Here is a 57,552-nt window from a genome sequence, read left to right on the forward strand (position 1 = left end):
CGATGAGGGCCCGCCAGGCCAGTTGGTAGTGGACCAGTGCGAGGAGGCGGGGGTCGTCGCCCGCGTCGGCGAGGGCCTGCGGGAAGACCGCGTCGACCTCCGACATGGTGTGGCCGGCGGTGTCGATCACGATGATCCAGGCCCGTACCCGGTCCGCGGGGACGGTGGCCCGGGTCAGTACGTCGCGGGCGATGTCCCGGGCGAGGTCGACCTCGCCGGCGGTGATCGCGTCCTCGGCGGCCTGGAGCCGGCGTCCGTCCGGGTCGGGTGTGCCGTCGGCGGGGGTGTGGCGGGCGGCGAGGAGTCCGAGCTGTGCGGCGACCGAGGGCGCCCCGCGGTCCCGGGCCAGTGCGGCGGCCTCGGCGAGGCGGGCGGCGGTCTCCGGGTCGGTGCCTGTGGTGGCGAGGGCGAGGTGCCGTGCGCGTTCGATGGGGTCGGGGGCGGCGGTGGACAGCGCGGCGTGTGCGGCCCGGCGTTCGTGGGCGGGTGCCTCGGCGTACAGGGCGGCGGAGATCAGCGGGTGGGCGAACCGTACGGTCGGGCCTTCCGGCTCGGTCGCCAGCAGGCCCAGTTCGGCGGCCTGCGCGCACTCGGCCTCGGCACCGGCGCGCCCGGCGGCCTGCAGCAGTGCCGCCGTGGGTCTCGCGCCCGCGCTGGCCACCAGCAGGGTGCGGCGGGCTTCCACGGAGAGCATGTCGAGGCGGCTGAGGACGAGTGCGCGCAGCGAGGTGGGTACCGGGAGCGGTTCGCCGGGGCGTGGCGGGGTGGGGTTCTCGGCGAGGGCGCGGCCGAGCTCCAGGGCGAAGAGGGGGTTGCCGCCGCTGGTGCGGTGGATGTCGCGGACGGTGGCGCGGGACAGGCCGCCGTAGCCGCGGTGCTGGAGCAGCGCGGAGACCTGGCTGCGGGGGAGCGGGCCGAGGCGTACGGCGAGGGTGTCGGGGGGTGACGCGCGTAGGTGGTGGTCGTACTCCTGGGCCTCGGTGCGTACCGCGGCCAGTAGTTGCACCGGTGTGTCGCCGAGTCGGCGGGCGGCGAAGCCGAGCAGTTCGGCGCTGGCCGGGTCGAGCCACTGGAGGTCGTCCGCCACGATCAGTACGGGGCCCTGGGTGGCCAGGGCACGCAGGGTGGAGAGCACGGCGAGGCGCAGGGCGAGGCCGTCGCGCTGGAGGGTGGACTCGCCGCGGCCGGTGAGGGCCGACTCCAGGGCGGTGCGCTGGGCGACGGGCAGCCGCCCGGACACCTCGTCGAGGACGAGGCCCAGCAGGTCGGCGAGGGCGAGGAACGGGAGGTGGGATTCGGACTCGGTGGCCGAGCAGCGCAGTACCCGGCGCGTGCCGGCGCCGTATTCCGTGGCCAATGCCCGTAGCGCGGTCGACTTTCCTATTCCGGCGGTGCCGTGGAGCAGCACACTGCCGCCGCGGGCGAGCTGCTCGCGGGCCGCCGAGAACAGCTCTTCCCGGCCTATGACCAGGTCGGAGCGGCATCGGGCAGGCTCCTGGAAGTCCCGTCGCACGGTCACCGCTCCCCTCGTGTGTCGTGTCCGGACCAAATTCTAGGCAACGAATCCATGAAATTCGGACAGATGGCTTGGTGAGGGAAATAACAAGGGTCGGGCTCGGAGAAATTCGGGGTGCGGGTGAATGAAAGGCGTGGAGGGCGGGCAACGGGTCCGGCGGTGGTGGCGGTGGCGACTGTTTCGGTGGGCAGTGTCCACGTCGGCCACTGCGGCGGTGGTGGTGGCCGACGGCGACCGTGTCTGTCCCGCTGCGGCGTCCTGCCACCCGGGCCCCGCGGCACCCTTGCCGCCGGAACCCCGCGGCACCGTCGCCGCCCGGAACGCCCGGTTTCGCCGTGGCCCGGAGGGCACGGCACCGCCGTGAGCCGGAACCCTACGCCACCACGCCATCACCCGGAACCTGCCCTCCATCCCCGTTCCTCACCCCCTTTCCCGCTCGCCCGCGTCCGCCGCCCCGCTGCCCTGGCGGTCTCCCGCCCGCCGCGGAGCCGTCGCAGCGCCCCCGCCGGAAGAGCCGCTACGGCAGCGCCCCCGTCCGGCGGGCCGCCGCCACCGCCTCGCCCCGGGTGTGTGCGCCCAGTTTCCGCATCGCCGAGCGCAGGTAGCCCTTCACGGTCTCCGGGCGCAGCCCCAGCCGCTCCGCCGCCACCGCGTTCGTCGAGCCCGCGGCCACGCAGGCGAGGACGTCCAGCTCCCGCGGCGCCAGTGCCACCCCGGCCGCCCCGGTGCCGGCGGTGAGGAGCCCGCACGCCTGCAGCAGTTCGGCCCGCAGTGCCGGGTCCCCGATCCGCGGGGCCAGTGCGCGCAGTGCCGCGTGGGCCTCCCGTACCTGCTCCCAGGCCGCCCCGGACGCGGCCGGTGGCTGGGCGGCCGCCAGCAGCCCGTGCGCCTCGTCCCGTACGACGAGTGCCTGTTCCACGTCCCGGGCCGCCTCCACCGCCGCGCTGAGCGTGCGGTCGCCCAGGGGCTGTGCGGAGCGCAGGGCGCCGTAGAGGACGCCGCGTACCCGGCGCCGTACGACGACCGGGACGGCGAGGACCGAGTACAGGCCCTCGGCGGCGACCGGGATGTCGTACTCGTGGCTGATCCGCCGCGACGACGTGTAGTCCGTCACCGCGCACGGCCGGGCGAGTGCGACCGCCTTGCCGCCGAGGCCGTTGCCCGAGACCACCGCCAGTGACAGCAGTGCGCAGGTGGCCGTGCCGCTCAGCTCGCTGATGCGGATCTGCCCCCGGCCGTTCTCCATCAGGCCGCCGAAGGCGACCGGGAGCCCCGTCGTGCGCCGCAACCGGCCCAGCGCACCCTGGATCTCCACGGTCCCCACCGCGTCTGCCGCCATGTGCTCGCCCCTTCCCCGTGGGCCCACACCCCCGTTCGGGGGTGGTGAGACCTGCATCACGGATTACACGATGGCAGAGAGCCGCCCGGCAATGGCCCGGCACCGAGGAGGAGTGAGCCACCGGGGGAGCGACCGCAGCGCCCCCAGGCGAACCACCGGAAATGAGGACAGATGACCACGGCGACGGACGTCTTCCGCAAGGCACGGGACTTCCTGCTGGAACACCGTGAGGACTACGCCACGGCCTACCAGGGTTTCTCCTGGCCGCGCCCCGAGCGTTTCAACTGGGCGCTCGACTGGTTCGACGTCATCGCGGCCGGAAACGACCGCACCGCCCTGCACATCGTCGAGGAGGACGGCACCGAGGCGAAGATCTCCTTCGCCCGGATGGCCGAACGGTCGAACCAGGTCGCGAACTGGCTGCGGGAGCGCGGTGTCCGCCCCGACGACCGGATTCTCGTGATGCTCGGCAACCAGACGGAGCTGTGGGAGACGGCGCTGGCCGCGATGAAGCTGCGCGCCGTCGTCATCCCCGCGACCCCGCTGCTCGGCGCCGCCGACCTGCGCGACCGTGTCGGGCGCGGCCGGGTGCGGCATGTGCTGGTGCGCGCGGCGGACGCCGCGAAGTTCGACGACGTGCCCGGCCGGTACACCCGTGTCGCCGTGGGCGGTGCCCCGGAGGGCTGGCAGCCGTACGAGGACGCGTACGCCGCCCCCACCGAGTTCTTCCCCGCCGGCGAGACCCTCGCCGACGACCCCCTGATGCTGTACTTCACCTCAGGCACCACCGCCCGGCCCAAGCTGGTCGAGCACACCCACATCTCGTACCCGGTCGGCCATCTCGCCACCATGTACTGGATCGGGCTCAAGCCGGGCGACGTCCATCTCAACATCTCCTCGCCCGGTTGGGCCAAGCACGCCTGGTCGAACCTGTTCGCGCCGTGGAACGCCGAGGCGACGGTCTTCATCCACAACTACACCCGTTTCGACGCCGTCCGGCTGATGGCCGAGATGGACCGGGCGGGTGTGACGACGTTCTGCGCCCCGCCGACGGTGTGGCGCATGCTCATCCAGGCCGACCTGAGCCAGCTGCGCACCCCGCCCAGGGAGGCGCTCGCCGCGGGCGAACCGCTCAACCCGGAGGTCATCGAGCAGGTCCGGCGGGCCTGGGGCGTCACCATCCGGGACGGGTTCGGCCAGACCGAGACGACCGTGCAGGTCTCCAACAGCCCCGGCCAGCCGCTGAAGAGCGGCTCCATGGGCCGCCCCAGCCCCGGCTACCGTGTCGTCCTCCTCGACCCGCTCACGGGCGCGGCCGACGCCGACGAGGGCGAGATCGCGCTGGACCTCGCGGACCGCCCGGTGGGCGTCATGGCCGGCTACCACGGCGACGCCGACCGCACCGCCGAGGCCATGGCGGGCGGCTACTACCGCACCGGCGACATCGGTGCCCGTGACGCCGACGGCTACATCACCTACGTCGGCCGTGCCGACGACGTGTTCAAGGCGTCCGACTACAAGATCTCCCCGTTCGAGCTGGAGAGCGCGCTGCTGGAGCACGAGGCCGTCGCCGAGGCGGCGGTCGTCCCGGCGCCGGACGAGCTGCGGGCGGCCGTCCCGAAGGCGTACGTCGTCCTCGCCGAGGGCTGGGAGCCGGGGCCGGACACCGCGAAGGTCCTCTTCGAGCACTCCCGCGAGACCCTCGCGCCCTACAAGCGGGTGCGCCGTATCGAGTTCGCCCCGCTGCCCAAGACCGTGTCCGGCAAGATCCGCCGGATCGAACTGCGCGAGGCCACCTCGCACGGCTCCGACGCCGAGTACCGCGAGGAGGACTTCCGGTGAGCGGACCGACCCACGGCGAGCGCCCGGTGGCGGCCGTCTCCTACACCCACGGCACCGGCGCCACCGCCCTGCTCGGCGACACCATCGGCGCCGATCTGGCGCGGGTCGTCGCGGCCTGGCCGGAGCGCGACGCGCTCGTCGACGTGCCGTCCGGACGGCGCTGGACCTACGCGCGGTTCGCGGCCGACGTCGAGAGGCTGGCGTGCGCGCTGCTCGCCGACGGTGTCGCCAAGGGCGACCGGGTGGGCATCTGGGCGGTCAACTGCCCCGAGTGGGTGCTCGTCCAGTACGCCACCGCCCGCATCGGCGCGATCATGGTGAACATCAACCCGGCCTACCGCACCCACGAGGTGGAGTACGTCCTCAACCAGGCCGGGATCTCCCTGCTGTTCGCCTCCCTGAGCCACAAGTCCAGCGACTACCGGGCGATGGTCGAGGAAGTGCGCGGCAGCTGCCCGCAGTTGCGGGAGACCGTCTACATCGGTGATCCCGGCTGGGACGCTTTCACCGCGCGCGGTGCGGTGGGGCTGAGGGAAGAACTGGCGGCGCGGGAAGCCGAGTTGTCCTGCGACGACCCGATCAACATCCAGTACACGTCGGGCACCACGGGCTTCCCCAAGGGCGCCACGCTCTCCCACCACAACATCCTCAACAACGGCTACTTCGTGGGGGAGATGATCACCTACAGCGAGCAGGACCGGGTGTGCATCCCGGTGCCGTTCTACCACTGCTTCGGCATGGTGATGGCCAACCTCGCCATCACCTCCCACGGCGCCTGCATGGTCATCCCGGCGCCGTCCTTCGACCCGCGGGCCAGCCTGGCGGCGGTGCAGCAGGAGCGGTGCACCTCGCTGTACGGGGTGCCGACGATGTTCATCGCGGAGCTGAACCTGCCCGACTTCGCGACGTACGACCTCTCGACGCTGCGCACCGGCATCATGGCGGGCTCGCCCTGCCCGGTCGAGGTGATGAAGCGGGTCGTCGCCGAGATGCACATGGCCGAGGTGTCCATCTGCTACGGCATGACGGAGACCTCCCCGGTGTCCCTCCAGACCCGGACGGACGACGACCTCGAACACCGCACCGGCACCGTCGGGCGTGTCCTGCCGCACCTGGAGGTGAAGATCGTCGATCCGGTCGACGGCACCACCCGGCCCCGCGGTCTCCCCGGCGAGCTGTGCACCCGCGGCTACAGCGTCATGCTCGGCTACTGGAACCAGCCCGACAAGACGGCCGAGGTCATCGACCCCGCCCGCTGGATGCACACCGGGGACCTCGCGACGATGCGCGAGGACGGGTACGTGGAGATCGTCGGCCGGATCAAGGACATGATCATCCGGGGCGGCGAGAACATCTACCCGCGCGAGATCGAGGAGTTCCTCTACGCCCACCCCCGCATCCAGGACGTCCAGGTGGTCGGGGTGCCGCACGAGAGGTACGGCGAGGAGGTGCTGGCCTGCGTCATCCCGCAGGATCCGGCCGACCCGCTCACGCTGGAGGAGCTGCGGGCGTTCTGCGAGGGGCGGCTGGCGCACTACAAGATCCCGAGCAGGCTGCGGATCCTGGAGTCCTTCCCGATGACGGTGTCGGGGAAGGTGCGGAAGGTGCAGCTGCGGGAGGAGGGCGCGGGGGAGGGGTGAGGTGAGGGGGAGATGAGGGGGATGAGGATGGGGGCGGGACCGTTCGGGAAGGGGCGGTCCCGCCCGGTTGTCGCCGCTGCCCGCTGTCGCCTGTCGTTTATTGCGGCTCGCGCCGGGCGGTGGCGTGGAGTTCGTCCGCGGGGTCGTTGACGGGCAGCGGGGGAGCCGTGAGGTCCAGCAGGTCCAGCAGGAAGAGCGGGATGCCGAGGGAGTCGGCGCGGGCGCGGGCGTCGTCGGCGTATCCGGCGAGGGAGAAGTAGACACAGTCCGCCGGCTCGGTCATCGCCGCGAGCCACAGGCACTCCACGTCGCGCAGACAGACCGGGCGCAGCCCGGGGTCGACACGGGCGAGCAGTCCGGGGGCGGCGAGCGCGACGGCGGCCGGGGGACGGTCACCGGCGTGGCGTATGCCGTCGTGGCCGAGCCGGCCGAGGTAGAGCGTCGCGGCGGTGACGGCGTCGCGGGCGGTGTGGCCGGGCAGGGGCGGCCGGGGTGCGGGCACGGCGCCGGGGACCAGCACCGGGATGCGCAGCACCGTGCCGCAGGGGCAGCCCAGTTCCGGGTACGGCCAGGGGGAGCGGCTGCCGCAGGACGGGCAGCGGAGGGTGACCCAGTCGTCGTCCCAGGTGCGGTGGGTGACGGCGGTGGGCTCGGTGGTGCGGTCCAGCGGCGGGCGGACCGGGGTGCCGCACGCGCAGGGATACGCGGGCGCGGTGTAGAGGTGCGCGCGCCCGCAGGCCGGACAGCGCACCGGCACGCTCTCGGACATGGCCCTCATGTTCCCCCAACGTGGCGCGGTTGTCCGCCGGTTCGCACGGCTCGGTGATGCTCTTGACGCTCGGCGCGGGTCTTCCTACATTGACGTGTATTCCATGAAGCAGAAAATGAGTTCCGTATCGTGGAAAACGATACGGAAGATGATGACGGTGGGGTGACGGTATGGCCCGAATGACCGCGGCCCGCGCGGCAGTCGAGATCCTTCGGCGGGAGGGGGTCACCGACGTGTTCGGTGTCCCCGGCGCGGCGATCAACCCCTTCTACGCGGCGCTTAAGGCGTCCGGCGGGGTCCGCCACACGCTCGCCCGCCATGTCGAGGGCGCCTCGCACATGGCGGAGGGCTACACCCGGACGCACTCCGGCAGTATCGGTGTGTGCGTGGGCACGTCCGGTCCGGCGGGCACCGACATGATCACCGGTCTGTATTCGGCCGCCGGGGACTCCGTCCCGATCCTGTGCATCACCGGGCAGGCCCCGACCGGCGTGCTCCACAAGGAGGACTTCCAGGCCGTCGACATCGCCGCGATCGCCCGGCCCGTGACGAAGTCGGCGGTCACGGTGCTGGAGGCGGCGCAGGTGCCGGGAGTGTTCCAGCAGGCTTTTCACCTGATGCGGTCGGGCCGCCCGGGCCCGGTCCTGATCGACCTGCCGCTCGATGTGCAGCAGACGGAGATCGAGTTCGACCCCGAGACCTACGCGCCGCTCCCCGCCTACCGGCCTGCCGCGACCCGTCCGCAGATCGAGAAGGCGATGCGGATGCTCTGCGCGTCCGAGCGGCCGCTGATCGTCGCGGGCGGTGGGGTGGTCAACGCGGACGCGGCCGAACTGCTGGTCGAATTCGCCGAGTCGACGGGTGTGCCGGTCGTGCCGACGCTGATGGGCTGGGGCACGATCCCCGACGACCACGAACTGAACGCCGGCATGGTCGGGTTGCAGACCTCGCACCGCTACGGCAACGCCACGTTCCTGGAGTCCGACTTCGTGCTCGGCATCGGCAACCGCTGGGCCAACCGCCACACCGGTCGCCTCGACGTCTACACGCGGGGCCGTACCTTCGTGCACGTCGACATCGAACCCACCCAGATCGGCAGGGTCTTCGCCCCGGACTACGGCATCACCTCCGACGCGGGGGCCGCGCTGGAGCTGTTCGTCGCCGTGGCGCGGGAGCTGCGGGCGAGGGGCGAGCTGCCCGACCGCTCCGTCTGGGCCGCCGCCGCGCAGGAGAAGCGGGCGCGCCTCCAGCGCCGTACGCACTTCGACGACGTCCCGATCAAGCCGCAGCGCGTCTACGAGGAGATGAACAAGGCGTTCGGGCCCGGGACCCGGTACGTCACGACCATCGGCCTCTCCCAGATCGCGGGGGCCCAGATGCTGCACGTCTACCGGCCCCGGCACTGGATCAACTGCGGCCAGGCCGGTCCGCTCGGGTGGACCGTCCCGGCGGCGCTCGGTGTGGCGAGGGCCGACCCGGAGGCGCTGGTCGTCGGCCTGTCCGGGGACTACGACTTCCAGTTCATGATGGAGGAACTGGCCGTCGGGGCCCAGCACAAGATCCCTTACGTGCACGTCCTCGTCAACAACTCCTACCTGGGGCTCATCCGGCAGGCGCAGCGGGCGTTCGCGATGGATTTCCAGGTCAGGCTGGAGTTCGAGAACATCAACTCGCCCGAGCTGGGCTGCTACGGCGTCGACCATGTCAAGGTCGCCGAGGGGCTCGGCTGCCGGGCGATCCGGGTGACCGATCCGGCGGAGCTGGGCGCGGCCTTCGAGCAGGCGAAGAAGCTCGCCGCGGAACTCCGGGTGCCGGTGGTGGTGGAGGCGATCCTGGAGCGGGTGACGAACATCGCGATGTCGACGACCAACGACATCTCCGAGGTGGTCGAGTTCGAGGAGATCGCGACGGAGCCGGCGCACGCGCCGACGTCGATCCGGACGCTGAAGGTCTGACCCGGCGGCGGGGACGGCGAGGGGCGGACCGTCCGGGTTCGGACGGTCCGCCCCTCCGCGCCGCCGCCGTCCGGGCTCAGTCCGGCATCGCCGTCCGGGCTCAGTCCGGCATCGCCGTCCGGTGGTCGGTGAGCGTTCCGGACAGGCGCTCGACACCGCGCAGCAGTGCGGAGTGGTCCAGGCCGCCGTCCCCCTGCGCCCTCAGCGCGCCGACGAGTTGGGCGACGACCGCCCCCAGCGGCAGAGCCGCCCCCACTGCCCGCGCGGCCTCCGTCACGATCCCCATGTCCTTGTGGTGGAGATCGATCCGGAAGCCGGGCGCGAAGTCGCGGTTCAGGAAGTTGTCCCGCTTGCGGGCGAGCACCGTCGATCCGGCGAGGCCACCGCCCAGGACCTCCAGCGCCGCCCGCAGGTCCACGCCGGACCTCTCCAGGAAGACGACCGCCTCCGCGCACGCCTGGATGTTGACGGCGACGACGAGCTGGTTGGCGGCCTTGACGGTCTGCCCGGCGCCGTGCGGACCGCACAGCACGACGGTACGGCCGAGCACGTCGAGGAGCGGCCGGGCGGCGTCGAAGTCGGCCCGCTCCCCGCCGACCATGATGGACAGGACGGCCTCGACGGCGCCCGCCTCACCCCCGGAGACCGGGGCGTCCAGGACCCGCAGCCCCTTCTCCCGCCCGGCGGCGGCCAGATCGACGGAGGTCTGCGGGGTGATGGACGACATGTCGATGAGCAGGGTGCCGGGCCGGACGTTCTCGAGGATGCCGTCGGGACCGTAGGCGATCGCCTCGACCTGCGGGGAGGCCGGCACCATCGTGACGACGACGTCGGCGTCCCGGACGGCCTCGGCGACCGAACCGGCCGCGGTGCCGCCCGCGGCGGTGAGCCGGTCGAGCTTGTGCTGTTCGAGGGTGTGGCCGGTGACGTGGTAGCCCGCCTTGATCAGGTTCTCGGACATGGGCGAGCCCATGATGCCGAGCCCGATCCAGGCGACTTTCGGCAGAACGGCCTGGGGGGACGTGACTTGGGGGGACGTGACGTCGGGCAGAGCGCTGCTCACGGGCGGAACCGCCTTTCTGGGAGATCCGGTTGCTCGGACGGGGTCGGCCGCGACGGGACGCGGATGTCAGCCGACGGCGCCGCGGGCGGCGGCCGGCAGCCACCCGAACGCCTCGGCGCTCGGTCCGTCGCCCGGCTTGTACTCGAGGCCGATACGGCCGTCGTAACCGGCCTTGCACAGCCGGGCGAGGAGATCGGCCAGCGGCAGGGCCCCGGTGCCGGGCGCGCCGCGACCGGGGACGTCGGCGATCTGGACGTGGCCGGTCCGGGCCGCGTACCGGTCGATGACGGAGGGGAGGTCGGCGCCGTTCATGGCGAGGTGGTACAGGTCCATGAGGAAACGCGCGTTGCCGAGGCCGGTCACCTCGTTCACCCGGTCGGCGACCTCGACCGCGGACCGGGCCGACACCAGGGGATAGCGCGGGGACTCCGGCCGGTTGAGGGCCTCGATCAGCAGGACGGCACCGATGCGATGCGCGGCGCGGGCGGCGAGGGCGAGGTTGGTGAGGGCGAGCGCGTCCTGCTCGGCGGGGTCGGCTCCGGCGACCCGGTTCCCGTACAGGGCGTTGAGGGCACGGCAGCCCAGTGAGCCGGCGAAGTCGGCGGCGACCTCGACGTTGGCCCGGAACCGCTCCGACTCCTCGCCGGGTACGGACAGGGCCCCGCGGTCAGGTCCGGGGAGCTGCCCGGCGTAGAGGTTGAGCCCGGTCAGCCGTACCCCGGCGTCCTCGACGGCCCGGCGCAGCGCGTCGAGTTCGGGCCACTGCGGCACGGGCGAGTCGACCCAGGGCCACCACAGCTCGACGGCGCCGAACCCGGCGGCCGCGGCGGCCGCGGGGCGGTCGAGGAGGGGGAGTTCCGTGAAGAGGATCGACAGATTGACGGTGTAGCGGTGGTCTGCGAATCCCATGGCCCTCTGTTCCTGTCTCCCGTATTCCGTATGATGGAAGTATTATTTTGCTGGACGGAATCTGGTGGCAGACTCCCGCCGTGGGCGGCGCCTTGTCAAGGGGAGGGGAGCGGGTCCCGGCGGGGCGCGTTAGGTTGAGCGCGTGCGACTGAGAGTGGAGTTCACCACCGAGCCCTTCGATCTCGACCGGACGCCCGCGCATGCGGTGGTGGCCCGTGAGGTCGTCGAGACCGCCGACCTCGACACGGTGGACGTCGGCCCGTTCGGGAACACGGTGGAGGGCCGTGCCGACGCTGTGCTCGGAGCCGTGGACGGCGTGCTGCGCAAGGCGCTGGAGGCGGGGGCCACCCGGATCTCGCTCCAGGTCAACGTGATCCCCGAGGGCGAGCGGTGACGGGCGGCGCCGCCGGTGGCGAGGGGTCGGGTGCCGCCGGTGGTGAGGGGCTGGGCGCCGTGGGTGGTGAGGCGTTCCTCGCCGCTGTGCGTCCGCTCGTCGACGCCGTCGGCGGTGAACTGCTCCCGCCGGGGCAGGCGCGCCCCGAGGACATCGTGCTGTCCTGGGCGGGGGACGAGGTCGTCGCCGTACGGCTTCCGCAGCTCGCCGACTCCCTCGATCACCTCCTGGCCGCCCTGGAACGGCAGGCCGGCAGGCCGCTGGCCGACCTGGACCGGAAGGCCAAGCAGGAAGTGGTGCGCACACTGGAGGCGCGGGGCGCGTTCACCGTGCGGCACGGTGTGGAGACCGTGGCGGGCGCGCTCGGCGTGAGCCGCTTCACCGTCTACAACTACCTCAACCGGGAGCGGCAGGGCTGAGCGTCACCCGTCCCGGATGTAACCCGGAATTTTCAACAGACTGTTGACGCCGACCGGGCGGGGCGGGTTGGCTGTCGGTGGTTCCGCACCACGCGCTCCCTCCCTCCTCCCTCCCCCGGCCGTTCACGATCCCGGAGGCACCCGTGACCTCGACGACCACGCCACCGGGGCTGCTCGAGTTCAACGCCCTGGAAGAGCCCGCGGCCCGCGCCGCCCTCCTCGAGGTGTGCGCCTCGACCGCGTGGGCGGCCCGGCTGCTCGCCGCCCGCCCCTACGCCACTCCCGACGCCCTCTGCGCCGCCGCGGACGCCGCTACGGCCGGGCTCACCCCCGCCGACCTCGCCGAGGCGATGGCCGGGCACCCGCCGATCGGCCGGCCGAAGCCCGGTGACCCCGCCTCCGCCCGCGAGCAGCGCGGCATGGCCGGTGCCTCCGCGGAGCTCCGCGCCGAGCTGCTCGAACTGAACCTCGCCTACCAGGAGAGGTTCGGCCACGTCTTCCTCATCTGCGCCACCGGCCTCACCGCCCGCCAGATGCGCGACGCGGCCCAGTCGCGGATCGGCAACACGCCGGAGCGGGAAAGGGAGATCGTCCGCGTCGAACTGGGCAGGATCAACCGCATCCGGCTCACCCGGCTCGCCGGACCCACCCGTCTCGCGGAGGATTCCCGGCCATGAGCACCGCACCCACCGGCGTGACCGTGTCCACGCACGTCCTGGACACCTCCGTCGGCCGCCCCGCCGCAGGCGTCCCCGTACGGCTGTCCGTACGGCCCTCCGTACGCGGCACCGATCCGTCGCCCGGCGGCTGGCGGCCGCTCGGCGGTTCCGTGACCGACGAGGACGGCCGGTGCCGTGACCTCCCGGCCCCACCGCCGGGTACCGCACACGTACGGCTCGAATTCGCCGTAGAGCCGTATCTGGAGGCGACGGCGGCCGCGCACCACGACAGCCCCGCCTCCGCCGCCGTCCCCGCCCCCTTCTTCCCCGAGGTGACCGTCACCTTCGCCGTCCGCGCCGGGGAGCACCACCACGTCCCGCTGCTGCTCAGCCCGTTCGGCTACTCCGTATACCGAGGGAGTTAGCGCATGACCGATCCGTCCCGCCCCGTGCTGCTGGGCCAGAACCAGTACGGCAAGGCCGAGACCCGCGTCGTACGGATCACACGCGACGGCGCCACCCACCACATCAAGGACCTCAACGTCTCCGTCGCGCTCTCCGGCGACATGGACGAGGTCCACTACTCCGGCTCCAACGCCCACGTCCTGCCGACGGACACCACCAAGAACACGGTGTACGCGTTCGCCAAGGAGTACGGCATCGACTCCGCCGAACAGTTCGGCATCCACCTCGCCCGGCACTTCGTGACCTCGCAGCCGTCCATCCACCGGGCCCGTATACGCATCGCGGAGTACGGCTGGGAGCGCATCGCGGGCGGCCACTCGTTCGCGCGGCAGGGACGGGAGACCCGGCTCGCGCAGATCACCTACGACGGCTCGTCGTGGGAGGCGGTGTCGGGCATCGAGGACCTCGTCGTGATGAACACGACCGACTCCGAGTTCTGGGGCTACGCCAAGGACAAGTACACGACGCTCCCGGAGGCGTACGACCGCATCCTGGCCACCGAGGTCTCCGGCCGCTGGCGCTTCGGCTGGACCGGCGGAGACGGCAGCGGCGACGGCGGGGACGGCATGACGACGGTGCCCGACTGGGAGACGTCGTACGAGGAGACGAAGCGGCACCTGCTCACGGCGTTCGCCGACACGTACTCCCTCTCGCTCCAGCAGACGCTGTACCGGATGGGCGCGCGGATCATCGAGAACCGCGCGGAGATCGACGAGGTCCGCTTCTCGCTCCCGAACAAACACCACTTCCTGGTGGACCTGGCGCCGTTCGGCCTGAAGAACGACAACGAGGTGTACTTCGCGGCCGACCGCCCCTACGGCCTGATAGAGGCCACCGTCCTGCGCGACGGCTGCGAGCCGAGGATCCCCGTGGACCTCACCCACCTCTGACCCGGAGGACGTACCCACCACCATGGCAGACACCGCCGCGGCTCCCCGCACCGCCCGCATCGCCCGCACCGTGATCGAGAACGGCGCGGTGGCGACCGTCGACCCCGTCGGCACCGAGTACGCGAGCGGACACGTCGTCCTCGCCGGAAACCGCATCGAGTCACTGGGCCCGGGCCCGGCCCCCGCGGGTCTGACGGACGTCGTACGGCGTATCGACGCGACCGGGCACCTCGTCACCCCCGGGCTGGTCAACACCCACCACCACTTCTACCAGTGGATCACCCGGGGCCTGGCCACCGACCACAACCTCTTCGACTGGCTGGTCGCGCTCTACCCGATGTGGGCGCGGATCGACGAGCCGATGGTGTACGCGGCGGCGCAGGGCTCGCTCGCGATGATGGCCCGCGGCGGCGTGACCACCGCCATGGACCACCACTACGTCTTCCCGCGGGGCTCCGGCGACCTGTCCGCCGCGATCATCCGCGCCGCGGGCGAGATCGGCGTCCGCTTCACCCTGGCCCGCGGCTCGATGGACCGCGGGGAGAAGGACGGCGGCCTGCCCCCGGACTTCGCCGTGGAGACCCTGGAAGGCGCTCTGGCCGCCACGGAGGAGACCGTCGGCCGCCACCACGACCCGTCCCCGGACGCGATGACCCAGGTGGCCGTCGCCCCCTGCTCACCTTTCTCGGTCTCCACCGAACTCCTCCGCGAAGGGGCCGAGCTGGCCCGGCGGCTCGGCGTACGGCTGCACACGCACGGCTCGGAGACCGTCGAGGAGGAGAAGTTCTGCCACGAACTGTTCGGCATGGGCCCGACCGACTACTTCGAGTCGACCGGCTGGCTCGGCGAGGACGTGTGGATGGCCCACTGCGTCCACATGAACGACTCCGACATCGCCGCCTTCGCCCGCACCGGCACCGGCGTCGCCCACTGCCCGTCCTCCAACGCCCGCCTGGCGGCCGGGATCGCCCGGGTCCCCGACCTGCTGGCCGCCGGGGTCCCGGTCGGCCTCGGAGTCGACGGCACCGCGTCGAACGAGTCGGGCGAACTGCACACCGAACTGCGCAACGCCCTGCTCGTCAACCGCCTCGGCGCCCGCCGCGAGGCCGCCCTCACCGCCCGCCAGGCACTGCGCCTGGGGACGTACGGCGGCGCCCGGGTCCTCGGCCGCGCCACGGAGACCGGCTCACTGGAGCCCGGCAAGCTGGCCGACCTGGTCCTCTGGAAGCTGGACACCCTGGCCCACGCCTCCATCGCCGACCCGGTGGCCGCCCTGGTCCTCGGCGCGGCGGCCCCGGTGACGGCGTCGTTCGTCAACGGCCGCCAGATCGTCGAGAACGGCCGCCTCCTCCACGCGGACGAGGACACCATCGCCCACGAGACCCGGACCCAGGCCCGACGCCTGGCGAGGATCACCGCCGGCCGGTGAGCGCCCGCTGGGGCCCGGCGGGCGGGCGTGGCCGCAAGACGCCTCGCCGCGCGGATCAGCGCGCCCGCGGCCGGCCCGGCCCCCACCCGGAACGCCGACCGGTATCCCGTCGCCGGGGCCGCCGCCGAGGTCGGATCCACGCCCCGGGCCGGAAGCCCACCGGTACGGCTCGCCGAGAGAGCCGACACCGCCGCCAGGCTCAGCGGACCACCCACCACCCGACCGGTGTCGAACAGCTCCGAGGCCACACCTGATCGGCTGTCAAAATCCTGATGGTGCTGTCGGTCGTCTCTGTTAGCTTCTGGTGACTCGTGTGATCCACGGGCTTCATGTGCGCACAGGGGAGGGTCAGTTGCTCAGATCAGCAAAGACGGCCAGAGGCAGACGGACGGTTGTGGGCAGCTGCGTGGTGGCACTGCTGGCCACAGCTGCCGGCACGGCACACGCGGTGGACAATCTGCCGCCGAACCAGCCGCTGGTCCGCGACCTCCAGTCGGGGGGCAAGCCCTGCGCCACCGGCGATGCCACACCGTATGTCTCGCAGTCGCCCCGGCTCAGCGCCGTGCTGTACGACCCGGAGGAGGACAATCAGCCTGCCGAGGCCAGCCCGGTCAAGGGCGAGTTCGAAGCCTGGTGGACGGATGCGGCAGGGGTGGAACAGCGCCGTGCCTACACCACCACCTACGCCTTGAACTCGGGTTCGACCCAGTACTGGAGCATGCCGTCCGGCATCCCGGCGAACACGGTGATCTCCTGGCATGTCCGCGCGAACGACACCAAGGCGACCTCCCCCTGGAGCGACGAGGGCGACGGCTCGGTCTGCTCGTTCGTGTACGACGACACGAGCCCCGAGAAGCCGGCGATCAGCTCGCCCGAATACCCCGGCGACGAGCTCTGGACGGACGGGGTGGGTGTCTACGGACACTTCACCGTGGACTCGCCCTCCGACGACGTGGTGTCGTACCAGTACGAATTCATCGGCGGCCCGTTCGGGACCGTCTCCGCCGAGCGGCCGGGTGCCGCCGTGACCGTTCCGTACCTGCCGCTCACCTCGGGGTTCCAGCAGATGAGCGTCCAAGCGGTCGACCGGTCGGGCCGGATCAGCGGGCCGTCGTACTACGGCTTCAGGGTGAAGTCCGGGCGTGCCCCGGTGGCCCGCTGGAAGCTGGACGACCCGGCAGGCTCCGGTTCGGCCTCCGCCGAGACGGGTACGAGCGCTCGGGCCGGCAGCGGTGTGACCTTCGGCGGTCCCGCGCCCTCGCGCACCACGGAGACCGCCACGGCCAACCTGGACGGCAGTGACCAGGGCTTCCTCACCACGGACACCGCCGCCACCGACACCGGCAAGAGCTTCGCCGTCAGTGCCTGGGTACGGCCCGCCGGAACCGACCGGGACATGACCGTCGCCAGCCAGGACGCGGACGGCGCCCCCGGCTTCGGCCTCGGGCTGCGCGCCGAGGACTCCGGTCCCGTCTGGTCGTTCGCGATCGGCGGCGCACAGGTGTCCGGTGGCGCGCCCGAGACCGGGGAGTGGGCCCAGCTGCTGGGGCTGTACGACGCGGAGACCGGCCGTGCGCGGCTGTACGTGAACGGTCATGAGGTCGGTACCGCGGTGGAGGCGACTCCCGCCGGGACGGACGGCGCCTTCCAGATCGGACGGGCCCGCACGGCCTCCGGCTACGGTGAGCCGTGGCACGGTGACATCGGCGACGTACAGGTCCACGACCGGGTCGTGGTGCCGGGCGAGGCGACCGAACTGGCATGGCGCAAGCCCAAGCTGCTCGGCCACTGGTCGCTGGAGAACGCGGTGGACGGCGTGAGCCCCGAGCAGTCGGACGGTGCACCGCTGCGGCTGGGCACCGGAGCCTCGATCTACCGCAGCTCTGACGATTCCTGCATCCCGGAGATCGACCCCGACTGCGCCTACGTGCCGCCGGCCCTCGTCGGCGACGGGCATCTGAGCCTGGACGGCGAGACCGGGTACGCCGCCGCGGATGGGCCGGTCGTGGACACCGGGGACAGTTTCACCCTCGGCGTCGTCGTACGCCTCGCGGACTCCGAGCCGGCCCGGCCGATGACCGTGCTCTCGCAGGCCGGTGAGCACACCGACGCGTTCAAGGTGCGCTACGACCCGTCCACGTACCGCTGGCAGCTCGTGATGCCGGAGAGGGACGAGGCCGGGGCGCCCGAGAAGGTGGTGTCCCAGATCGAGGGTGCCGACGGCGGTGAGGGGCAGGGCCATCGTCTCGCGGTGGTCTACGACGACGGGACCGACACGATCAAGCTCTACCTGGACGGCTACACGAACGCCGAGGCGACCACGAGCCTCCCCGACGGCTGGCACAGCGGCGGAGCCCTGCAGATCGGCCGGGCCAAGGTCGGTGACGGCTGGGGGGAGTACCTCCACGGTGATGTGGACGAGGTACAGGCGTACGCCGGTGCGCTGCGGGACAGCGACGTCCTGGGCCTGGGCTGGGGCACGGATCCCTACCTCGGCTGATCCGTTCGCGCCGGGGCCGGAGGAGAGATGACCGCCCGGTGGCCCGCCGGAACCCCAGGTTCCGGCGGGCCACCGGGCTCAGGTCACTGGAGGCCGAACGGGGTCAGGTCGCTGGCCAGTTGCTTGAAGATGTCCCGGGGTTCGGTGACCAGCTTGCGGGACTTCAGGTCGAGGAGGCCGCCGGTCGCGGTGATCTCGGCGGCCACCGTGCCGTCGGAGGTCTTGCGGATCTCCTGGCGGATGCGGAACGTCTTTCCGCCGCTCCACTCGAACGCGCAGGTCACGTCGACCTCGTCGCCCGCGAGGAGTTCGCGCCGGTAGCGGATGGTGGTCTCCAGGGCCACCGGTCCCACGCCGTGGCCGATCAGGCGGGACTGACCCACTCCGTAGGCCTGGAGCATCGACCAGCGGGCGTGCTCGGCGTAGTTGACGTACACCGCCTGGTTGAGGTGACCCTGCACATCGGTCTCGTAACCGCGGACGGTCACACGGACGGAATACGGTTCACTCACGACTTCCCCTTCTCGCGCACGACGTACCGGCCCTCCGATCCTGGCACGCGTTCACACCCGCCGGGGGGACGCCAGGAGATAACGCGCTCTCGACCGCGGCTCGGTGTACTCCCCGGTCTGCCAGCCGGCCCGCTCCAGCGTGGCGGCGCAGGCGCGCAGTCCCTCCGCGTCCGGTGTGCGGACGGCGACGGCCTCGGGCTGCGGGGTGGCGCGTACCCGGTAGCCGTCCGTGCCGCCGGGCCCGGCGGGCGGGTGCCTCGCCGCCTCCAGGGCCAGTGCGGCGGCCCGCACGAGATGCGTACGCTCCCATCCGCACGGCCGGTCCGTGGCCCCGTCCGCGTTGGTCATCCGCCGCAGCTCCAGCAGGCCCTCCCACGCACCGCGCACCTCCCGCGTCCGCCGCGGTCCACCGGCCACGGCGTCCTGCTCGCCGCCGACCCGCGCGGCGAAGCCGCCGCCGTCCGGCGGCGCGGCCGGCACCGCCTCGGGGACGGCCTCCCGCACCCGGTGCCCCGCCGGTGTCAGGAAGTGATCGTGCGGCGGCCGGGGATGGCGGAAGGCGAGACCCCGCTTCACCAGGGCCGCGAGCTGCGCCTCGGTGCCGCGCAGCCGCCCGGTGACGGGATCGGCGGCGTCGATGACCCGCCGCTGGGCGGCGCTCGGCGGTCGTACCACTGTCTCCACCTCCCCGGATCCCGACAGTCCGAAGACTACGACCGGGGTCTGACAACGGGTGCCCGCGAGGCGGGCGGCGCCTACTGGCGGTAGCCGCTCAGGAAGCGGCCGATCCTGCCGATCGCCGTCTCCAGGGTCTCCGCGTGGGGGAGGGTGAGGATACGGAAGTGGTCCGGGGCGGGCCAGTTGAAGCCGGTGCCCTGCACCACCTGGATCTTCTCGCGCAGCAGGAGGTCCAGGACGAACTTCTCGTCGTCGTGGATGGCGTGGACCTTGGGGTCGATACGGGGGAACGCGTACAGCGCGCCCTTCGGCTTCACGCAGGACACGCCGGGGATCTCGTTGAGCTTCTCCCAGGCCACGGTGCGCTGGTCCTCGAGCCGGCCGCCCGGTGCGGTCAGCTCCCTGATGGACTGGCGGCCGCCGAGCGCGGCCTGGATGGCGTACTGGGCGGGGGCGTTGGCGCACAGCCGCATGGAGGCCAGCATGGTGAGGCCCTCCAGGTAGTCCCTGGCGTGCTGCTTCGGGCCCGTGACCACCAGCCAGCCGGAGCGGAAGCCCGCCACCCGGTACGTCTTCGACAGACCGCAGAAGGTGAGGACGACCAGGTCGGGGGCGAGGGCGGCGACCGAGTGGTGCACGGCGTCGTCGTAGAGGATCTGGTCGTAGATCTCGTCGGCGAGGACCATCAGGCCGTGGCGCCTGGCGAGGTCGAGGATGCCCTCGATGATCTCCTTCGGGTAGACCGCGCCGGTGGGGTTGTTGGGGTTGATGATCACCACGGCACGGGTGCGGTCCGTGATCTTCGACGCCATGTCGTCCAGGTCGGGGTACCAGTCGGACTGCTCGTCGCAGAGGTAGTGGACCGCCTTGCCGCCGGCCAGCGTCGTCACCGCCGTCCACAGCGGGAAGTCCGGGGCGGGGATGAGGACCTCGTCGCCGTCCTCCAGCAGGGCCTGGACGGCCATGGAGACCAGTTCCGAGACGCCGTTGCCGAGGAAGACGTCGTCCACGCCCACCTCCAGACCCAGCGTCTGGTAGCGCTGGGCCACGGCCCGGCGGGCGGACAGGATGCCGCGCGAGTCCGTGTAGCCGTGTGCCTGCGGAAGCATGCGGATCATGTCCTGGAGGATCTCCTCCGGCGCCTCGAAACCGAAGAGCGCCGGGTTGCCCGTGTTGAGGCGCAGCACGCTGTGCCCCGCCGCCTCCAGTGCGTCGGCCTGCTCGATCACCGGGCCGCGGATCTCGTAACAGACGTCGCTGAGCTTGCTGGACTGCCGGAACTCCATGCGCCCCTCCGGGAACTCGTGATGCTTGGTTTTACCAAGCTTGAGCTTGGAAAGTCCAACGACACGTCTAGAATGCGTCGCATGCCACCTCGCCGAAGCTACGACCAGTACTGTTCCACCGCCCGTGCGCTCGACCTCGTCGGCGACCGCTGGACCCTGCTGATCGTCCGGGAACTGCTCGCCGGGCCGCGCCGCTACACGGACCTGCACGCGGATCTCCCGGGGGTCAGTACGGACATGCTCGCCTCGCGGCTGAAGGACATGGAGCGGGACGGAATCGCCGCCCGGCGGCGTCTGGCCCCGCCCGCCGCCGTCTTCGTCTACGAACTCACCCGGCGTGGGCGGGAGCTCAAGCCCGTGCTGGAGGCGCTGGGGAAGTGGGGCGAGCCCGAACTGGGGGAGCGGCGGCCCACCGACGCCGTACGCGCCCACTGGTTCGCGCTCCCGCTGCTGCGGGGGCTGCGGCAGGGCGGCGAGAGCGGCGCGGGCGGTGCGGACGGTGAGGGCGGGCTCGCGGGCGACGGCGGGGTCGTCGAAGTGCGGTCCGAGGAAGGGGACTTCCACCTCCGGCTGGGGGACGGGGAGGAGTCCGTCTACGGTGCCGGGCCCGCGCCGGCCGAGCCCGACGCACGGCTCGTGCTCGACTCCGGGATCTGTGCCGCCGTCGTCCGGGGCGAGGTCGCCCTGCTGGACGCCGTACGGGACGGGCGGGTCCCCGTGACCGGGGAGAGCCCGCTGGCCAAGGCGCTGCGGGAGGCCTGAGGAACGGCGTCCGATCGGGGGCGGGCGAAGACGGGGCACGGGTGGGGCCCGCCGCGTGTCCACGCGGCGGGCCCCACCCGCGGCAACCGGTCTCTCGGAGCGACCGGTCGCCTCAGACGTTCGGCGGCACCTGCCGCGGCCGTCCCGAACCGCGGGTCAGCGCGTAGCCGCCGATGCCCGCCAGGGCGGCCAGGACGCCGCCCACGCCCGTCCAGATCCAGCGGTCGGACCACCAGCCGGACGACCAGCCGCCGTCGGGCTCGATGCTCGACAGCACCGCCGACTTCACCGAGTCCGACGACGAACCGCCGTCATCGGCGGCCGACTTGACCGCGATACCCGGCACCAGCGGCTTCCCCAGCGAGCCGTCCACCGCCGCCGAGCCGCCGATGTCCTTCGAGCCGACCTCGACCTTGGCGCTCATCGGCTTGCCGAGGTCGGACGAGCCGAAGGCCGGCGCCGTCAGCCGGATGTAGTACGTGCCGGGCAGCGGGTCGTCGGCCCACGGCTCCGACCAGGCGCGCACCGTCCGCAGCACACAGGCCAGTTCGACGGTGCCGGTGCCCGCGGCGGCGGTGCGGGTCTGAGCGCCGTACTGGCAGGCCTGGCGGCGCCGCAGACCGTCGTAGACGTCCACCTGCCAGGTCTCGGTGCCGTGCGAGTCCGGCAGCTTCACCGTGGCCTTCACCGTGGGGCGCCGGCCCGCGTCGGCCGGGAACGACCAGTACATGTAGTCACTGGTGGAACCGCTCGCCGTGGCCTGCTGCCCCTGGTCGATCTCGGTCGCCGTACGGAACGACGTACCCGCCTGGGTGGGCGCGTCGCTGCCGCCCGAGGCGCTCGGCGAGGGTGAGGAGTCCGCCGCCGCGGGGCCCGCGGCCAGGCCGGCGGTCACGCCCACCGCCATGCCCGCGGCCAGCAGCGCCGCGCTCACCACACGTGTGATCCGCATCAGTTCGTCCTCCAGACGGCGACCCGCCAGCGTGACACCCAGCCCCACAGCAGACCGGCGACGAAGCCGGTCAGCACCAGCGCGCCGAGCAGCCACCAGCCGCGCCCGAGGCCGAAGGAGGCCACGTCGCCCGCCTGGTCCGGGCCGCCCACCACGTCGACGGTCAGTTCCAGCGGCAGACCGGGGGTGGTCTTCACCCCGGCGGCCGCGGAGAAGGAGTTGGTGACCTGGAGACACACCGTCTCGGCCGGGGCGTTCTCGTCGTCACTGTCCGCCTTCGGGTAGCGAAGGCCCGTGGAGATCACGTCCGTCCGGCCGGTGCCCGCGGCCTCGCCGCGCACGATCTCCCGGCCGCGCAGCGTGACCGCCCGCAGCAGCACCCCGTAGTCCGGGGCGACGGCGCGGTCGTCCGCGACGCTCACCGAGGCCCGCAGCTCATGGCCGGGCTTGACGTCCACCTTGTACCAGCGCTCCTGGCCGAACTCCTCACGGTCGGTGTAGAGACCCGACGTGAGGGCCGGTGCCTGGGAACACTGGCTCGCGCCTTGGGCGGCGACCGGCGTCACCACCGGATCCGCCGCACGGTCCACCAACTGGCCTACGCGGTCGCTCAGTTCCTCCTTGTGCTGCACGGAGGTGTAGGTGCCGCCGGTGGCCTCCGCGATACAGCTCAGCTGGGCGCGGGTCTTGGCGTCCGGCACCAGGCCGAGGGTGTCGATGGTCAGCCCGATGCCCTTGGCGGCTATCTCCCGTGCCACCTCGCACGGGTCCAGCGGCTGGCAGGTGTCCTCGCCGTCGCTGATCAGGACGATACGGCGGGTGCCGTCACCGCCGTCGAGGTCGTCGGCCGCCTTCAGCAGCGCGGGACCGATCGGTGTCCAGCCGGTCGGCACCAGGGTCGCCACCTGCGTCTTGGCCTCGGTGCGGTCCAGGGTGCTGACCGGGTACAGCTGCGCGGTGTCCTTGCAGCCCGTCTTCCGGTCGTTGCCGTGGTAGTTGGCGCCGAGCGTACGGATGCCGAGCTGGACCTCCTGCGGCGTCGCGTCGAGCACCTCGTTGAAGGCCTGTTTCGCCGCGGCCATCCGCGTGCCGCCGTCGATGTCCCTGGCCCGCATGGAACCGCTGACGTCCAGGACCAGTTCGACCTTCGGGGAGGCCTGCGCGTCCGTCTCGTCGGCGGCCGCCGGGGCCGGGAAGGCCAGTCCTGCCGTCAGGGCGGCGAGCAGGGCACAGACCCCGGCCGCCAGCCGTTGTGTTCTGATCATCGGCGGATCCTATTGACCCGAGGGGCCGGGCATCAAAACGGCAGAGGGACAAATGGGTTGGGCAGGACGGCCCACCGGTCACCCGGCGTTCCCCCTGACATCCGCATCAGCGTCAACGCCTTTGCGGGCAGCGGCCCTTCGCGCAGCACGGTGAGATCCGGCGTGCGCGGCAGATCCCGTACGGCCGTCTCCAGCGCCGTCCGCAGAACGGCCGACGAACCCGCCGTACCGGCCAGCGCGCCCGCCACCAGCGAGCCGAACAGCTTGCGCCGCAGCGCCGTCACCTCGTCCGTGACCATCCGCGCGGGCAACTCCGCCGGAACCGCGATCCCGTGGGCGGAGAGCCGGGCGGGGCCGACCCGGATGTCGGCGAGGTCGCGGTACACCAGCCGTACCGGAGCGTCGGCCTCGTCCAGCACCACGAGCAGGTTCTGGCCGTGTGCCTCCAGCGCCACGCCCAGGTCCAGCAGCCGCAGCCCGACGGTGAGCGCGAGCCGGGTGAACCCGGCGAGCCACGACGGGGACCGGGGAAGCGGGGTGGCGGCGAGGGCCGCCACCGGCAGGACACGTTCCCCCGTGCCCGCGTACGACTGCGGCGACTCGCGCAGCACCGCCGCGAGATCCGGCGAACCGTCCGTGGCCGCGCCCAGGGTGCGCGTGAAGTGCAACAGGCCCGCCGTGTGCGGCGCCAGCGTCTCCGCGAAGGCCGAGAGAGCGGCCGACGCCCGTACGGAGCCGACCGAGATGTCCCGCACGGAGGAGGTGAGGCGGGTACTGAGCGCGGTCTTGACGTGCGTGTGGTGCGGGTCGCCGGCGAGGGCGAGGGTGCGCAGGGACATCAACGGATGCGCGTCGAGGACATACCCGGTGCGTCCCGCCGGGCCGGTGAGGCCGACCTGCTTGAGGACGTGCGCCGCCTGCCAGGGATGCACTGGGATCAACAACCTTTCCCCGTCCCGCAGTTCCGTCGGCCAGGTCCCCGACACCAGGCACTGCTCCGCCGCCACCGCGATCACCCCCAGCCGTACCACCGGCCGGTGCTCGGGGCCGTACGCGAATTGCTCCGCGACCGAGAAACCCGGCCGACAGCGGCAGCCGGGGTGGAAGGGATGCCCGTCCACGACACTCTGCTCCCCCTCCCATTCCGACCGAGGGGTCTGCGGGACGTCCGGCTGATCGGCGCGGGACAGCGCCAACGACACCGTGCTGTCCGCCAGTTCGTCGGCGAAGTCACGGCCGTACGGCACCCCGAGGTCCGCCGTCAGGCGAGCCGGCTCGTCGTAGGCCACCGAGTCCAGGTGGACGACATCGACAGGGACCCCGGTGGCGTACGGATCGGCCCCCGGCCCGCGCAGCCGACGGCCACCGGGAAGCGTGAGGACCAGCTCACCGCCGTCGTACGACCGTCCCGTGATCCACGGCAGCGGCTCGTACGCCAGCGCCCGCCACAGCCTCGACAGCACCGCCGCCCGCGCGCCGGGCAGCTCGGCGGCGTACCGGTTCACGAGACCGGGCCGTACGGCGGCCAGCTCTTCGGCCACCTCGGCCTCGGCGGTGGGGAAACGGCGCACGGTCGGCTCCTGGGTCGGTCACACGACGGTCACGGCGACCGGCGTCGGGAGACATACTGATCGTGATCGCATCACGCGGACGTAGGGAACGCATGAACCGCCCCCACACCCTGCCCTCCGGCGGCGCCGTCGCGGCACGCGCCGACGCGTACGCGACCGCGCCGCTGCTCAACTGCCTGATCAGGGAGATCGCCGAGCCGCTTCGTGACGAGGACGAACAGGGCACGGACCGCGGACCCGGCCGCCGCACGTACCGGCTCCCGGGCAGCGGCCGGCTGCTGCGCGTCCGTGACGGCCGGCGGCCCGCCGAGCCCGAGGTGCACGCGGCCGGCGCCTGGCGGCGCGTCGGGCATCCGGAGCTGGTGAAACTGGTCGCGGAGGAACTGCACCGGCACACCGGGACCGGCAACGACGAACTGCCGGCCGAGATGATCGACAGCCGGTACGCGGTGGCCGCGCTGCTCACCGCGCGGGCGCGCGCCACGGCACCCGAGGATCCGTATCTGCGCTCCGAGCAGTCGCTGATCACCGGCCATCCCTACCACCCCGCGCCCAAGGCCCGCGGCGGCGGTCCGGTCGCCGCGTGGCTGCCGTACGCGCCCGAGGCGCACGCCCGTTTCCCGCTGGTGCTGCTCGCGGTGCGCGAGGACACGGTGCGGGAGGAGGGTGACACCTCGGCCCTGGACACGCTCGGCGGCGCCCCGCCGGGCTACCGGCTGCTGCCCGCCCACCCCTGGCAGCTCGACCTCGCCGCCCGCGGGCTGGCAGCCGCGTTCGCCGACGGCCGGCTCGTCCGCCTGGGTACGACGGCCTCCCCCGTGTGGCCGACGGCGGCCGTCCGCACGGTGTACGCGCCCCGCGACGACCTGTTCCTGAAGTTCAGCCTCGATGTGCGCATCACCAACGACGTACGGCGGCTGTGGCGCCACGACCTGCTGAGACTGCGCCGCACGGACGCCGCCGCCGCTGCCGCTCTCGGCACCCCCGGTACCTCCCGCACCCCCGGTACTCCCGGCGCCCCTGACGCGCGGCCCGCCGCCTGGCTCAGCGACCGCGGCTACCGCACCGCGGCGTTCGCCTTCGAGGAACTCGCCGTCGTGGTCCGCGACGGGCTGCGCGCCCATCTGCCGCCCGGCGCGACACCGCTGCTGGCGGCGGGGCTCGCGGAGGGATTCGACGGCAGCCCGCTGGAGGACGGCAGCCCGCTGGACGGCGGTGGCCGGGCGGTGGAGGGCCGGGCGGCGGCGGACGTCTGGTGGCAGGCGTATCTCCGGCAGGTCGTCCCGCCCGTCCTCGCGGCCTTCGCCGAGCACGGTGTCGTGCTCGAGGCGCACCTCCAGAACACCCTGATCGCGGTGGACGGCGACGGCCTGCCGGTGCGGGCCCTGTTCCGCGACGCCGAGGGCGTGAAGCTGCTGGGGGACGTGACCCGGGCGGCGGGGTGGGAGCGGCTGGTGTACTGCCTCGTGGTCAACAACCTGATGGAGATTGCGGGGGTACTGGCGGAGCGGCATCCCGGGTTCGATCCGTGGCCCGCGGCACGCCGGGAACTGGCCCGGCGCGACGACCTGCCCGAGACGGCCGGGCTGCTCGGCGGCGAGGCGCTCCCGGGGAAGACCAACCTGCTGCTGCGGTGGACGGGAGCCGACGGCGCCGACGCGCGGTACCTGGGGGTGCCGAATCCGCTGGGAGCACGCTGAGCACCTGAGGCCCCGGGAAACGCCGGGAACCGGGTCCGCGTTCTCCCGTACCCTGGCCGGTGTGCTGCGCGATGTGACCGCTGTCCGGTATGTGACCCCCCTGCACTCCGGCGGCTCCGTCCCCGGAGTCGTCGAGGCCGACGACCTCGGCACCTACGTCGTGAAGTCGTCTAGCTGCTGGCGCTGACCTGCGGTGATGCTGGAATCGTCGCCTCTGACCTGTGGTGATGCGTCTTTCAGGGTCTTTCAGGCTTATGCCGCCTAACATAGCCGGTTCTCCCCAGGCGCTCCCCAGTGCCGCCCATACTCCCCAGATTCTCCCCAGGACGCGGCTCCTGGTAGAGCAAGGCGGGCGGTGTTGCTGCGCCTGGGGAAAAGAGCACTGTCAATCCCCTCGGAGCGCGGAGCCGGAAACGTCACCGCCGTCAGCGACCCCACGACCCTCGGCGGCACCAGCGGCACCGATGTCCAGTGCTTCGCCTACGACGGACACCAGCGCCTGACCGAGGCGTGGACCCCCGCCTCGCAGAAGTGCTCCGACCCCAGGAGCAGTTCCAGCCTGTCGGGACCGGCCCCCTACTGGACCGGCTACACCTATGGGGCCGCCGGCCAGCGTGCCAGTGAGACGGTCCACCGCAGCACCGGGGACACGACCACCACGTACTGCTACACCAACACCCAGCAGCCGCACACCCTGACCGGCACCTCGACCAAGGCCGACTGCACCGACCCGAACCGTTCCTACGACTACTACAAGAACGGCAACTCCTGGCACCGCCCGGGCAAGACGGCGACCCAGGCACTGACCTGGTCTCCCGAAGGCAAGCTGAGCAAGCTCACCGAGAGCACGACGTCGACCGACTACATCTACGGGGCCGACGGCAGCCTGCTCATCCGCGCCACGCAGAACGGCGAACGCGTCCTGTACGCCGGCGCCACCGAACTCCACCTGCGCGCCAACGGCACCACCTGGGCGCAGCGCTACTACAGCGCGAGCGGCACGACCGCCGCCGTGCGCTCGAACGAATCGGGCACCAACAAGCTCACCTACCTCACCGGTGACCACCAGGGCACCTCCTACCTGGCGATCGGCTCGGATACCGACCAGGCCTTCACCAAGCGCTACACCACCCCGTTCGGCGCCGACCGAGGCACCCCCCTGGGCGGCTCCTGGCCCGACGACAAGGGTTTCCTCGGCAAGACCAGTGACGCCACCACCGGTCTCACCCACGTCGGCGCCCGTGAATATGACCCCGCCATCGGTCAGTTCATCAGCGTCGACCCGCTCCTGGAGACCAACAAGCACCAGAGCCTGAATGGCTACGGCTACAGCCAGAACAACCCGCTCACCCTCTCCGACCCCTCGGGCATGGGAACGCCCGAGTGCATGGAGGGCATCTACACCCATTGTCAGAACGGCGTTCCGACCAAGGACTCCACGTACCACCCCGAGCGGGAGCGGTCCTACAACGGCGGCGGTGGCGGAAGCGGCACCACCGGTACGTCACACGGCAACGGGTCCGGCGGTGGCACCTCCTCGGGTGGCGGCGGATGCAACCGCAGCTGTATCCAGGCGTTGAACTCCCTTGTCAGCAGCGAGAAGTCCGGCATTCACAAGGAGCTGGCCATCCAGCTACGTAAGTACATCCTGGCCACCGCCGGTAACACCCATCCCTGCACTGCGGGCAACTCGGTCAACAGCGGTGAGGCCGCCGCGTGTAACTACCTCAGCGGTCAGTCCCCGCAGCTCAGCTGGCAGGACCTCCTGGCCCTGTGGGCCGACGGAAAGGGCGATGTGAACAATATCCCCTTCGACAGCGGAAGTCCGCTGACCCAGCAGCTCATGCTGGACAAGTCCCACCAGGACATCGTGGCGGACCTGGCCAAGAAGATTATCGGTGCCGACTTTGACGCTCCGGCGGGTGAACTCGGAGGCAACGCGGACCACACGGACGCGAAGTCGAACATCGGCAAGGACCTGCTCGGTATGACCACGGACGGCGGCGTGGGAAGCGAGACTCCCGCAGCCTTCCTCGGCAGCTACAATATCGAGTACCAGGTGATCGCCCAGTCGAAGAGAGACCACTCCTTCACTGTCGCCTTCGCTTCGTACAACAAGACCGGAGTGGCCTCACTGACCCACATTCCCTTCGTGGGGGACATTCCGTCTGGTCATGCCTTCTCCAGCATCGCGCAGGAATTCTACGGGACGGTGACGGTACATGTCCGTTGATACCGGCACCGCCGGACGGTTCAGGCCGCCAGTCAAGCCCGCCGTGGTGCTGGCCAGGACTGCACGGCTCGTCGCGCTGTCGCTCCTGGTCGTGTCCTACGTAGCTTGGCTGTTCCAGGAGTTCCCGATCCCGACCGCACAGGAGGACCTGGTGAAGGCCCTCCGGTCGGGCAGTCCCCCCGCGGTTGAGATCGGGTACAACGACAACGGGGTGAATCTGTTCTGGGAGACGGCCCCACTGGTCTACCGCGAGCTGCGGGTACCCGGTGAGCTCGGCGGCGACGGGGTCGATGCCGTGGAGCGGGAGATCGCCGCCCAAGTGGGCAAGCGGGTCGAGGATCTCCCGTTCCGGAACCGGCAGGAGCAGTACGAACCAGGGTTCCTGGACACTGTTCTGCCCGTGAGTTATCCGCTCTTCCTCCGGTCTGTCTTCCCGCACTGGACCGCACTCGGCGTGGGCCTGGCCGTGCTTACCGCTGCCTACGCGTTGCCGCGCAGGTACCAGCGGGTGAAGAACCGTGGCGTGTGGTTCAGCGTCTGCTTGGTCACCGGCTTCGGGTTCTTCACCTTCCTGTGCCTCGAACCCTGCGTGGCTCCCGACTCCGGGGAGCCCCCGGAGCTCAGGCCGCGATACGTGTGGACGGCGTCGCTCGCGACCGCGGTCCTCATGGCACTGGGGGGATGGGGTCTGCTCCGCCTGACGTGGTGGTGGATCTGATCCGGATGACCGACTGGGCCTCCACGTAGGCGCGGGACGTTGGGTCCGTAACGATCCACCGACTCAAGGATCGTCCGAGAACGAGACAGCAACGGGCTTCCAGGGATGCGGCGTTCTCCACGCCGCGCCCTCCTGGGAGTCTGTTCCAGTGAACGCACGCCGGGGAGCCCAGAGCTTGATCAGGTTCTGTAGCTGCCCAGATCGTTGATGATGCCGGGGTGAGCTTTCCCCTGCTGCTCACCAGGCGCTTCGGCAACGCCATGGCGGTGAACACATGGAACACCTACAACTGGAAAGCGACGCTGGCCAAGGCTGGCGTCATTCCGGCGCGCCTGAGGTGCGCAAAGGAGTAACAGTGGGAGGCGGCGCCGAAGGACGGTTTCTACGTGCTGCGGCGTGCCTACGCTTCGATCATGCTGGAGGCGGGAGAGCCCGTGGTGCCGGGGACGAGATGGCTCGGGCACTCGCCTCCGGCTGTCACGCTTGGTTACTATGCGCACTTCATGCCAGAAGTCGGAAGCACAGGCCCCACCGCCATCGACAGGCTCCTGGAGGGAGGAAGATGAGGATGCCAGTCGGAACTCCCCAGATTCTCCCAGAGCTGATCAGGGAGATTTTCCTGGCTGTATCGTGTTGAAGCCGACCATGGAATGTAAGGCAAGCTGTCTATGGGGTTTTGGAAGATGCTGAAACAGGTCACCGCGACCCGCTACGTCGAGCCCCTGCACTCCGGCGGCTCCGTCCCCGGAGTCGTCGAGGCCGACGACCTCGGCACCTACGTCGTGAAGTTCACCGGGGCCGCGCAGGGGCACAAGGCGCTGGTCGCCGAGGTGATCGTGGGGGAGCTGGCGCGGGCGCTGGGGCTGCGCTTCCCGGAGCTGGTGCTGGTCCACTTCGATCCCGCGCTCGGCGCCCACGAGCCGCACCAGGAGGTGCGCGACCTGCTCGACGCGAGCCACGGACTCAACCTCGGCATGGACTACCTGCCGGGCGCGAAGGACTTCACCGCCGAGGTCGCCGGCACCTTCCGCGTGGACCCGCTGGAAGCGGGGAGGATCGTCTGGCTGGACGCGCTCACCGCCAACGTCGACCGGACCGTCCACAGCTCCAATCTGATGATCTGGCCGACGTTCGGGACCGTGCCCCCGCGCCTGTGGCTCATCGACCACGGCGCGGCCCTCGTCTTCCACCACCGCTGGGACACCTCCGAGCCCGCGAAGGCGTACGACTTCCGGCACCACGCCCTCGGCCCCTACGGCCCCGACACGCGCACCGCCGACGCCGAACTCGCGCCCCGCGTCACCGAGGACCTGCTGCGCCGCATCCTCGCCGAGGTGCCGGACGCCTGGCTCACCGGTGAACCCGGTTTCGCGGGCCCGGACGCGCTGCGCGAGGCGTACGTCGGCTACCTCGCCGCCCGCGCCCGGACGTCCGCGGCCTGGCTGCCCACCGACTTCCCGAGCCGTGACCGGATCGCCGCCGAGGAGGCCGACCGCGCGGCGCGCACCCGGCGCGGACGGCCCGGCTGGCTCAAGCAGGTCCCGGACCTGCACGGCGAACCGGCCGCCGAGCAGGACTGGTCCGCGCACGTGCGATGACGGACCCGTGCCGGTGACGGGGAAGTCCGGCCCCGTGGGCCGGAGCGTTCAGCCCTCCAACTGCTCGTACGCGGGCAGGGTGAGGAAGTCGGCGTAGTCCTCGTCCAGCGCCACCTTCAGGAGCAGGTCGTGGGCCTGTTGCCAGTGGCCCGCCGCGAAGTCCTCGTCACCCAGCTCGGCGCGCAGGGCCGTGAGTTCGCCGGCCGCGACCCGGCGGGCCAGGTCCGCGGTGACCCGCTCGCCGTTGTCGAGGACGACGCCCGCGTCGATCCACTGCCAGATCTGCGAGCGGGAGATCTCCGCCGTGGCCGCGTCCTCCATGAGGCCGAAGATGGCGACGGCGCCGAAGCCGCGCAGCCACGCCTCGATGTAACGGATGCCGACCTGAACGGCGTTGACGAGACCCGCGTAGGTCGGCCTGGCGTCCAGGGAGTCGACCGCGAGCAGGTCGTCCGCCTTGACGTCGACGTCCTCGCGCAGCCGGTCCTTCTGGTTCGGCCGGTCGCCGAGCACCCGGTCGAAGGACTCCTCGGCGATCGGCACCAGGTCGGGATGGGCGACCCAGGAACCGTCGAAACCGTCGTCCGCCTCGCGGTCCTTGTCGGCGCGGACCTTCTCGAACGCGACCCGGTTGACCTCGGCGTCCCGGCGGGACGGGATGAACGCCGCCATGCCGCCGATGGCGTGCGCGCCGCGCTTGTGGCAGGTGCGGACGAGGAGTTCGGTGTACGCGCGCATGAACGGTGCCGTCATCGTGACCGCGTTGCGGTCAGGCAGGACGAACCTGGCTCCGCCGTCACGGAAGTTCTTGACGATGGAGAAGAGATAGTCCCAGCGTCCCGCGTTCAGCCCCGAGGCGTGGTCGCGGAGTTCGTAGAGGATCTCCTCCATCTCGTACGCCGCGGTGATCGTCTCGATGAGGACCGTGGCCCGTACGGTGCCCTGCGGGACGCCGAGACGGTCCTGAGCGAAGACGAACACGTCGTTCCAGAGGCGGGCCTCCAGGTGCGACTCCGTCTTGGGGAGGTAGAAGTAGGGGCCCTTGCCGAGGTCCAGCAGACGCCGTGCGTTGTGGAAGAAGTAGAGGCCGAAGTCCACGAACGCGCCGGGCACCTGCTCTCCGTCGACCAGCAGGTGACGCTCGTCCAGGTGCCAGCCGCGCGGACGCATGACGACCGTCGCGAGCTCCTCGTCGGGCCGCAGGGCGTAGGTCTTGCCGGACACGGCGTCCGTGAAGTCGATCCGCCGCGCGTAGGCGTCCATCAGGTTGAGCTGGCCCAGGACCACGTTCTCCCAGGTGGGCGCGGAGGCGTCCTCGAAGTCCGCGAGCCAGATCCGGGCACCCGAGTTGAGGGCGTTGACCGTCATCTTGCGGTCGGTGGGACCGGTGATCTCGACACGCCGGTCCTCCAGGGCCGGGGGCGCGGGGGCCACCCGCCAGGAGCCGTCGGCGCGGACCGCGGCGGTCTCCGGGAGGAAGTCCAGCCGGGAGGTGCGGGCGATCTCGGCGCGGCGCTCCGTCCGGCGGGTGAGCAGTTCGTCGCGGCGCGGGGTGAACCGGCGGTGCAGCGCGGCGACGAAGTCGAGCGCCGCGCCGGTCAGGACCTCCTGCTGACGGGTCAGTGCCGCGGCGGCCACGACGACACCCGCCGGGGACGACGGCCCGGGCTGCTCGGACGGCGACGCTGGTGCGGACATGAGCGGTCACTTCCTTCACCCGGAGACACTTCTGAAGAGTGGACGATAGATTCCTCATCGTGGAATTTCAACGCCGCCGGACGAGCCGGCCGCAGCCGGCTCACTCCAGGTACCGGGCCAGATCCTCCGCCGTGTCGATGTCGTACGGGCGCGCCACGTCCCCGCACTCGACGAGCCGCAGCGCGTCGCCGTGCGCCTTCAGATAGGCACGTGCCCCGCGGTCCCCGCTCGCACTCGCCGCGATCCCCGCCCAGTGGGCCGACCCGAGCAGCACCGGATGGCCGCGCGTCCCGTCGTAGACCGCGGAGACCAGTGACTCCCCGCCCTCGTACGCCGCGCACACCCGCCGTACCGCCGCCGCCCCGATGCCGGGCTGGTCCACCAGTGACACCAGTGCGGCCCGCGTTCCCGTCCCGGCGAGCGAGGCCAGTCCGGCCCGCAGGGAGGACCCCATGCCCCGCTCCCAGTCCGGGTTCTCGACGAGCACGCAGCCGGTCAGCTCCGCCCGCTCCCGTACGGCACCGGCGTCCGCCCCCAGGACGACGTGGACGCGGTCGCAGCCCGCCGCCCGCAGCACTCCGACCGCGTGCTCGACGAGCGGCCGGCCGCGGTGCTCCAGCAGCGCCTTGGGGCGCCCGCCGAGCCGCCGTCCGCCTCCGGCGGCGAGCAGCAGTCCGGTGATGGGGGCGGTGGTGGAGGCGGGGACGGGGACGGGGGTGGGGACGGGGGCGGGGCTTTCGTTCTTGGTCATAGGTTTCTGCATACCTGATCGGAAGCCGACCGGATCCGCTTCATGGGTTCGTTTTCGGTCCGCGGAGTGGCGTCCGGTGCATCGGGTGGCGTTTACTGACCCGCGTCCCCCGGTGCCTGACCAGCGCCACGGGGACGGGGTGGGAGTACCGACGTCAGGCGCACCGCGGTGTGCGAGGGGGGAGCGCTGTGTTGCGGAGCATGGGACAGAGACCGGTGGCCGGCAGCGACGAGGATCCGAGAGTGGCGGGACTGCGTACCGCCGTGTCCCGGTTACGCCGTGAACTGGCCGCGCATCCAGCGGAGTTCCCCGATCGGGTGATCGCCGAGGACGAACTCGCCGCGCTGGCCGCCATGACGGCGGGCGGCAGCCCTGAGATCCCGCGTCTGCGGAGTTCGTTGCTGCTGATCGCCGGTGCCATCGGCTCGGTCAGCGCGCTGTCACGAGGACTGTCGGACGTGCGCGCCGCGGTGGACCTGTTCGGCGGGCCGCCCCGCAGTTGACGTGCGGCGGAGGTGACGGGGCCGGACGGTCGGCGGATGCCGCCCCGCCGGCTTCCCGCCGGGCCCACCGTCTCAGCCGTTCGCGCCCGTCAGCGCCTGTGTCAGGTCGTCCGCCACCTGTTGCAGTACCGGCACGATCCGCTCCATGGCCTGCTCCGTGACCCGGCCCGCCGGTCCCGAGATGGAGATCGCGGCGGGGGTGGGGGAGTCCGGCACGGACACCGCGAGGCACCGCACGCCCATCTCCTGCTCGTTGTCGTCGACGGCGTACCCGAGCCGGCGCACCTCACCCAGCGCGGCGAGGAAGCCGTCCGGTGTGGTGATCGTCTTCTCGGTGGCGGCGGGCATCCCGGTGCGGGAGAGCAGGGCGCGCACCTCGTCGTCCGGAGCGTCGGCGAGCAGGGCCTTGCCGACGCCCGTGGAGTGCGGCAGGACACGCCGTCCCACCTCGGTGAACATCCGCATCGAGTGCTTGGACGGCACCTGGGCGACGTAGACGACCTCGTCCCCGTCCAGCAGGGCCATGTTCGCGGTCTCGCCGGTCTCCTCGACGAGCCGGGCGAGATGGGGGCGGGCCCAGGTGCCGAGCAGCCGGGACGCCGACTCGCCGAGGCGGATCAGCCGGGGGCCGAGCGCGTAGCGGCGGTTGGCCTGCTGGCGTACGTAACCGCAGGCGACCAGCGTGCGCATCAGACGGTGGATGGTGGGCAGCGGCAGCCCGGTGCTGCCGGCCAGTTCGCTCAGGCCGACCTCGCCGCCCGCGTCCGCCATCCGCTCGAGCAGGTCGAAGGCGCGCTCGAGGGACTGGACCCCACCGCTCACGGACTTGGCTGAGCCGGGGGAGGGGGCGCTGGACGACGGCACGACGCGTTCCTTTCGCGACTGGCGTGAAGGGCAGCAGCGTACCCGGCGGGCGTTCGATTCCGTGGCGGTGCGGGAGAGTCTTCTGCCTGACGGAATTCTCCTTCCGATGAGAGGAAAAATCCATGGTGCTGACGGGAGGCGCAGGGTGGAGAGGAGGGGCGCGGAGCGGGTGGGAGGGGCTCTTGACGGCCTCCGGGGCGGAGATGAAGACTCCTGGTTCCTTCAACAGGAAGTTGAATTCCGTTACGTGGAAGTAAAACGCGTTTCCCGGCTGTGACGGAAGGAACGGGGGAGCCGATGAAGTCCGTGGAACCGGTCGGACCCGCAGGTCCGGTGGAGCTGATCCTGCGGTCGACCCGCGTCGTCACGCCCGACGGCATGCGCGCCGCCTCGGTCGCGGTCGCCGAGGGGCGGATCACAGCCGTACTGCCGTACGACACGCCGGTGGCGCACAGCTTCCGCGCGCGCGTGGAGGACTTCGGTGACGACGTCCTGATGCCCGGCCTCGTCGACACGCACGTGCACGTGAACGACCCCGGCCGCACCGAGTGGGAGGGCTTCTGGACCGCCACGCGCGCGGCGGCGGCAGGAGGCGTCACCACCCTGATCGACATGCCGCTCAACTCCCTGCCGCCGACCACCACCGTCGCCCACCTCCGCACCAAGCAGGCGGTCGCCGCGGGCAGGGCGCACATCGACGTCGGTTTCTGGGGCGGCGCCCTGCCCGGCAATCTGACGGACCTGCGGCCGCTGCACGAGGCCGGGGTCTTCGGCTTCAAGGCGTTCCTGGCGCCGTCCGGTGTGGACGAGTTCCCGCACCTCGACCGGGACGGTCTCGCCCGTTCGCTGACCCGGATCGCCGCGTTCGGCGGGCTGCTGATCGTGCACGCCGAGGACCCGCACCACCTGGCCGCCGCACCGCAGCGCGGCGGCCCCCGCTATGCGGACTTTCTCGCCTCCCGCCCGCGACACGCCGAGGACACCGCGATAGCGCACCTCATAGCGGAGGCGAGACGCCTCCACGCGCGCGTGCACGTGCTGCACCTGTCCTCCGGTGACGCGCTGCCGCTGATCGCCACCGCCAAGGCCGACGGGGTGCGGATCACCGTGGAGACCTGCCCGCACTACCTGACCCTCGCCGCGGAGGAGGTCCCGGACGGGGCGAGCGAGTTCAAGTGCTGTCCGCCCATCCGTGAGGCCGCCAACCAGGACCTGCTGTGGAGGGCGCTGGCGGACGGCACGATCGACTGTGTGGTCACCGACCACTCGCCGTCCACGGCCGACCTGAAGACCGCCGACTTCGCCACGGCCTGGGGCGGTGTCTCGGGCCTCCAGCTCAGCCTGGCGGCGGTGTGGACGCAGGCACGCCGGCGCGGTCACGGCCTGGAGGACGTGGCCCGCTGGATGGCGGAGCGCACCGCGGCGCTCGCCGGGCTGGACCGCAAGGGCGCCATCGAACCCGGCCGTGACGCCGACTTCGCGGTCCTCGCACCCGACGAGACGTTCACCGTGGACCCGGCGGCCCTCCAGCACCGCAACCGCGTCACGGCGTACGCGGGCCGGACCCTGCACGGCGTCGTGCGGTCCACCTGGCTGCGCGGCGAGCGTATCTACGCGGACGGCGAGTTCAGCGAGCCGAGAGGCGCCCTCCTCACCCGGACCCCCTGAGGCCTCCGCGAGGGGACGGGCGGACCGGCCGAGTCCAGAAAGGCACCCCTGTGACAGCGACACCGCGTTTCACCGGCGCAGCCGGTCCCTACGGCGGCGGAGACCCGTACGCGGACTACCGCACCGCCGACTTCCCCTTCGCGCACCGCCACACCGACCTCGCCGACCGGCGGCTCGGCGCCGCCGTGATCGCCGCCAACGACGAGTTCTTCGCCCAGCGCGAGAACCTGCTGCTGCCGCACCGCGCCGAGTTCCACCCGGAGCACTTCGGGCACAAGGGCAAGGTCATGGACGGCTGGGAGACCCGGCGGCGGCGGGGCACCGGCGCCGGGGACCCCTGGCCCGCCGCGGACGATCACGACTGGGCGCTGATCCGGCTCGGCGTGCCGGGTGTCGTCCGGGGTGTCGTCGTCGACACCGCCCACTTCCGCGGCAACCACCCGCAGGCCGTGTCGGTCGAGGGCACCTCCGTCCCCGGCGCGCCGTCACCGGACGAACTGCTCGGCCCCGGCGTGTCGTGGACGACGCTCGTCCCGCGCACCCCGGTCGGCGGCCACGCGGCGAACGGGTTCCCGGTCACCGTCGAGAGGCGCTTCACCCATCTGCGCGTCAACCAGCATCCCGACGGCGGCATCGCGCGCGTACGCGTGTACGGCGAGGTCGTGCCGGACCCCGGATGGCTGGCGGTCCTCGGCACCTTCGACGTGGTGGCGCTCGAGAACGGCGGCACGGTCGAGGACGCCTCGGACCTCTTCTACTCGCCCGCCGCCAACACCGTCCGCCCCGGCCGCTCCCTGCGGATGGACGACGGCTGGGAGACCCGCCGGCGCCGGGACCGGGGCCACGACTGGATCCGTTACCGGCTGGCGGCCCGGTCCGCGATCCGCGCCGTCGAGATCGACACGGCGTGTCTGAAGGGCAACAGCGCGGGCTGGGCGTCCGTGTCGGTGCGCGACGGGCCGGCCGACGGGGAAGGCGGGGGCGAGGGCGGGCGGCGGGACACGGGGGAGGACGGCGCGTGGCGGGAGCTCGTGCCCCGCACCCGTCTCCAGCCCGACACCGACCACCGCTTCGTCCTGCCGGCCCCCGCCGTCGCCACGCACGCGCGCGTGGACGTCTTCCCGGACGGCGGCATCTCCCGGCTGCGCCTGCACGGCACGCTCACCGAGGAGGGCGCGGCCCGCCTGGCGGACCGTTACCGGCGGCTGGAGCGCTGAGCCGGGACCCGGGGCCCGGGCCCCTCACCGGCCTCGACCCGGCCGGCTCCGGGGGCCGCGTCGAGGCCGGCACCGGACGCGTCGACACCGGCCGCGTCGTCCCGGTTCCCGGCCCGTGCCGGGCGAACCCCGGAAGGGGGTGAACCGCCGGCAGGGCGACGGACGCGGACCGGACCGATGAGTTGCGGGCGCCGCAGGGGTCTGAGGTGATGACAGCAGATCCCGTCCCGCAGGAAGAGGCTCCGCCATGGGCAAGCTCGTCTCCACCGTCTTCGTCACCCTCGACGGTGTCTACCAGGCCCCCGGCGGCCCCCAGGAGGACACCCGCGGCGGCTTCACCCACGGCGGCTGGAGCTTCCGGTACGGCGACGACGACTTCGGCCGCTTCGTCACCGAGGTCTTCGACCGCTCCGGTGCCTATCTCCTCGGCCGCCGTACCTATGACATCTTCGCCTCGTACTGGCCGAAGATGACCGACCCCGCGGACCCGGTCGCCTCCCGGCTCAACTCCCTGCCGAAGTACGTCGCCTCGACCACCCTGACCGACCCCGCGTGGGCCGGCACCACCGTGCTCGGCGGCGACCTCGCCAAGGAGGTCACCGCCCTCAAGGAGCGGACCGAGGGCGAGCTCCAGGTGCACGGCAGCGGTGCGCTGGTCCGGTCCCTGCTGGAACTGGAGCTCCTCGACACCCTGCACCTGCTCACCTTCCCGGTGGTGCTCGGCACGGGCCTGCGGCTGTTCCCCGAAGGCACCCCGCCGACCGCGTTCCGGCACACCGGCGGGCGGATCACCCCGGCGGGCGTCTCCATCCAGACGTACGACGTGGCCGGCCGCCCGGAGTACGGCGACTACTCCCTTCCGGACGACCGGCCGCGGGTGTGAGCGGCGGGTGTGAGCCGCGGGTGTGAGCCACGGGCGTGAGGGGTCAACGATTGTGTACGGTCCGCTCGTTCGAGTGAAGATCCGGGAAGGACGGCAGTTGCGGGCACCCGGTGGCGGGTGCGCGCGTTGTCGCTTTGACCGGAGGGGGAGTGGACTCATGACGACAGAAGTGATCGACCTGGGGGAGTTCGGCGACGGGTTCAGGGACGACCCGCATCCCTTCTACGCGCGGTTACGGGAGCGGGGACCGGTGCACCGGGTGCGGCTGCCGAAGCCCGACGACCATCTGGTGACCTGGCTCGTGGTGGGATACGACGAGGCGCGCGCGGCGCTCGCCGACCCGCGGCTGGCCAAGGACACCACCAAGATCGGCCTGGGATTCCCCGACGGGGGACTGATGGGCCGGCATCTCCTGTCCGCCGACCCGCCCGAGCACACCCGGCTGCGCTCGCTGGTCTCGACGGCGTTCACCGTGCGGCGGGTGGAAGCGCTGCGGCCACGGGTCCAGGAGATCACCGACGAACTGCTGGACGCGATGCTGCCACGGGGCCGCGCCGACCTCGTGGAATCCTTCGCCCACCCGTTGCCGATCACGGTGATCTGCGAACTGCTCGGGGTGCCCGGACCGGACCGCGCCGAGTTCCGCGCGATGTCCACGGAGGCGGTGGCGCCGCGCAGCCCGGAGAGCGAGCGGGAGGCGTTCACCAGGCTCGCCGCGTATCTCGAGGAGCTGATCGAGGACAAGCGGCGCGCGGGCCCCACCGACGACCTGCTCGGCGAACTCGTGCGCACCACCGCAGAGGACGGCGACCGCCTCTCCGCAGGGGAACTGCGCGGGATGGCCTTCCTCCTGCTCGTCGCAGGCCACGAGACCACGGTCAACCTCATCTCCAACGGGGTGCACGACCTGCTCACGCACCCCGGTCAGCTCGCCGCGCTGCGCGCCGACCCCGGCCTCGTCGACGGCGCGGTCGAGGAGATGCTGCGCCACGAGGGCCCGGTGGAGAACGCCACGTTCCGGTTCGCCGCCGAGGACCTGGAGATCGCCGGGGTGAGCGTGACCCGGGGCGACCCGGTCATCATCGGGCTCAGCGCCGCCGACCGTGACGCCGGGCGGTTCCCGGACCCGGACCGCTTCGACATCCGCCGCCCGACCCAGGGGCATCTCGCCTTCGGGTACGGCATCCACTACTGCCTGGGCGCCCCGCTGGCCCGGCTGGAGGCCCGCACCGCGATCCGCTCCCTGCTCGAGCGCGCTCCCGGCCTGGCCCAGGACGGCCTGCCCGGCGAGTGGCTGCCCGGCACCCTGATACGCGGCCCGCGGAGCCTGCCGGTGCGGTGGTGACCTCCGGCGGCCGGCCCCGGGCGTACGCGACGGCCCCTGGCGTACGCGACGGCCCCGGCGGGACGCCCGGGGCCGGGTGTCACCGGTACGCCGGTACGGGGCCGCCCGGGATCTCCGCCAGGGCGACCGGTCTGCGGTCGTGCCGGGAGATGTCACACGCCTCGGCGATGCGCAGGGCCTGCAGTGCCTCCCGGCCGTCGCAGGGGTTGGCCCGCACACCGCACACGACCTCGACGAACGCCTCCAGTTCGGCCTCGTAGGCGGGGCCGAAGCGCTCCAGGAAGCCGGTCCAGGGCTTGTCGGCGGCCGGTGGGCCGGTCGGTTCGGTGGAGGCGATCGGGGTGCGGTCGTCCAGGCCGACCACGATCTGGTCCCGTTCCCCGGCGAGCTCCATACGGACGTCGTACCCGGCGCCGTTGAGCCGGGTCGCGGTGGCCGTGGCCAGGGTGCCGTCGTCCAGGGTGAGGACGGCGGCGCCGGTGTCGACGTCGCCCGCCGCGCGGAACATCGCGGGCCCGGCGTCCGACCCGGTGGCGTACACGTCGACGACCTCGCGGCCCGTCACCCAGCGCAGCACGTCGAAGTCGTGGATCAGGGTGTCCCGGTACAGCCCGCCGGACAGCGGCAGCCACGCGGCCGGCGGGGGTGCCTGGTCGGAGGTCATCGCGCGGACCGTGTGCAGCCGCCCCAGGCGGCCCGAGCGCACCGCCTCCCGGGCGCCCGCGTAGCCCGTGTCGAAGCGGCGCATGAAGCCCATCTGGAGGACCGTGCCGGCCGACTCGACCTCGGCGATCGCGTGCATGGTGCCCGGCAGGTCCAGGGCGATGGGCTTCTCGCAGAACACCGGGAGCCCGGAGCGTGCCGCCCGGCCGATCAGATCGGCGTGCGCCGATGTCGCGGTGGTGATCACCACCGCGTCCACGCCCCATGTGAAGATCTCGTCGATCCCCGGTGCCGCCGTCTCCCCGAGCCGGTGGGCGAGCTCCTGGGCCCGCGCCGGATCGGTGTCCGTGAGGATGAGCGAACCCACGTCGTGATGGCGACTCAGTGTGTTCGCATGAATCGTGCCGATGCGGCCCGTACCGATGACCCCGATGCGCATGAAGACCAAGTGTGCGCCGAGCGCGCCCGCTGTCAATTCGAATGTCCTGACAATCGGACTACCCAACTTCCCGTCGACCAGCAGCGGGACTACGCTCGCCCCGTGCCCAAACCAGGAGTGGACCCGACCGTGCAGCTCGAGCTCAGTGTGGACCGGAGCTCTCCGGTGCCGTTGTACTACCAGCTCTCCCAGCAGCTCGAGGCGGCGATCGAGCGCGGGACGCTCACCCCGGGCAGTCTGCTGGGCAACGAGATCGAGCTGGCGGCCCGCCTCGGCCTGTCCCGGCCCACCGTCCGCCAGGCGATCCAGTCCCTCGTCGACAAGGGGCTGCTGGTCCGCCGCCGGGGCGTCGGCACCCAGGTGGTGCACAGCCAGGTCAAGCGCCCCCTGGAGCTGAGCAGCCTCTACGACGACCTGGAGGCGGCCGGCCAGCGCCCGGCGACCGCGGTCCTGCTCAACACCGTCGTCCCGGCGTCCGCCGAGGTCGCGGCGGCCCTCGGGCTGGCGGAGGGGAGCGACGTCCACCGGATCGAGCGGCTGCGGCTGGCCCACGGCGAGCCGATGGCGTACCTGTGCAACCACCTGCCGCACGGCCTGCTCGATCTGGACACGGAGCAGCTGGAGGCCACCGGCCTGTACCGGATGATGCGCGCCGCCGGGATCACCCTGCACAGCGCCCGTCAGTCCATCGGCGCGCGCGGCGCGACCGCCGCCGAGGCCGAGCGGCTGGGGGAGCCGGAGGGGGCCCCGCTGCTCACCATGCAGCGCACCACGTTCGACGACACGGGCCGTGCGGTCGAGTTCGGGGACCACACCTACCGGCCGTCGCGGTACTCGTTCGAGTTCCAGCTGCTCGTACGGTCCTGACCGGCCGCTCCCCGCGAGCCGCCGGCATGCTCTCCCGTGATCCGCCGGCAAGACCGGGGCCGCCGGAGGTCCACCCGCCGGCGGGGTGCGCGCCGTGGCTGATCACCGGTGAAAATCTTGGCCGAATCCCGACGGGTGTCACACCCCGCTCGTCATAATGTACGGACAATAAGATTACCGTGCGTTCGTCGAGTATGTGATCCAAGAGTCACGAGTCCGGAAATGGGGCGCATGGGACTCGTGAGGTCACCTCGCGCATACCCTCCGTGAGGGGGGTGTGCGGTCGCGCGCGGTGCCGATGCGGACGGAAGGCTACGATTCCGCCAGGATTACGCCGCAGTTCGGCCGCAATCGGTGCCGGTGCCGCCCCGGCCGGGCCGCCCGCTCACCCCTCCGCCCCGGCGTGACCTCGGGCGGGACGCCGACGCGCCCTTTGTTCCCCCGTACGGCGCAGGGGCCCCCGGTGAGGCAGAATCGGGCCCGATGAGCACCTACCGCGACCTCACCGCCCCCATAGGCTCCCGCCGGGCCCCCGTCCTGCGCACGGTCGGCACCAGGGAACGCCGCTCCCACCTGACCGCACCCCGGGTGCCGACGGTCGGTATCGACATCGGCGGCACGAAGGTGATGGCGGGCGTCGTCGACGCCGACGGGAACATCCTGGAGAAGCTCCGCACGGAGACGCCGGACAAGTCCAAGAGCCCCAGAGTCGTCGAGGACACCATCGTCGAACTGGTCCTCGACCTGTCCGACCGGCACGACGTGCACGCGGTCGGCATCGGCGCCGCGGGCTGGGTCGACGCCGACCGCAACCGCGTGCTGTTCGCGCCCCACCTGTCCTGGCGCAACGAACCGCTGCGCGACCGGCTCTCCGAGCGCCTGTCGGTGCCCGTCCTGGTCGACAACGACGCCAACGCCGCCGCCTGGGCCGAGTGGCGGTTCGGCGCGGGCCGCGGCGAGGACCACCTCGTCATGATCACCCTCGGTACCGGCATCGGCGGCGCGATCCTGGAGGACGGGCAGGTCAAGCGCGGCAAGTTCGGTGTGGCGGGCGAGTTCGGGCACATGCAGGTCGTGCCCGGCGGCCACCGCTGCCCGTGCGGCAACCGGGGCTGCTGGGAGCAGTACAGCTCGGGCAACGCGCTCGTCCGGGAGGCGCGCGAGCTCGCCGCCGCCGACTCGCCGGTGGCGTACGGGATCATCGAGCACGTCAAGGGCAGCATCTCCGACATCACCGGTCCGATGATCACCGAGCTGGCCCGCGACGGCGACGCCATGTGCGTCGAGCTGCTCCAGGACATCGGGCAGTGGCTCGGCGTCGGCATCGCCAACCTCGCCGCCGCCCTCGACCCCTCCTGCTTCGTGATCGGCGGCGGTGTGTCGGCCGCCGACGACCTGCTGATCGCGCCCGCCCGCGACGCGTTCAAACGGCAGCTCACCGGCCGCGGCTACCGTCCCGAGGCCCGCATCGTCCGCGCCCAGCTCGGCCCCGAGGCCGGCATGGTGGGCGCCGCCGACCTGGCCCGCCTGGTCGCCCGCCGGTTCCGCCGTGCCAAGCGGCGCCGCGTGGAGCGGTACGAGCGCTACGAACGGTACGTCGAGGCCCGCCGCAGGAGCCGGGACAGCGCATGACGGCCTCGCTGCCACGCCAGGCCGCCGCACCGCCCGACGAGCCGCACAGGCCCCCCGAGGACCCGCGTCACAAGGCCCGCCGCCGCGCTCTCACCCTGCTCATCATCGTGCTGCTCACCGGTGTGCCCGCGGGTTACCTGGCGATCTCCGCCGACCAGAGCCGCGACAGCGGCAAACAGAAAGAGGACAAGTACTCCGCCACCGGCCTCACCGTGGGCTGGCCCTCCAAGGTGCAGCGCCGCCTCTACCAGGTGGCCGTCCCGCACCCCGCCGATCGGGTCGCCTACTACGAGACCAACAACTGGCGGACGAGCCGCCTCTACGTCCAGTTCCGCACCAGCGCGGCCGGTCTCGACGCCTTCCTCGCGGGGATCGGCGTCCTGCACGACGACCTGACGAAGGGCCGCGTCACCATCAGCGGCCGTGACCAGAAGGTCACCGGCTGGACGTTCCCCGCGGCGGGCCCGTGGTGGGGCCTCGTCCACAAGCAGAAGGAACCGGCGCCCACCCAGGACATCGTCGTCAACATGTCCGACCCGTCCTACCCGATGGTGTACGTCGTCTCCCGCACGGTCCCCTGACCGGGGCCCCGCCGCCGCTCCGGCGACCGATTGTCAGACCCCGCCCGTACAGTCGTGGACATCTGATCCGACACACGGGCGGGAGGTGGCAGAACGTATGAGCGGCACCGTCGCGGTGGCCGGACACACGGGGCAGTCCGTCCCCCTGCGGCTCGCCGCCGTCTTCCTTCCCGCGCCCCTGCCCCGCGAGAGCCGCATCGCCTTCTGGGACCCCGACGGCGGCCCCCTGCCGGACCCGGACGGTGCCGGCGGCGCCGGCGGTGCCGGCGCCGAGGCCGTGCCGCCCGGGACGGCGGCCACCGACCTCACGGTCGTCCGGCGGCACGGCGCAGGTGTACGACGCCGGCAGACCCCCGCCCTGGCCCTGCCCCTCGCCGAGGCGCTCCCGCTGCTGGTCCGGGCCCGCCGCGACCCGGCCGCCCACCCCGCCACCGCCTGCTGGGGCGCCGCCGCACTGCACGCCCTGCACCTCACCGCGCGCGGCCGCCTGCTGCCCGGACTGACACCCTCCGGCCACGACGCCTGGCGCGCGGGCCCCCTCGACCGCGACGACATCGCCCACCTGCGCGCCGTGGCCGCGGCCCTCCCGCCCGAGGGACACGCCGTGCCGCTGCCGGGCCCCGGCCCGCTGCGGCTGCCCGCACCGGAAGCCCTGGTCCGCGCCTTCCTCGACGCCGTCGCCGACACGCTCCCCCGCACCCCGGCCGCACCGCACACCGCCGGGAGACCCTTCGCCGCGCGAGCCCCCCAGTACCTGCCCGACGCCCACGCCTGGGCGGCCGAGGTCGCCGTCGGGATGGACGCCGGGGTGCGGATCTCCCTCCGCCTGGACCTCTCGGCGTACGACCTGTTCGACGCGCACGGGGAGACACACCGGGCGGGCGCCGCGATCGTCCAGGTGCACAGCCTCGCCGACCCCACCCTCGTCACCGACACGGCCGCCCTGTGGGCCGGCGAGGCCGACGCGGCGTTCGGGCCCCGCGCGCGCGTGGACGCCGCCCTGGCCGTACGGCGCGCCGCGCGTGTCTGGCCCCCGCTGGACCGGCTCGCCGCACAGGACGTGCCCGACGTCCTGGCGCTGTCCGAGGAGGAGGTGGGCGAACTGCTCGGCGTCGCCGCGACCCGCCTCGCGGCCGCGGGCGTCGCCGTGCACTGGCCCAGGGACCTGGCCCAGGACCTGACGGCCGCCGCCGTGGTACAGCCGGCGCCGGGCTCGGCGACCGACGGGACCGGTTTCTTCGAGAGCGAGGAACTGCTGCGGTTCCGCTGGCAGCTGGCCCTCGGCGGCGACCCGCTCAGCGAGGCCGAGATGGACGCGCTCGCCGAGGCGCACCGCCCCGTGGTCCGGCTGCGCGACCGGTGGGTCCTCGTCGATCCGGCGCTGGTGCGCAAGGCCCGCCGCCGTGACCTGGGCCTGCTCGACCCGGTGGACGCGCTGTCCGTGGCCCTCACGGGCAGCGCCGACGTCGACGGCGAGGCGGTCGAGGCGGTGCCGACCGGCGCCCTGGCCGCCCTGCGCGACCGCCTCACCGCGGGCGTACGGCCCGCGGAGCCGCCCGCCGGGCTCCGGGCCACCCTGCGCGACTACCAGCTGCGCGGCCTGGCCTGGCTCGACCTGATGACCTCCCTCGGCCTCGGCGGCTGCCTGGCCGACGACATGGGACTCGGCAAGACGGTCACCCTGATCGCCCTGCACCTCAAGCGCGCCCGTACCGCCCCCACCCTGGTGATCTGCCCCGCCTCCCTGCTCGGCAACTGGCAGCGGGAGATCCTCCGCTTCGCCCCCGGCACGCCGGTCCGCCGTTTCCACGGTCCCGACCGCTCCCTCGACGGCGTGACCGGCGGCTTCGTCCTCACCACCTACGGCACGATGCGCTCCGCCGCCGCCCTGCTGGCCGCGCGGCCCTGGGGCATGGTCGTCGCCGACGAGGCCCAGCACGTCAAGAACCCCTACTCGGCCACCGCCAGAGCCCTGCGCACCCTCCCCGCCCCCGCGCGCGTGGCACTCACCGGCACGCCCGTCGAGAACAACCTGTCGGAGCTGTGGGCCCTGCTCGACTGGACGACCCCCGGACTGCTCGGCCCGCTGAAGTCCTTCCGCGCCCGGCACGCGCGCGCGGTGGAGAGCGGCGAGGACCCGGAGGCCGCGCAGCGGCTGGCCCGGCTGGTCCGCCCGTTCCTGCTGCGCCGCAAGAAGTCCGACCCCGGCATCGTCCCCGAGCTGCCGCCCAAGACGGAGACCGACCACCCGGTCCCGCTCACCCGCGAACAGGCCGCGCTCTACGAGGCGGTGGTGCGCGAGTCGCTGCTCGCCATCGGGACGGCGGAGGGCATCGCGCGGCGCGGCATGGTCCTCAAGCTGCTGGGCGCCCTGAAGCAGATCTGCGACCATCCGGCGCTGTACCTCAAGGAGGAGCCCGCCGCGGCCACGGCCGGCACGGAGCGGCTCGCGGCCCGCTCGGGCAAGCTGGCCCTCCTGGACGAGCTGCTGGACACCCTCCTCGCGGAGGACGGCTCGGCTCTCGTCTTCACCCAGTACGTCGGTATGGCCCGCCTCATCACCGCGCATCTGACCGCCCGGGCGGTCCCCGTGGACCTCCTGCACGGCGCCACCCCGGTCCCGGAGCGCGAACGCATGGTGGACCGTTTCCAGAACGGGGCCGTCCCGGTCCTGGTCCTGTCCCTGAAGGCCGCGGGGACCGGCCTGAACCTCACCCGCGCGGGTCATGTCGTCCACTTCGACCGCTGGTGGAACCCCGCCGTGGAGGAACAGGCCACCGACCGCGCGTACCGCATCGGCCAGACCCAGCCCGTCCAGGTGCACCGCCTGGTCACCGAGGGCACGGTCGAGGACCGCATCGCCGAGATGCTGATGGCGAAGAGAGCCCTGTCCGACGCGATCCTCGGCTCCGGCGAGGCGGCCCTCACGGAACTGACGGACCGCGAACTGACCGACCTGGTGTCCCTGCGGAGGCCGTCATGACGGGGACGGAAGGCCTGCCGGCCGGGGACGGCGCGGTGAGAGGCGCAGGGGGCGTGGAGGGCACGGGGGGCCCGGACCCGGCGGCCGTGGGGCGCGCGGACGGTGTCCGCGCGCCGGGGAGCGGCGGTGCGGGGGCTGCCGTGGACGGCGCCGGGACCGGGGACGAGACGGCGAGGACGCCGGGCCGAGCGGTCCGGGGCGATGCGGCGGGGGAGGAGCGGGCCGCGGGTGCCGGTGACGTGCCTGATCGTGAGGAGCCGTACTCCCGGCCGGTCGACGCGGCACGCCGGGCCCTGCGGGCCTCGCGGCAGCGGGGGAGCGCACCCGACCGGACGGAGGCGGCGGGCCCGGCGCGGGTGCCGCCGGGCGCGGACGTGGCCGGGGGATCCGAGCGGCGCCGGAGCGGCGAGGCGCAGGGCGTCGGACCGAGCGGGTACGACACCGGCCGAGGGGCGCCGCCACGACCCGGTGACATCGCTCGTGCGGCGCTCCGGCGGGCCGTCTCCGCACGCCGTGGTGCGGCAGCCGGGACGGAACCCCCTGACGGTGCGGACACCCCCGCCCCGCACCCGGTCGGCACCGCCGGGGCGGCCCGGGAACACCTGGCCGGGGACCACCTGGCGGAGGGCACGGGTCCCGGCCCGGGGCGGCCAGGAACGGGCGCCTCCGGTGACCGCCGCCGTCCCGGCCGTCCCGGCGACGTGGCCCGCGAGGCTCTGCGGGCTGCCCGCGAAGAGGCACTGCGGGAACGGCGGCGGGAGAGCGAAGAGGCCGGGGACGACGCCGCCCCGGCAGCGGACAGGGGAACGGGTCCGGCCTCCGGCACCGCCCCCGGCCCGTCGAGGCCCGCAGCACCCGGCGCCGCCGCGGCCCGTACCCCTCCCGCCGAGGCGGCGGCCCCCGCCCTCGGGTCCGCCCGGGGTGACGCGGCCGCCGCCGGCCACCTCGCCTTCGCCGACGACCCCCGCCCCGCCGCCGCCTCCCGTCCGTCCCGTCTCCCCTCCATGGCCTCTCCCCGCCGTGACGGCGACCTGCGCCGTACCTTCCCCGCCTTTCCGCCCCGCGCGGGGAACGGCGCCGCCCCCGGGTTCGCCGAGAGCTGGTGGGGCAACGCCTGGGTCGAGGCGCTGGAGCAGGGCGCGCTGGACGTCAAACGGCTGGCCCGCGGCCGGGACTACGCGCTCGGCGGACATGTGGACGCCATCACGGTGACGCCCGGGCAGGTGCTCGCCTACGTACAGGGCAGCCGTCCCCGCCCGTACCGCGTGCAGCTGCTGCTGCGGACCCTCGACGACACCGACTGGGAGCACGCCCTGGACGCGGCCGCCGACCGGCCGGGCCATATCGCCGCACTGCTGGACAAGGAACTGCCCCGGTCCCTGGCCGACTGCGGCGTACCCCTCCTCCCCGGTCCCGGAGACCTCGAACCGCGCTGCAACTGCCCCGACCACGGCTTCCCCTGCAAGCACGCCGCCGCCCTCTGCTACCAGACCGCGCGCCTGCTCGACGCCGACCCCTTCGTCCTGCTCCTGCTGCGCGGCCGCGGCGAGCGCACGCTGCTCGACGCGCTGTCCCGCCGCAACGCGACCCGCGAGGCCCGGGCCGCGCAGACACAGGAACCGGCCGCCCTCCCCGGCGTCCGCGCCTCGGAGACCCTGGCCGCCGGGCGCGACCTCCCGCCCCTGCCGACGCCGTTGCCCGTCCCCGCGCACCCCGGGCAGCCCCCGGCCTACCCGGCGGCCCCGGACGGTCCCGATCCCTTCGCGCTGGACCAGCTGGCGACCGACGCCGCCGCCCGCGCCCACGCCCTGCTCGTCACCGGCCGGGACCCGGTCGGCGAGCTGACGCTGTGGCAGGACGCGGTACGGCTCGCCGCCGCCCGCCCGGGCTCCGGTCTGACCGCCGCCACCCGGGGCCTGTACGCCGCCCTCACCGCCGCCACCGGCCGCACCACGGCCGACCTGGCCCGGGCGGTCGCCGCCTGGCGGCAGGGCGGCCTCGAGGGGCTCGCCGTACTGGAGGAACCCTGGGACCCACCGGCGGGGCGTTTCGACCGGGCCCGCCCGCTCCTCCTCGCCGCCGACCACCCGCGCTTCCGCCCCTGGCGCAACCGCCTCACCCACCCCCTGGGCCATGTCCAGCTCCGGTTCGGCCGGGACGGTCTGTGGTACGGATACGAGTCGGAACCGGGGCGCGACACCTGGTGGCCCCGCGGCACCCCTGATCCCGACCCGGTCGGCGCCCTGACCGGCATGGTCGCCCCGACCGGCCCCTGAGACACGACGGCGGGGCCGTCCGCCACGGCAAACTCAGGGAGAGCAGCCGCCGGCCACCCGCTCTCCGGCTCCTCCGCGGCGGTTACGGGTCCGGCCACCGTCGGTGGCCGGACCGGCGGCGCCGACGTGGCCGGTCGGGGACCGGGCGAGCGGTTCCCGGGGAGCGGTGCGCGAACGCCTGAGCGGGCGGCCGACCCGCCGCACGGAGGCACTCCCCGGTGCGGAATACTCTCTGGATGGGTTCACGCACTTCCCCGGCCGGTCGGCCGGTCACGATACGGAGGGCCGTCGCGCGGGATGCCAGACGGCTCACGCGGCTCGTGCGTGGCTCGGGCGCCTACCAGGGCCGGTACGCGGCCGCGGTCGCGGGCTACCGGGTCGGTCCCGATTACCTCGAGGCCCACCGCGCCTTCGTGGCCGTCGGCGCCGACGAGCACGCAGGCCGGGTCCTCGGGTTCTACTCGCTCGTCCTCGCGCCACCGGAGCTCGATCTGCTGTTCGTCGCGGACGACGTGCAGGGCCGGGGTATCGGGCGGCTGCTCGTCGCGCACATGCGGTCCGAGGCCCGTGCCGCCGGGATCGACCGCCTCAAGGTCGTCTCGCACCTTCCCGCCGAGGACTTCTACCACCGCGTGGGTGCCGTGCGGACCGGGACCGTGCTCGCGAACCCGCCCGCAGTACCGTGGGACCGTCCCGAATTCGAGTTCCGCATTCCTCCGCGATGACACGGTGACCCGGGGCGGTTCGCACCGGCTCGGGAACCCCCGGTCCGGGACCGGCATGTGAGATCCCGTGAGAGATGAGAGGGTCTGACGGGTGAGCGAGACACCACCGAACACCCTGCAATACCGCTTTGACGGGCCAGAAGACGCACCTGTCCTGATCCTGGGGCCCTCACTGGGTACCACCTGGCACATGTTCGACCGTCAGGTTCCCCAACTGATCGAGCAGTGGAGGGTGTTCCGGTTCGATCTGCCGGGGCACGGCGGCGCCCCCGCGCACCCCGCGTCCTCCGTGCCCGACCTCGCCGCCCGGCTGCTGGCCACCCTCGACCGGCTCGGCGTGGAGCGTTTCGGCTACGCGGGCTGCGCGCTGGGCGGGGCCGTCGGGATCGAACTGGCCCTGCGCCACCCCGAGCGGCTCGCCGCGCTGGCCCTGATCGCCGCGTCGCCCCGGTTCGGCACCGCCGACGAGTTCCGGCAGCGCGGTGTGATCGTCCGTACGAACGGGCTCGACCCGATCGCCCGGACCTCGCCCGACCGCTGGTTCACCGAGCGGTTCGCGACCGCGCAGCCCGCGATCACCGACTGGGCCGTGCAGATGGTGCGCACCACCGACCCCGGCTGTTACATCGCCGCCTGTGAGGCGCTGGCCACCTTCGACGTCCGGGCCGAACTGCCCGGTGTCGGTGTGCCCACCCTCGTCCTGGTCGGCTCGGAGGACCGGGTCACCGGACCCGCCGAGGCCCGCACCCTGGTCGCCGGGATCCCGGACGCCCGCCTCGCGGTCGTTCCCGGAGCCTCCCACCTGGTGCCGGTGGAGCAGCCCGCCGCCGTCACCGACCTGCTGGTCCAGCACTTCTCCACCGTCCTGCAACCCGGCTACGAGACGATGACGACCACCGGCCGGATGCTGATCCCGGTGGCGGCACCGAACCGGCCGCTGACGCCCCCCGGCCTGTCCGCCGTGCCGGCCGTGCCCGGCGGACAGCCCGGCGGACAGGGCGTCGGGCAGTCCGGCGGCCACAGCCGGCACGCCCGGGCCACGGCACCCTCCCCCACCGCGTCCGCCGGACCGGCCTCCCTCACCCCGGCCACCGCACCCCCCTCGGCCCCCCTGGCCCCCATGGCGTCCATGTCGCAGTCCGTCACGCCCATCGCGGAGATCGCCCCCGCGGCGGTGGAACCCCTGCCGCAGGGCCGGCCCGACGCCTACGAGACCGGGATCAAGATCCGCCGCGAGGTGCTCGGCGACGCCCATGTCGACGGCGCGCTGAACCGGGCCGACGCGTTCTCCGAGGACTTCCAGGACTTCGTGACCCGCTACACCTGGGGCGAGATCTGGGACCGGCCCGGGCTCGACCGGCGCTCGCGCAGCTGTGTCACCCTCGCCGCACTGGTCGCGGGCGGCCATCTGGAGGAGCTGGCCGTACACACCCGGGCCGCCCTCCGCAACGGCCTGACGCCGGCCGAGATCAAGGAGGTGCTGCTCCAGACGGCCGTCTACTGCGGCGTACCGGCCGCGAACAGCGCCTTCCGGGTGGCGCAGCAGGTCGTACGGGAGGAGACCACCCTCGACGAGTGAACGCGCCGCCCGCCCCGTCGATCAGCAGGGGGGTGCCCGGAGCACCAGCCTCCCGGCACCCGCACCGGGGGTGACGGAGAGAGGATGGGAGACATGAGGCTCACGAAGAAGACGCATTCCTGTGTCCGTCTGGAGAAGGACGGCCGGACCCTGGTCATCGACCCCGGGATGTTCAGCGAGCGGGACGCCACCGCGGGCGCCGAGGCGGTCCTGGTCACCCACGAGCACCCCGACCACTTCGACGAGGCCGGTCTGCGGGCCGCCCTGGAGGCCGACGCGGGCCTGCAACTGTGGACACTGCGCTCGGTCGCCGACCGGCTCACGGCGGCCTTCCCCGGCCGGGTGCACACCGTCGGCCACGGCGACACGTTCGGTGCCGCGGGCTTCGACGTCCAGGTGCACGGCGAGCTGCACGCCGTGATCCACCCCGACATCCCGCGCATCACCAACGTCGGCTATCTCGTCGACGGCGGCCGGCTCTTCCACCCCGGCGACGCCCTCACCGTCCCGGACCTGCCGGTGGAGACGCTGATGCTTCCGGTGATGGCCCCCTGGAACAAGATCGCCGAGGTCATCGACTACGTCCGTGAGGTCAAGCCGCAGCGCGCCTACGACATCCACGACGCCCTCCTGACCGACCTCGCCCGCCCGATCTACGACAACCAGATCGGCGCCCTCGGCGGCGCCGAGCACCTGCGGCTCGCCCCGGGCATCTCGGCCGAGGTCTGAGCAGGGCGGGAGCGGGCCGGAGCGGGGCTGAGCGGTTCCGGGCGGCCCGGCGGGGCACCGGCCGGGATCGGGGCGGCGTTGTCATACCCGCCCGGTAGGTTGTGGGGCATGCGCATCGCGACCTGGAACGTGAACTCGATCACCGCCCGCCTGCCGCGGCTGCTGGCCTGGCTGGAGAGCAGCGGCACGGACGTGCTCTGCATCCAGGAGGCCAAGCTCGCCGAGGAGCAGTTCCCGTCCGACCAGCTGCGCGAACTGGGCTATGAGGCGGCGGTCCACGCGACCGGCCGGTGGAACGGGGTGGCGGTGCTCTCCCGCGTCGGCCTCGCCGACGTGGTGAAGGGACTGCCGGGCGACCCCGGGTACGACGGTGTCGAGGAGCCCCGCGCGGTCTCGGCGACCTGCGGCCCGGTCCGCGTCTGGTCGGTGTACGTGCCCAACGGCCGCGAGGTGGGCCACCCGCACTACGCGTACAAGCTCCGGTGGTTCGAGGCCCTGAAGGCGGCCGTCGCGGGCGACGCGGCCGGCGGCCGTCCCTTCGCCGTCCTCGGCGACTACAACGTGGCGCCGACGGACGACGACGTCTACGACGTGGCCGCCTTCGAGGGCGCCACCCATGTCACCCCCGCCGAGCGTGCCGCGCTGGCCGCCCTGCGCGAGGTGGGCCTGTCCGACGTGGTCCCGCGGCCGCTGAAGTACGACCATCCGTTCACCTACTGGGACTACCGCCAGCTCTGCTTCCCGAAGAACCGCGGCGTGCGCATCGACCTGGTGTACGGCAACGAGCCGTTCGCCAAGGCCGTCACCGACGCCTACGTCGACCGGGACGAGCGCAAGGGCAAGGGCGCCTCGGACCACGCTCCGGTGGTCGTCGACCTCGACGTGTAGAACGCGCGGGCCGGAACGCGTCGGTCCCGGCGTGTTCCGCACGTCGGCATCCCGCGCCCGTCGCACTGTGGTGCCGGCGGTGCCGCGGGTGCGACGCTGGGCCCATGAACATCCCGTTCCTGGGCAACAGGCGCAAGAACAGCGGCGCCCCGGTGCCGTCCGCCGATCCCGAGGGCCTCGCCGCGCTGCTCTCGGAGTGCGAGCTGCTCCGCGACCAGGCGTCCCGGGAGGGCGTCGCCCTGGACGACTCGGCGGCCTCCCTGGAGGCACTCGACCAGCTGCTGCCGCGCTGGCGCGAGGACCAGGACACCCGAGGCGACCACGGTGCCCGCGGCGGTCACGGCAACCCCGGCGACGGCGACGAGGAGTCCCTGACCTGGCTGGGCAATGACGCCGGGCTGTACCTCGGCACCGTTCTCGTGCGGACCGTGCCCGGCGCGCGCTGGGAGCTGCGGTCCGGCGGGCTGCCCGTCGTACGCCTGCTGTCCGGCCGTGAGTTCGACGTCGTCGAGTCGGGCCACGCATGGGCGGCGAACGGTGCCCCCGAGCTGTCCCAGGTCTACGCGGAAGTCGCGGAGGACTGAGTCCGCAAGCCGACGGCGGCGTAAATACGGCTTATGCCCGAAAGGTGGGCGGCGGCCGTGTGTCGCGACTCAAGTGGCCCCGGGTCTGGATAGTTTGCGGCAGCCAGGACGACCGAGCGGGGCCGCCCGGCCGGCAGCCGAAGATCACTCCTCACGCGGCGGGGCCGACCGTACGACGGTTGGTCCGCGCCCGGAGAAGGAGAAGGTCAGCTGCACGCCGGACGGGTCGAGCTCCCACGGCACCGCGACTCCCACGACACCGCCACTCCCACGGCATCCACCGCTCCCGCCGCACCCCCGGCACGCCGCCGCCCCTACGACGCCCGGTGCGTGCTGCGCTTGCCGTTGGCGGGCGGAGCCGGCAGCGGTTCCTGCGCCGCCCGGGTCACATCGCCCACCACCTCGACCACGTCCGGCCCGTACGCCTGCGAGTTGACGACCTTCAGCAGCAGCACGAAGGAGTTCCCGCCGTACTTGCGCGACAGCCGCTCGTGGTTGCGGGCGAGATAGCGCGCCGCCGCCGCGTTGGTGATCGCGCGCTGGCCGCAGAACAGGAACACCGGCCGTGCCTCGCGGCGCTCGCCGGCGGTCAGCCGCGCCAGGAGCACGTACTCGTCCTTGCCGGGCTCCAGCCGGTAGCGCTCGCTGCCTATCTGGAACGCGCCCCGGTCCGGGCCGGGTTCGGCGTCCACGTTCACCCGGATGCCCGGCAGCAGCGAGGCGAGGTGCGCGGCCATCCGGCGGTTGGACGCGGGGCCGCCCACGCAGAACTCGGTGCGCTCGCCGAACCCCTGCTGCGCGGCGTCGTGTGCGACGACCTGTGCGTGCGCGTGGCAGTCCTTGATGAGCGCGGCCAGTTCGAGCAGCGCGAACACGTCGTGCCGCATCACCGTCAGTTCGGGCCCGCCCGCCTCCCGGTTGACCACGAGGAGTGACTCGGAGTTGTCGGGCAGCCCGAAGAACGCCTGCTTGCGGCGGAGTTTGCGCCGCCACAGATAGGTGCGGGCCAGCCAGCCGAGCACGGCGCTGATACCGGCCGCGATCAGACCCAGGACGATGTTGCGCAGGTCGTCATTCATGGGCGCGCATGCTAGCGGTCCGACGCGTCCGATACGTACCGGCGTTCGATCTGGTCGGTGATGTATGGCGTTCATGTGACAACCATGGATATCGGATGACACCTGCCGGGACGGTCTGTCGGCTGCGCAGCGATGCCGTTACGCTGCGCGAACTGTCTCTGGCTGGAGGAGCGGATGCGTCGTCCCGCGGTACGGAAACTGGCGGTCCTGGCGGTCTCGGCCGCCGTGGTGTCGGTGGGGGCCGCGGCCCCGCCGGGACCGGCCGCGACGAGCGGCACCCCGGCGAAGGCCCCGGTCGCCGTCGGCTACGGCGGCGCGGTCGCCAGCGTCGACGCCGACGCCTCCGCCGCCGGGATCGAGGTGCTGCGCAAGGGCGGCAACGCGGTCGACGCCGCCGTCGCCACCGCCGCCGCGCTCGGCGTCACCGAGCCCTACTCGTCCGGCATCGGCGGGGGCGGCTACTTCGTCTACTACGACGCCAAGTCCCGTACGGTGCACACGATCGACGGCCGTGAGACCGCCCCGCTGACCGCCGGGACCGGCCTCTTCACGGAGAACGGCGCACCGCTCGCGTTCGCCGACGCTGTCAGCAGCGGCCTGAGCGTCGGTACCCCCGGCACCCCCGCCACCTGGCAGACCGCCCTCGACACCTGGGGCACCCGGCGGTTGGGCACGGTCCTCGAGCCCGCCGAGCGCATCGCCCGCGACGGTTTCACCGTGGACGACACCTTCCGCTCGCAGACCGCCGCCAACGAGACCCGCTTCCGCTACTTCCCCGACACCGCCGCCCTGTTCCTGCCGGGCGGTCAACTCCCGGCCGTGGGCTCCACGTTCAAGAACCCCGACCTGGCACGCACCTACCGGGAGCTCGGCAGCAGGGGCATCCGCGCGATCTACGGCGCCGGTGGCGATCTCGGCCGGGACATCGTCGGGACCGTCCAGCACCCGCCCGTCGACCCGGCGTCGGGCTGGAAGGCCCGCCCCGGCAAGCTGTCCGTGAACGACCTGGCGGCCTACCGGGCCAGGCTCCAGGCGCCCACCGAGGTGTCCTACCGCGGCCTGGACGTGTACTCCATCGCGCCCTCCTCCTCCGGCGGCACGACCGTCGGCGAGGCCCTCAACATCCTGGAGAAGACCGACCTCTCCAAGGCGACCGAGACGCAGTACCTGCACCGCTTCATCGAGGCGAGCCGGATCGCGTTCGCCGACCGCGGCCGCTGGGTCGGCGACCCCGCCTTCGAGAAGGTGCCGACCGGGGGCCTGCTGTCGCAGAAGTACGCCGACTCGCGCGCCTGCCTCATCAAGGACGACGCCGTCCTCACCAGCCCCCTCGCCCCCGGTGACCCGGCGAACCCGGCACCCTGCGCCACCGCGGGAGCGGCGGCCCCGACCACGTACGAGGGCGAGAACACCACGCACCTCACGGTCGCCGACAAGTGGGGCGATGTCGTCTCCTACACGCTGACCATCGAGCAGACCGGCGGCAGCGCCATCACCGTGCCCGGCCGGGGCTTCCTGCTCAACAACGAGCTGACGGACTTCTCCTTCGTCCCCGCGAACCCCGCCGTGCACGACCCGAACCTGCCCGGCCCCGGCAAGCGGCCGCGGTCGTCGATCTCCCCGACCATCGTGCTCGACCGGCAGCACCGGCCCGTCGTCGCCCTGGGCTCGCCCGGCGGCGCGACCATCATCACCACCGTGCTGCAGACCCTCACCGAGTTCCTCGACCGCCGGCTGCCGCTCGTCGACGCCATCGCCGCGCCCCGCGCCAGCCAGCGCAACGCGGCCCAGACCGAACTCGAACCGGCGCTGTACGACAGCGACCTGAGGACGAGGCTGGAGGCCATCGGGCACTCCTTCAAACTCAACGCCGAGATCGGCGCGGCGACCGGTGTGCAACGCCTGGGCGACGGACGCTGGCTGGCCGCCGCCGAGACGGTGCGCCGCGGCGGCGGCTCGGCCATGGTGGTGCACCCGCAGCCCTGATCAGGCCCCGGGGTGTCAGGGGACGGGCGCCGCGTCCGGTGCGCCGTGCGTGCCGAACGCGAGCTGCCCGTCCTCGACGTCCACCGTGACCCGGCTGCCCGCGCCGATCCGGCCGTCCAGCAGCAGCCGGGACAACCGGTTGTCGACCTCCCGCTGGATGGTGCGGCGCAACGGGCGCGCGCCGTACTCGGGTTGGTGCCCGCGCTCGGCGAGCCAGCCCACCGCCGCGTCGCTGAACTCCACGGTGACGTCCTGCGCCTTCAGCAGCCGACGCGTCCCGTCGAGCAACAGATCGGTGATCTCCCGCAGCTGACCGGACGTCAGCCTGCGGAACACGACGATCTCGTCGATGCGGTTGAGGAACTCGGGCCGGAAGTGCTCGCGCAGCGGCCGCAGGATCCGCTCGCGCCGCGCCTCCTCGTCGGCGTCCGCGCCGCCGCCGTCCGCCGTGAAGCCGAGTCCGGCGCCGCGCCGGGTGATCGCCTCCGAGCCCAGGTTGCTGGTCATCACGATCACCGTGTTGGTGAAGTCCACCGTGCGGCCCTGCG

General features: G+C 72.6%; 49 protein-coding genes and 1 pseudogene (2 of these 50 only partly in view). 33 read left to right on the forward strand and 17 right to left on the reverse strand.

Features of this window, described 5'->3' with window-relative positions; genetic code table 11:
* Both ABZ862_RS01635 and ABZ862_RS01640 read right to left on the reverse strand, forming a co-directional pair.
* Positions 1-1,519 carry the 5' portion of a LuxR family transcriptional regulator gene (locus tag ABZ862_RS01635; RefSeq protein ID WP_360950437.1) on the reverse strand. The gene continues 1,313 nt to the left of window position 1, outside the view, so only the first 1,519 of its 2,832 coding nucleotides appear in the window; its start codon is at positions 1,517-1,519; its stop codon lies beyond the left edge, outside the window.
* 514 nt (positions 1,520-2,033) lie between these two features.
* Positions 2,034-2,855 carry a helix-turn-helix transcriptional regulator gene (locus ABZ862_RS01640; RefSeq protein WP_360950439.1) on the reverse strand — a complete coding sequence of 274 codons (822 nt, stop codon included), beginning with the start codon at positions 2,853-2,855 and terminating at the stop codon, positions 2,034-2,036.
* Positions 2,856-3,026: 171 nt separating this feature from the next.
* Between ABZ862_RS01640 and ABZ862_RS01645 the strand changes: the two genes are divergently transcribed.
* The gene (locus ABZ862_RS01645; RefSeq protein ID WP_360950442.1) at positions 3,027-4,697 is read left to right on the forward strand and encodes an AMP-binding protein; all 1,671 of its coding nucleotides are present in this window, start codon (positions 3,027-3,029) and stop codon (positions 4,695-4,697) included.
* Positions 4,694-6,337 carry an AMP-binding protein gene (locus tag ABZ862_RS01650; RefSeq protein ID WP_360950445.1) on the forward strand — a complete coding sequence of 548 codons (1,644 nt, stop codon included), beginning with the start codon at positions 4,694-4,696 and terminating at the stop codon, positions 6,335-6,337. Before ABZ862_RS01645 ends, ABZ862_RS01650 begins: the two co-directional genes overlap by 4 nt.
* A gap of 97 nt (positions 6,338-6,434) precedes the next feature.
* Here the strand turns inward: ABZ862_RS01650 and ABZ862_RS01655 are convergent, their stop codons facing one another.
* Positions 6,435-7,115: a hypothetical protein gene (locus tag ABZ862_RS01655; protein WP_360950448.1), complete on the reverse strand. Its 681-nt coding sequence runs from the start codon at positions 7,113-7,115 to the stop codon at positions 6,435-6,437.
* Positions 7,116-7,276: 161 nt separating this feature from the next.
* Between ABZ862_RS01655 and gcl the strand changes: the two genes are divergently transcribed.
* Positions 7,277-9,061, forward strand: a complete 1,785-nt coding sequence (gcl, locus tag ABZ862_RS01660; RefSeq protein WP_360950451.1) for a glyoxylate carboligase — start codon at positions 7,277-7,279, stop codon at positions 9,059-9,061.
* A gap of 100 nt (positions 9,062-9,161) precedes the next feature.
* Here the strand turns inward: gcl and ABZ862_RS01665 are convergent, their stop codons facing one another.
* The gene (locus tag ABZ862_RS01665) at positions 9,162-10,067 is read right to left on the reverse strand and encodes a 2-hydroxy-3-oxopropionate reductase (protein ID WP_360951388.1); all 906 of its coding nucleotides are present in this window, start codon (positions 10,065-10,067) and stop codon (positions 9,162-9,164) included.
* A gap of 123 nt (positions 10,068-10,190) precedes the next feature.
* Entirely contained in the window at positions 10,191-11,033 is an 843-nt protein-coding gene (locus ABZ862_RS01670; RefSeq protein WP_360950454.1) for a TIM barrel protein, read from the reverse strand.
* A 142-nt stretch (positions 11,034-11,175) separates the two neighbouring features.
* Between ABZ862_RS01670 and ABZ862_RS01675 the strand changes: the two genes are divergently transcribed.
* From ABZ862_RS01675 to ABZ862_RS01705, 7 genes are all read left to right on the forward strand, one after another.
* On the forward strand, positions 11,176-11,427 hold the full coding sequence (locus ABZ862_RS01675) for a hypothetical protein (RefSeq protein WP_360950457.1): 252 nt from the start codon (positions 11,176-11,178) through the stop codon (positions 11,425-11,427).
* 50 nt (positions 11,428-11,477) lie between these two features.
* Positions 11,478-11,846, forward strand: coding sequence for a helix-turn-helix domain-containing protein (locus ABZ862_RS01680; protein WP_360951391.1), 369 nt, complete (start codon positions 11,478-11,480; stop codon positions 11,844-11,846).
* A gap of 143 nt (positions 11,847-11,989) precedes the next feature.
* On the forward strand, positions 11,990-12,523 hold the full coding sequence (uraD, locus tag ABZ862_RS01685; RefSeq protein WP_360950460.1) for a 2-oxo-4-hydroxy-4-carboxy-5-ureidoimidazoline decarboxylase: 534 nt from the start codon (positions 11,990-11,992) through the stop codon (positions 12,521-12,523).
* On the forward strand, positions 12,520-12,930 hold the full coding sequence (gene uraH, locus ABZ862_RS01690) for a hydroxyisourate hydrolase (RefSeq protein WP_360950463.1): 411 nt from the start codon (positions 12,520-12,522) through the stop codon (positions 12,928-12,930). The genes uraD and uraH overlap by 4 nt, the downstream gene beginning before the upstream one ends.
* Positions 12,931-12,933: 3 nt before the next feature.
* Positions 12,934-13,860, forward strand: coding sequence for a factor-independent urate hydroxylase (gene pucL / locus ABZ862_RS01695; protein WP_360950467.1), 927 nt, complete (start codon positions 12,934-12,936; stop codon positions 13,858-13,860).
* Positions 13,861-13,882: 22 nt separating this feature from the next.
* Positions 13,883-15,289: an 8-oxoguanine deaminase gene (locus ABZ862_RS01700; RefSeq protein ID WP_360950470.1), complete on the forward strand. Its 1,407-nt coding sequence runs from the start codon at positions 13,883-13,885 to the stop codon at positions 15,287-15,289.
* A 406-nt stretch (positions 15,290-15,695) separates the two neighbouring features.
* Positions 15,696-17,789, forward strand: a complete 2,094-nt coding sequence (locus ABZ862_RS01705) for a LamG domain-containing protein (RefSeq protein ID WP_360950473.1) — start codon at positions 15,696-15,698, stop codon at positions 17,787-17,789.
* Between the two features lie 83 nt (positions 17,790-17,872).
* On the opposite strand, the gene ABZ862_RS01710 is transcribed toward ABZ862_RS01705, so the two are convergent.
* The 3 genes from ABZ862_RS01710 to ABZ862_RS01720 form a co-directional block, all read right to left on the reverse strand.
* Positions 17,873-18,301: an acyl-CoA thioesterase gene (locus tag ABZ862_RS01710; RefSeq protein ID WP_360950476.1), complete on the reverse strand. Its 429-nt coding sequence runs from the start codon at positions 18,299-18,301 to the stop codon at positions 17,873-17,875.
* A gap of 51 nt (positions 18,302-18,352) precedes the next feature.
* Positions 18,353-18,976 carry a hypothetical protein gene (locus ABZ862_RS01715; RefSeq protein ID WP_360950479.1) on the reverse strand — a complete coding sequence of 208 codons (624 nt, stop codon included), beginning with the start codon at positions 18,974-18,976 and terminating at the stop codon, positions 18,353-18,355.
* A gap of 80 nt (positions 18,977-19,056) precedes the next feature.
* Entirely contained in the window at positions 19,057-20,265 is a 1,209-nt protein-coding gene (locus ABZ862_RS01720; RefSeq protein ID WP_360950482.1) for a pyridoxal phosphate-dependent aminotransferase, read from the reverse strand.
* A gap of 81 nt (positions 20,266-20,346) precedes the next feature.
* Here ABZ862_RS01720 and ABZ862_RS01725 point away from each other — a divergent pair, with 81 nt between their 5' ends.
* Positions 20,347-21,027 carry a helix-turn-helix domain-containing protein gene (locus ABZ862_RS01725; protein WP_360950485.1) on the forward strand — a complete coding sequence of 227 codons (681 nt, stop codon included), beginning with the start codon at positions 20,347-20,349 and terminating at the stop codon, positions 21,025-21,027.
* Positions 21,028-21,139: 112 nt separating this feature from the next.
* Here ABZ862_RS01725 and ABZ862_RS01730 read toward each other — a convergent pair whose 3' ends face one another.
* Genes ABZ862_RS01730 through ABZ862_RS01740 form a run of 3 tightly spaced genes read right to left on the reverse strand, consistent with a single transcriptional unit; the run spans position 21,140 to position 24,815 of the window.
* The gene (locus ABZ862_RS01730) at positions 21,140-21,979 is read right to left on the reverse strand and encodes a hypothetical protein (protein WP_360950488.1); all 840 of its coding nucleotides are present in this window, start codon (positions 21,977-21,979) and stop codon (positions 21,140-21,142) included.
* Positions 21,979-23,244, reverse strand: a complete 1,266-nt coding sequence (locus ABZ862_RS01735) for a VWA domain-containing protein (protein WP_360950491.1) — start codon at positions 23,242-23,244, stop codon at positions 21,979-21,981. Before ABZ862_RS01735 ends, ABZ862_RS01730 begins: the two co-directional genes overlap by 1 nt.
* A gap of 32 nt (positions 23,245-23,276) precedes the next feature.
* The gene (locus tag ABZ862_RS01740; protein WP_360950494.1) at positions 23,277-24,815 is read right to left on the reverse strand and encodes an IucA/IucC family protein; all 1,539 of its coding nucleotides are present in this window, start codon (positions 24,813-24,815) and stop codon (positions 23,277-23,279) included.
* Positions 24,816-24,907: 92 nt separating this feature from the next.
* On the opposite strand from ABZ862_RS01740, the gene ABZ862_RS01745 reads away from it, so the two are divergent.
* The 6 genes and pseudogenes from ABZ862_RS01745 (at position 24,908) to ABZ862_RS01770 (ending at position 31,064) form a co-directional block, all read left to right on the forward strand.
* Positions 24,908-26,515 carry an IucA/IucC family protein gene (locus tag ABZ862_RS01745; protein ID WP_360950497.1) on the forward strand — a complete coding sequence of 536 codons (1,608 nt, stop codon included), beginning with the start codon at positions 24,908-24,910 and terminating at the stop codon, positions 26,513-26,515.
* A gap of 61 nt (positions 26,516-26,576) precedes the next feature.
* A complete protein-coding gene (locus ABZ862_RS01750) occupies positions 26,577-26,702 on the forward strand; it encodes a hypothetical protein (protein WP_360951449.1) in 126 nt (41 codons plus the stop codon).
* A gap of 219 nt (positions 26,703-26,921) precedes the next feature.
* Positions 26,922-27,887 (forward strand): annotated as a pseudogene (locus ABZ862_RS01755) (RHS repeat-associated core domain-containing protein); the annotation flags it as partial.
* Positions 27,888-28,737: 850 nt separating this feature from the next.
* The gene (locus ABZ862_RS01760) at positions 28,738-29,466 is read left to right on the forward strand and encodes a hypothetical protein (protein ID WP_360950500.1); all 729 of its coding nucleotides are present in this window, start codon (positions 28,738-28,740) and stop codon (positions 29,464-29,466) included.
* Positions 29,467-29,684: 218 nt separating this feature from the next.
* Positions 29,685-29,819: a hypothetical protein gene (locus tag ABZ862_RS01765; RefSeq protein ID WP_360950503.1), complete on the forward strand. Its 135-nt coding sequence runs from the start codon at positions 29,685-29,687 to the stop codon at positions 29,817-29,819.
* 330 nt (positions 29,820-30,149) lie between these two features.
* Positions 30,150-31,064 carry a HipA family kinase gene (locus tag ABZ862_RS01770; protein WP_360951394.1) on the forward strand — a complete coding sequence of 305 codons (915 nt, stop codon included), beginning with the start codon at positions 30,150-30,152 and terminating at the stop codon, positions 31,062-31,064.
* A 48-nt stretch (positions 31,065-31,112) separates the two neighbouring features.
* On the opposite strand, the gene aceB is transcribed toward ABZ862_RS01770, so the two are convergent.
* Both aceB and ABZ862_RS01780 read right to left on the reverse strand, forming a co-directional pair.
* A complete protein-coding gene (gene aceB / locus ABZ862_RS01775; RefSeq protein WP_360950506.1) occupies positions 31,113-32,762 on the reverse strand; it encodes a malate synthase A in 1,650 nt (549 codons plus the stop codon).
* Between the two features lie 100 nt (positions 32,763-32,862).
* Positions 32,863-33,513, reverse strand: coding sequence for a nucleotidyltransferase family protein (locus tag ABZ862_RS01780; RefSeq protein ID WP_360950509.1), 651 nt, complete (start codon positions 33,511-33,513; stop codon positions 32,863-32,865).
* Positions 33,514-33,713: 200 nt separating this feature from the next.
* Here ABZ862_RS01780 and ABZ862_RS01785 point away from each other — a divergent pair, with 200 nt between their 5' ends.
* The gene (locus tag ABZ862_RS01785; protein WP_360950512.1) at positions 33,714-34,016 is read left to right on the forward strand and encodes a DUF5955 family protein; all 303 of its coding nucleotides are present in this window, start codon (positions 33,714-33,716) and stop codon (positions 34,014-34,016) included.
* Between the two features lie 72 nt (positions 34,017-34,088).
* Here ABZ862_RS01785 and ABZ862_RS01790 read toward each other — a convergent pair whose 3' ends face one another.
* Complete coding sequence (locus ABZ862_RS01790; protein ID WP_360950515.1) at positions 34,089-34,880, reverse strand: IclR family transcriptional regulator; 792 nt, start codon at positions 34,878-34,880, stop codon at positions 34,089-34,091.
* 297 nt (positions 34,881-35,177) lie between these two features.
* Here ABZ862_RS01790 and allB point away from each other — a divergent pair, with 297 nt between their 5' ends.
* From allB to ABZ862_RS01810, 4 genes are all read left to right on the forward strand, one after another.
* Positions 35,178-36,548: an allantoinase AllB gene (gene allB, locus ABZ862_RS01795; RefSeq protein WP_360950518.1), complete on the forward strand. Its 1,371-nt coding sequence runs from the start codon at positions 35,178-35,180 to the stop codon at positions 36,546-36,548.
* A gap of 50 nt (positions 36,549-36,598) precedes the next feature.
* Complete coding sequence (gene alc / locus ABZ862_RS01800) at positions 36,599-37,765, forward strand: allantoicase (protein ID WP_360950521.1); 1,167 nt, start codon at positions 36,599-36,601, stop codon at positions 37,763-37,765.
* A 247-nt stretch (positions 37,766-38,012) separates the two neighbouring features.
* Positions 38,013-38,648: a dihydrofolate reductase family protein gene (locus tag ABZ862_RS01805; protein WP_360950524.1), complete on the forward strand. Its 636-nt coding sequence runs from the start codon at positions 38,013-38,015 to the stop codon at positions 38,646-38,648.
* 157 nt (positions 38,649-38,805) lie between these two features.
* Positions 38,806-39,993, forward strand: a complete 1,188-nt coding sequence (locus tag ABZ862_RS01810) for a cytochrome P450 (protein ID WP_360950526.1) — start codon at positions 38,806-38,808, stop codon at positions 39,991-39,993.
* A 79-nt stretch (positions 39,994-40,072) separates the two neighbouring features.
* Here ABZ862_RS01810 and ABZ862_RS01815 read toward each other — a convergent pair whose 3' ends face one another.
* Positions 40,073-41,095: a Gfo/Idh/MocA family oxidoreductase gene (locus ABZ862_RS01815; protein ID WP_360950528.1), complete on the reverse strand. Its 1,023-nt coding sequence runs from the start codon at positions 41,093-41,095 to the stop codon at positions 40,073-40,075.
* Positions 41,096-41,224: 129 nt separating this feature from the next.
* On the opposite strand from ABZ862_RS01815, the gene ABZ862_RS01820 reads away from it, so the two are divergent.
* The 10 genes from ABZ862_RS01820 to ABZ862_RS01865 all read left to right on the forward strand — a co-directional run bounded on the left by ABZ862_RS01820 (position 41,225) and on the right by ABZ862_RS01865 (position 53,939).
* Complete coding sequence (locus tag ABZ862_RS01820; protein ID WP_360951397.1) at positions 41,225-41,962, forward strand: GntR family transcriptional regulator; 738 nt, start codon at positions 41,225-41,227, stop codon at positions 41,960-41,962.
* Between the two features lie 483 nt (positions 41,963-42,445).
* Positions 42,446-43,594, forward strand: coding sequence for an ROK family glucokinase (locus ABZ862_RS01825; RefSeq protein WP_360950531.1), 1,149 nt, complete (start codon positions 42,446-42,448; stop codon positions 43,592-43,594).
* Entirely contained in the window at positions 43,591-44,175 is a 585-nt protein-coding gene (locus tag ABZ862_RS01830) for a sugar kinase (RefSeq protein WP_360950534.1), read from the forward strand. The genes ABZ862_RS01825 and ABZ862_RS01830 overlap by 4 nt, the downstream gene beginning before the upstream one ends.
* A gap of 97 nt (positions 44,176-44,272) precedes the next feature.
* Entirely contained in the window at positions 44,273-47,158 is a 2,886-nt protein-coding gene (locus ABZ862_RS01835; protein WP_360950537.1) for a DEAD/DEAH box helicase, read from the forward strand.
* A gap of 239 nt (positions 47,159-47,397) precedes the next feature.
* Positions 47,398-49,434: an SWIM zinc finger family protein gene (locus ABZ862_RS01840; protein WP_360950540.1), complete on the forward strand. Its 2,037-nt coding sequence runs from the start codon at positions 47,398-47,400 to the stop codon at positions 49,432-49,434.
* A 236-nt stretch (positions 49,435-49,670) separates the two neighbouring features.
* A complete protein-coding gene (locus ABZ862_RS01845; RefSeq protein WP_360950543.1) occupies positions 49,671-50,159 on the forward strand; it encodes a GNAT family N-acetyltransferase in 489 nt (162 codons plus the stop codon).
* A 91-nt stretch (positions 50,160-50,250) separates the two neighbouring features.
* The gene (pcaC, locus tag ABZ862_RS01850) at positions 50,251-51,738 is read left to right on the forward strand and encodes a 4-carboxymuconolactone decarboxylase (RefSeq protein ID WP_360950546.1); all 1,488 of its coding nucleotides are present in this window, start codon (positions 50,251-50,253) and stop codon (positions 51,736-51,738) included.
* A 93-nt stretch (positions 51,739-51,831) separates the two neighbouring features.
* Positions 51,832-52,467 carry an MBL fold metallo-hydrolase gene (locus ABZ862_RS01855; RefSeq protein ID WP_360950549.1) on the forward strand — a complete coding sequence of 212 codons (636 nt, stop codon included), beginning with the start codon at positions 51,832-51,834 and terminating at the stop codon, positions 52,465-52,467.
* A gap of 108 nt (positions 52,468-52,575) precedes the next feature.
* The gene (locus tag ABZ862_RS01860; RefSeq protein WP_360950552.1) at positions 52,576-53,355 is read left to right on the forward strand and encodes an exodeoxyribonuclease III; all 780 of its coding nucleotides are present in this window, start codon (positions 52,576-52,578) and stop codon (positions 53,353-53,355) included.
* A gap of 104 nt (positions 53,356-53,459) precedes the next feature.
* Positions 53,460-53,939 carry a DUF6278 family protein gene (locus tag ABZ862_RS01865; RefSeq protein WP_360950555.1) on the forward strand — a complete coding sequence of 160 codons (480 nt, stop codon included), beginning with the start codon at positions 53,460-53,462 and terminating at the stop codon, positions 53,937-53,939.
* A 314-nt stretch (positions 53,940-54,253) separates the two neighbouring features.
* Here the strand turns inward: ABZ862_RS01865 and ABZ862_RS01870 are convergent, their stop codons facing one another.
* Positions 54,254-55,018 (reverse strand): hypothetical protein, encoded by a 765-nt coding sequence (locus tag ABZ862_RS01870; RefSeq protein ID WP_360950558.1) that lies wholly within the window; start codon positions 55,016-55,018, stop codon positions 54,254-54,256.
* Between the two features lie 174 nt (positions 55,019-55,192).
* Here ABZ862_RS01870 and ggt point away from each other — a divergent pair, with 174 nt between their 5' ends.
* Positions 55,193-57,004: a gamma-glutamyltransferase gene (ggt, locus tag ABZ862_RS01875; protein ID WP_360950561.1), complete on the forward strand. Its 1,812-nt coding sequence runs from the start codon at positions 55,193-55,195 to the stop codon at positions 57,002-57,004.
* 15 nt (positions 57,005-57,019) lie between these two features.
* On the opposite strand, the gene ABZ862_RS01880 is transcribed toward ggt, so the two are convergent.
* A protein-coding gene (locus tag ABZ862_RS01880; protein ID WP_360950564.1) for an ATP-dependent Clp protease ATP-binding subunit crosses the window boundary here: on the reverse strand, positions 57,020-57,552 show its 3' portion. The gene runs 2,023 nt beyond the window's last position; 533 of the gene's 2,556 nt are visible here — the last part of the coding sequence; its start codon lies off the right edge, out of view; the stop codon is at positions 57,020-57,022.

Origin of the sequence: Streptomyces sp. NPDC047000 (assembly GCF_040644295.1) — a bacterium.
GTDB lineage: Bacteria > Actinomycetota > Actinomycetes > Streptomycetales > Streptomycetaceae > Streptomyces.

What these genes read in the sequence shown, in the direction of transcription:
- ABZ862_RS01700 (WP_360950470.1), top strand. Translation starts at nt 13,883, where the DNA reads ATGGCAGACACCGCCGCGGCTCCCCGCACCGCCCGCATCGCCCGCACC.
- ABZ862_RS01835 (WP_360950537.1), top strand. Translation starts at nt 44,273, where the DNA reads ATGAGCGGCACCGTCGCGGTGGCCGGACACACGGGGCAGTCCGTCCCC.
- allB (WP_360950518.1), top strand. Translation starts at nt 35,178, where the DNA reads ATGAAGTCCGTGGAACCGGTCGGACCCGCAGGTCCGGTGGAGCTGATC.
- ABZ862_RS01855 (WP_360950549.1), top strand. Translation starts at nt 51,832, where the DNA reads ATGAGGCTCACGAAGAAGACGCATTCCTGTGTCCGTCTGGAGAAGGAC.
- ABZ862_RS01810 (WP_360950526.1), top strand. Translation starts at nt 38,806, where the DNA reads ATGACGACAGAAGTGATCGACCTGGGGGAGTTCGGCGACGGGTTCAGG.
- ABZ862_RS01645 (WP_360950442.1), top strand. Translation starts at nt 3,027, where the DNA reads ATGACCACGGCGACGGACGTCTTCCGCAAGGCACGGGACTTCCTGCTG.
- ABZ862_RS01815 (WP_360950528.1), bottom strand. Translation starts at nt 41,095, where the DNA reads ATGCGCATCGGGGTCATCGGTACGGGCCGCATCGGCACGATTCATGCG.
- ABZ862_RS01655 (WP_360950448.1), bottom strand. Translation starts at nt 7,115, where the DNA reads ATGAGGGCCATGTCCGAGAGCGTGCCGGTGCGCTGTCCGGCCTGCGGG.
- ABZ862_RS01725 (WP_360950485.1), top strand. Translation starts at nt 20,347, where the DNA reads ATGCCACCTCGCCGAAGCTACGACCAGTACTGTTCCACCGCCCGTGCG.
- ABZ862_RS01745 (WP_360950497.1), top strand. Translation starts at nt 24,908, where the DNA reads ATGAACCGCCCCCACACCCTGCCCTCCGGCGGCGCCGTCGCGGCACGC.
- ABZ862_RS01670 (WP_360950454.1), bottom strand. Translation starts at nt 11,033, where the DNA reads ATGGGATTCGCAGACCACCGCTACACCGTCAATCTGTCGATCCTCTTC.
- ggt (WP_360950561.1), top strand. Translation starts at nt 55,193, where the DNA reads ATGCGTCGTCCCGCGGTACGGAAACTGGCGGTCCTGGCGGTCTCGGCC.
- uraH (WP_360950463.1), top strand. Translation starts at nt 12,520, where the DNA reads ATGAGCACCGCACCCACCGGCGTGACCGTGTCCACGCACGTCCTGGAC.
- aceB (WP_360950506.1), bottom strand. Translation starts at nt 32,762, where the DNA reads ATGTCCGCACCAGCGTCGCCGTCCGAGCAGCCCGGGCCGTCGTCCCCG.
- ABZ862_RS01865 (WP_360950555.1), top strand. Translation starts at nt 53,460, where the DNA reads ATGAACATCCCGTTCCTGGGCAACAGGCGCAAGAACAGCGGCGCCCCG.
- ABZ862_RS01830 (WP_360950534.1), top strand. Translation starts at nt 43,591, where the DNA reads ATGACGGCCTCGCTGCCACGCCAGGCCGCCGCACCGCCCGACGAGCCG.
- ABZ862_RS01640 (WP_360950439.1), bottom strand. Translation starts at nt 2,855, where the DNA reads ATGGCGGCAGACGCGGTGGGGACCGTGGAGATCCAGGGTGCGCTGGGC.
- ABZ862_RS01845 (WP_360950543.1), top strand. Translation starts at nt 49,671, where the DNA reads ATGGGTTCACGCACTTCCCCGGCCGGTCGGCCGGTCACGATACGGAGG.
- ABZ862_RS01860 (WP_360950552.1), top strand. Translation starts at nt 52,576, where the DNA reads ATGCGCATCGCGACCTGGAACGTGAACTCGATCACCGCCCGCCTGCCG.
- ABZ862_RS01780 (WP_360950509.1), bottom strand. Translation starts at nt 33,513, where the DNA reads ATGACCAAGAACGAAAGCCCCGCCCCCGTCCCCACCCCCGTCCCCGTC.
- pucL (WP_360950467.1), top strand. Translation starts at nt 12,934, where the DNA reads ATGACCGATCCGTCCCGCCCCGTGCTGCTGGGCCAGAACCAGTACGGC.
- ABZ862_RS01720 (WP_360950482.1), bottom strand. Translation starts at nt 20,265, where the DNA reads ATGGAGTTCCGGCAGTCCAGCAAGCTCAGCGACGTCTGTTACGAGATC.
- ABZ862_RS01825 (WP_360950531.1), top strand. Translation starts at nt 42,446, where the DNA reads ATGAGCACCTACCGCGACCTCACCGCCCCCATAGGCTCCCGCCGGGCC.
- ABZ862_RS01805 (WP_360950524.1), top strand. Translation starts at nt 38,013, where the DNA reads ATGGGCAAGCTCGTCTCCACCGTCTTCGTCACCCTCGACGGTGTCTAC.
- gcl (WP_360950451.1), top strand. Translation starts at nt 7,277, where the DNA reads ATGGCCCGAATGACCGCGGCCCGCGCGGCAGTCGAGATCCTTCGGCGG.
- ABZ862_RS01735 (WP_360950491.1), bottom strand. Translation starts at nt 23,244, where the DNA reads ATGATCAGAACACAACGGCTGGCGGCCGGGGTCTGTGCCCTGCTCGCC.
- ABZ862_RS01770 (WP_360951394.1), top strand. Translation starts at nt 30,150, where the DNA reads ATGCTGAAACAGGTCACCGCGACCCGCTACGTCGAGCCCCTGCACTCC.
- ABZ862_RS01730 (WP_360950488.1), bottom strand. Translation starts at nt 21,979, where the DNA reads ATGCGGATCACACGTGTGGTGAGCGCGGCGCTGCTGGCCGCGGGCATG.
- ABZ862_RS01785 (WP_360950512.1), top strand. Translation starts at nt 33,714, where the DNA reads ATGGGACAGAGACCGGTGGCCGGCAGCGACGAGGATCCGAGAGTGGCG.
- ABZ862_RS01870 (WP_360950558.1), bottom strand. Translation starts at nt 55,018, where the DNA reads ATGAATGACGACCTGCGCAACATCGTCCTGGGTCTGATCGCGGCCGGT.
- ABZ862_RS01760 (WP_360950500.1), top strand. Translation starts at nt 28,738, where the DNA reads ATGTCCGTTGATACCGGCACCGCCGGACGGTTCAGGCCGCCAGTCAAG.